This window comes from Fusobacterium sp. (assembly GCF_032477075.1).
Taxonomy (GTDB): domain Bacteria; phylum Fusobacteriota; class Fusobacteriia; order Fusobacteriales; family Fusobacteriaceae; genus Fusobacterium_A.
Genome location: NZ_JAWDXO010000033.1, coordinates 1 through 50,043 on the forward strand (window position 1 = coordinate 1; position 50,043 = coordinate 50,043).

The 50,043-nt window shown below is 29.1% G+C and carries 51 protein-coding genes, 3 tRNA genes and 1 riboswitch; of the genes, 29 read left to right on the forward strand and 25 right to left on the reverse strand.

Annotated elements, in window-relative coordinates; all coding sequences use genetic code 11:
- The 13 genes from E6771_RS12325 to E6771_RS12385 form a co-directional block, all read right to left on the reverse strand.
- On the reverse strand, positions 1-5,317 hold a 5,317-nt coding region (locus E6771_RS12325), incomplete at its 3' end, for an autotransporter-associated N-terminal domain-containing protein (RefSeq protein WP_316091630.1).
- A gap of 14 nt (positions 5,318-5,331) precedes the next feature.
- Positions 5,332-5,892, reverse strand: a complete 561-nt coding sequence (locus E6771_RS12330) for a hypothetical protein (protein WP_316091631.1) — start codon at positions 5,890-5,892, stop codon at positions 5,332-5,334.
- Positions 5,893-5,960: 68 nt separating this feature from the next.
- Positions 5,961-6,347 (reverse strand): adhesion protein FadA, encoded by a 387-nt coding sequence (locus E6771_RS12335; RefSeq protein WP_316091632.1) that lies wholly within the window; start codon positions 6,345-6,347, stop codon positions 5,961-5,963.
- A gap of 29 nt (positions 6,348-6,376) precedes the next feature.
- Entirely contained in the window at positions 6,377-6,769 is a 393-nt protein-coding gene (locus E6771_RS12340) for an adhesion protein FadA (RefSeq protein WP_316091633.1), read from the reverse strand.
- 15 nt (positions 6,770-6,784) lie between these two features.
- Positions 6,785-7,315, reverse strand: coding sequence for a hypothetical protein (locus E6771_RS12345; RefSeq protein WP_316091634.1), 531 nt, complete (start codon positions 7,313-7,315; stop codon positions 6,785-6,787).
- Positions 7,316-7,337: 22 nt separating this feature from the next.
- Complete coding sequence (locus E6771_RS12350) at positions 7,338-7,859, reverse strand: hypothetical protein (RefSeq protein WP_316091635.1); 522 nt, start codon at positions 7,857-7,859, stop codon at positions 7,338-7,340.
- A gap of 32 nt (positions 7,860-7,891) precedes the next feature.
- Positions 7,892-8,104, reverse strand: coding sequence for a hypothetical protein (locus E6771_RS12355; RefSeq protein ID WP_316091636.1), 213 nt, complete (start codon positions 8,102-8,104; stop codon positions 7,892-7,894).
- 23 nt (positions 8,105-8,127) lie between these two features.
- On the reverse strand, positions 8,128-8,427 hold the full coding sequence (locus E6771_RS12360) for an HU family DNA-binding protein (RefSeq protein ID WP_316091637.1): 300 nt from the start codon (positions 8,425-8,427) through the stop codon (positions 8,128-8,130).
- Positions 8,420-8,728 (reverse strand): HU family DNA-binding protein, encoded by a 309-nt coding sequence (locus E6771_RS12365; protein WP_316091638.1) that lies wholly within the window; start codon positions 8,726-8,728, stop codon positions 8,420-8,422. Before E6771_RS12365 ends, E6771_RS12360 begins: the two co-directional genes overlap by 8 nt.
- A gap of 500 nt (positions 8,729-9,228) precedes the next feature.
- Positions 9,229-9,546, reverse strand: coding sequence for a hypothetical protein (locus E6771_RS12370; RefSeq protein ID WP_316091640.1), 318 nt, complete (start codon positions 9,544-9,546; stop codon positions 9,229-9,231).
- A gap of 108 nt (positions 9,547-9,654) precedes the next feature.
- Complete coding sequence (locus tag E6771_RS12375) at positions 9,655-9,894, reverse strand: helix-turn-helix domain-containing protein (RefSeq protein ID WP_316091641.1); 240 nt, start codon at positions 9,892-9,894, stop codon at positions 9,655-9,657.
- Positions 9,895-9,984: 90 nt separating this feature from the next.
- Positions 9,985-10,248 (reverse strand): hypothetical protein, encoded by a 264-nt coding sequence (locus tag E6771_RS12380; RefSeq protein WP_316091642.1) that lies wholly within the window; start codon positions 10,246-10,248, stop codon positions 9,985-9,987.
- Positions 10,205-10,369, reverse strand: a complete 165-nt coding sequence (locus E6771_RS12385; RefSeq protein WP_316091643.1) for a hypothetical protein — start codon at positions 10,367-10,369, stop codon at positions 10,205-10,207. Before E6771_RS12385 ends, E6771_RS12380 begins: the two co-directional genes overlap by 44 nt.
- Before the next feature lie 450 nt (positions 10,370-10,819).
- Here E6771_RS12385 and E6771_RS12390 point away from each other — a divergent pair, with 450 nt between their 5' ends.
- The 3 genes from E6771_RS12390 (at position 10,820) to E6771_RS12400 (ending at position 12,270) form a co-directional block, all read left to right on the forward strand.
- Positions 10,820-11,035 (forward strand): hypothetical protein, encoded by a 216-nt coding sequence (locus tag E6771_RS12390; protein ID WP_316091645.1) that lies wholly within the window; start codon positions 10,820-10,822, stop codon positions 11,033-11,035.
- Between the two features lie 73 nt (positions 11,036-11,108).
- On the forward strand, positions 11,109-11,657 hold the full coding sequence (locus E6771_RS12395; RefSeq protein WP_316091646.1) for a hypothetical protein: 549 nt from the start codon (positions 11,109-11,111) through the stop codon (positions 11,655-11,657).
- A gap of 175 nt (positions 11,658-11,832) precedes the next feature.
- Positions 11,833-12,270 (forward strand): hypothetical protein, encoded by a 438-nt coding sequence (locus tag E6771_RS12400; RefSeq protein WP_316091647.1) that lies wholly within the window; start codon positions 11,833-11,835, stop codon positions 12,268-12,270.
- A gap of 302 nt (positions 12,271-12,572) precedes the next feature.
- On the opposite strand, the gene E6771_RS12405 is transcribed toward E6771_RS12400, so the two are convergent.
- Entirely contained in the window at positions 12,573-12,776 is a 204-nt protein-coding gene (locus E6771_RS12405; protein ID WP_316091648.1) for a hypothetical protein, read from the reverse strand.
- Between the two features lie 91 nt (positions 12,777-12,867).
- Positions 12,868-13,248 carry a hypothetical protein gene (locus E6771_RS12410; RefSeq protein ID WP_316091649.1) on the reverse strand — a complete coding sequence of 127 codons (381 nt, stop codon included), beginning with the start codon at positions 13,246-13,248 and terminating at the stop codon, positions 12,868-12,870.
- Between the two features lie 454 nt (positions 13,249-13,702).
- On the opposite strand from E6771_RS12410, the gene E6771_RS12415 reads away from it, so the two are divergent.
- The 3 genes from E6771_RS12415 (at position 13,703) to E6771_RS12425 (ending at position 16,233) form a co-directional block, all read left to right on the forward strand.
- Positions 13,703-14,386, forward strand: a complete 684-nt coding sequence (locus E6771_RS12415; protein ID WP_316091650.1) for a response regulator transcription factor — start codon at positions 13,703-13,705, stop codon at positions 14,384-14,386.
- On the forward strand, positions 14,383-15,726 hold the full coding sequence (locus E6771_RS12420) for a HAMP domain-containing sensor histidine kinase (protein WP_316091652.1): 1,344 nt from the start codon (positions 14,383-14,385) through the stop codon (positions 15,724-15,726). The genes E6771_RS12415 and E6771_RS12420 overlap by 4 nt, the downstream gene beginning before the upstream one ends.
- An 81-nt stretch (positions 15,727-15,807) precedes the next feature.
- Positions 15,808-16,233 carry a PepSY domain-containing protein gene (locus E6771_RS12425; protein ID WP_316091653.1) on the forward strand — a complete coding sequence of 142 codons (426 nt, stop codon included), beginning with the start codon at positions 15,808-15,810 and terminating at the stop codon, positions 16,231-16,233.
- A 292-nt stretch (positions 16,234-16,525) separates the two neighbouring features.
- On the opposite strand, the gene E6771_RS12430 is transcribed toward E6771_RS12425, so the two are convergent.
- Together E6771_RS12430 and E6771_RS12435 are read right to left on the reverse strand one after the other, a co-directional pair.
- Positions 16,526-17,113, reverse strand: a complete 588-nt coding sequence (locus tag E6771_RS12430) for a DUF2284 domain-containing protein (protein ID WP_316091654.1) — start codon at positions 17,111-17,113, stop codon at positions 16,526-16,528.
- A gap of 13 nt (positions 17,114-17,126) precedes the next feature.
- Positions 17,127-17,630: a hypothetical protein gene (locus E6771_RS12435; RefSeq protein ID WP_316091655.1), complete on the reverse strand. Its 504-nt coding sequence runs from the start codon at positions 17,628-17,630 to the stop codon at positions 17,127-17,129.
- Positions 17,631-17,757: 127 nt separating this feature from the next.
- Positions 17,758-17,858, forward strand: a riboswitch (TPP riboswitch).
- Positions 17,859-17,914: 56 nt separating this feature from the next.
- On the opposite strand from E6771_RS12435, the gene E6771_RS12440 reads away from it, so the two are divergent.
- The 11 genes from E6771_RS12440 to E6771_RS12490 all read left to right on the forward strand — a co-directional run bounded on the left by E6771_RS12440 (position 17,915) and on the right by E6771_RS12490 (position 31,048).
- Positions 17,915-18,889 (forward strand): thiamine ABC transporter substrate-binding protein, encoded by a 975-nt coding sequence (locus E6771_RS12440; protein WP_316091656.1) that lies wholly within the window; start codon positions 17,915-17,917, stop codon positions 18,887-18,889.
- A gap of 255 nt (positions 18,890-19,144) precedes the next feature.
- On the forward strand, positions 19,145-20,209 hold the full coding sequence (gene pyrB, locus E6771_RS12445; protein WP_316091657.1) for an aspartate carbamoyltransferase: 1,065 nt from the start codon (positions 19,145-19,147) through the stop codon (positions 20,207-20,209).
- Between the two features lie 29 nt (positions 20,210-20,238).
- Entirely contained in the window at positions 20,239-21,042 is an 804-nt protein-coding gene (locus E6771_RS12450) for a dihydroorotate dehydrogenase electron transfer subunit (RefSeq protein WP_316091658.1), read from the forward strand.
- Between the two features lie 20 nt (positions 21,043-21,062).
- Positions 21,063-21,980 (forward strand): dihydroorotate dehydrogenase, encoded by a 918-nt coding sequence (locus E6771_RS12455; RefSeq protein WP_316091659.1) that lies wholly within the window; start codon positions 21,063-21,065, stop codon positions 21,978-21,980.
- Positions 21,981-22,004: 24 nt separating this feature from the next.
- Positions 22,005-22,730 carry an orotidine-5'-phosphate decarboxylase gene (gene pyrF, locus E6771_RS12460; RefSeq protein WP_316091661.1) on the forward strand — a complete coding sequence of 242 codons (726 nt, stop codon included), beginning with the start codon at positions 22,005-22,007 and terminating at the stop codon, positions 22,728-22,730.
- Positions 22,724-23,941: a dihydroorotase family protein gene (locus E6771_RS12465; RefSeq protein WP_316091662.1), complete on the forward strand. Its 1,218-nt coding sequence runs from the start codon at positions 22,724-22,726 to the stop codon at positions 23,939-23,941. Before pyrF ends, E6771_RS12465 begins: the two co-directional genes overlap by 7 nt.
- Complete coding sequence (gene pyrE, locus E6771_RS12470) at positions 23,934-24,557, forward strand: orotate phosphoribosyltransferase (RefSeq protein ID WP_316091663.1); 624 nt, start codon at positions 23,934-23,936, stop codon at positions 24,555-24,557. The genes E6771_RS12465 and pyrE overlap by 8 nt, the downstream gene beginning before the upstream one ends.
- Before the next feature lie 267 nt (positions 24,558-24,824).
- A complete protein-coding gene (locus tag E6771_RS12475) occupies positions 24,825-27,419 on the forward strand; it encodes a cation-translocating P-type ATPase (RefSeq protein WP_316091664.1) in 2,595 nt (864 codons plus the stop codon).
- A 303-nt stretch (positions 27,420-27,722) separates the two neighbouring features.
- On the forward strand, positions 27,723-28,895 hold the full coding sequence (locus E6771_RS12480; protein ID WP_316091665.1) for a dicarboxylate/amino acid:cation symporter: 1,173 nt from the start codon (positions 27,723-27,725) through the stop codon (positions 28,893-28,895).
- Between the two features lie 185 nt (positions 28,896-29,080).
- Positions 29,081-30,274, forward strand: a complete 1,194-nt coding sequence (locus E6771_RS12485) for a pyridoxal phosphate-dependent aminotransferase (RefSeq protein ID WP_316091666.1) — start codon at positions 29,081-29,083, stop codon at positions 30,272-30,274.
- Positions 30,275-30,520: 246 nt separating this feature from the next.
- Complete coding sequence (locus tag E6771_RS12490; RefSeq protein ID WP_316091667.1) at positions 30,521-31,048, forward strand: hypothetical protein; 528 nt, start codon at positions 30,521-30,523, stop codon at positions 31,046-31,048.
- Between the two features lie 491 nt (positions 31,049-31,539).
- On the opposite strand, the gene msrAB is transcribed toward E6771_RS12490, so the two are convergent.
- The 5 genes from msrAB to E6771_RS12515 all read right to left on the reverse strand — a co-directional run bounded on the left by msrAB (position 31,540) and on the right by E6771_RS12515 (position 36,941).
- On the reverse strand, positions 31,540-32,949 hold the full coding sequence (msrAB, locus tag E6771_RS12495) for a bifunctional peptide-methionine (S)-S-oxide reductase MsrA/peptide-methionine (R)-S-oxide reductase MsrB (protein WP_316091669.1): 1,410 nt from the start codon (positions 32,947-32,949) through the stop codon (positions 31,540-31,542).
- A 338-nt stretch (positions 32,950-33,287) separates the two neighbouring features.
- A complete protein-coding gene (locus tag E6771_RS12500; protein ID WP_316091670.1) occupies positions 33,288-34,106 on the reverse strand; it encodes a peptidylprolyl isomerase in 819 nt (272 codons plus the stop codon).
- Between the two features lie 88 nt (positions 34,107-34,194).
- Entirely contained in the window at positions 34,195-34,968 is a 774-nt protein-coding gene (locus E6771_RS12505) for an ABC transporter permease (RefSeq protein ID WP_316091671.1), read from the reverse strand.
- On the reverse strand, positions 34,961-35,824 hold the full coding sequence (locus E6771_RS12510) for an ABC transporter permease (protein WP_316091687.1): 864 nt from the start codon (positions 35,822-35,824) through the stop codon (positions 34,961-34,963). The genes E6771_RS12505 and E6771_RS12510 overlap by 8 nt, the downstream gene beginning before the upstream one ends.
- Entirely contained in the window at positions 35,808-36,941 is a 1,134-nt protein-coding gene (locus E6771_RS12515) for an ABC transporter ATP-binding protein (RefSeq protein WP_316091672.1), read from the reverse strand. The genes E6771_RS12510 and E6771_RS12515 overlap by 17 nt, the downstream gene beginning before the upstream one ends.
- 311 nt (positions 36,942-37,252) lie before the next feature.
- On the opposite strand from E6771_RS12515, the gene E6771_RS12520 reads away from it, so the two are divergent.
- Together E6771_RS12520 and E6771_RS12525 are read left to right on the forward strand one after the other, a co-directional pair.
- Positions 37,253-38,884, forward strand: a complete 1,632-nt coding sequence (locus E6771_RS12520; protein ID WP_316091673.1) for a Na/Pi cotransporter family protein — start codon at positions 37,253-37,255, stop codon at positions 38,882-38,884.
- A 143-nt stretch (positions 38,885-39,027) separates the two neighbouring features.
- Positions 39,028-39,657 carry a tetratricopeptide repeat protein gene (locus E6771_RS12525; RefSeq protein WP_316091675.1) on the forward strand — a complete coding sequence of 210 codons (630 nt, stop codon included), beginning with the start codon at positions 39,028-39,030 and terminating at the stop codon, positions 39,655-39,657.
- Positions 39,658-39,911: 254 nt separating this feature from the next.
- On the opposite strand, the gene E6771_RS12530 is transcribed toward E6771_RS12525, so the two are convergent.
- Positions 39,912-41,255: a CoA-disulfide reductase gene (locus E6771_RS12530; RefSeq protein WP_316091676.1), complete on the reverse strand. Its 1,344-nt coding sequence runs from the start codon at positions 41,253-41,255 to the stop codon at positions 39,912-39,914.
- A gap of 128 nt (positions 41,256-41,383) precedes the next feature.
- Between E6771_RS12530 and E6771_RS12535 the strand changes: the two genes are divergently transcribed.
- From E6771_RS12535 to E6771_RS12570, 8 genes are all read left to right on the forward strand, one after another.
- Positions 41,384-42,556, forward strand: a complete 1,173-nt coding sequence (locus tag E6771_RS12535) for an aminotransferase class V-fold PLP-dependent enzyme (protein ID WP_316091677.1) — start codon at positions 41,384-41,386, stop codon at positions 42,554-42,556.
- Positions 42,557-42,698: 142 nt separating this feature from the next.
- Positions 42,699-42,774: transfer RNA gene (locus tag E6771_RS12540), tRNA-Ala, on the forward strand.
- Positions 42,775-42,916: 142 nt separating this feature from the next.
- Positions 42,917-42,992 (forward strand) — tRNA-Gly (locus tag E6771_RS12545).
- 7 nt (positions 42,993-42,999) lie between these two features.
- A tRNA-Ala gene (locus E6771_RS12550) sits at positions 43,000-43,075 on the forward strand.
- A gap of 274 nt (positions 43,076-43,349) precedes the next feature.
- Positions 43,350-43,613: a CD3324 family protein gene (locus E6771_RS12555; RefSeq protein WP_316091678.1), complete on the forward strand. Its 264-nt coding sequence runs from the start codon at positions 43,350-43,352 to the stop codon at positions 43,611-43,613.
- Between the two features lie 46 nt (positions 43,614-43,659).
- Positions 43,660-44,010, forward strand: coding sequence for an inorganic pyrophosphatase (locus E6771_RS12560; RefSeq protein ID WP_316091679.1), 351 nt, complete (start codon positions 43,660-43,662; stop codon positions 44,008-44,010).
- Between the two features lie 107 nt (positions 44,011-44,117).
- Positions 44,118-45,428, forward strand: coding sequence for an alkaline ceramidase (locus tag E6771_RS12565; RefSeq protein ID WP_316091680.1), 1,311 nt, complete (start codon positions 44,118-44,120; stop codon positions 45,426-45,428).
- A 57-nt stretch (positions 45,429-45,485) separates the two neighbouring features.
- The gene (locus E6771_RS12570; RefSeq protein WP_316091681.1) at positions 45,486-46,037 is read left to right on the forward strand and encodes a GNAT family acetyltransferase; all 552 of its coding nucleotides are present in this window, start codon (positions 45,486-45,488) and stop codon (positions 46,035-46,037) included.
- A gap of 88 nt (positions 46,038-46,125) precedes the next feature.
- Here the strand turns inward: E6771_RS12570 and ptsP are convergent, their stop codons facing one another.
- The gene (gene ptsP / locus E6771_RS12575; RefSeq protein ID WP_316091682.1) at positions 46,126-47,853 is read right to left on the reverse strand and encodes a phosphoenolpyruvate--protein phosphotransferase; all 1,728 of its coding nucleotides are present in this window, start codon (positions 47,851-47,853) and stop codon (positions 46,126-46,128) included.
- An 85-nt stretch (positions 47,854-47,938) separates the two neighbouring features.
- On the reverse strand, positions 47,939-48,202 hold the full coding sequence (locus tag E6771_RS12580; protein ID WP_005947934.1) for an HPr family phosphocarrier protein: 264 nt from the start codon (positions 48,200-48,202) through the stop codon (positions 47,939-47,941).
- Between the two features lie 209 nt (positions 48,203-48,411).
- Between E6771_RS12580 and E6771_RS12585 the strand changes: the two genes are divergently transcribed.
- Positions 48,412-49,428, forward strand: coding sequence for an alpha-hydroxy-acid oxidizing protein (locus E6771_RS12585; RefSeq protein ID WP_316091684.1), 1,017 nt, complete (start codon positions 48,412-48,414; stop codon positions 49,426-49,428).
- Between the two features lie 23 nt (positions 49,429-49,451).
- Complete coding sequence (locus tag E6771_RS12590) at positions 49,452-49,907, forward strand: GNAT family N-acetyltransferase (RefSeq protein WP_316091685.1); 456 nt, start codon at positions 49,452-49,454, stop codon at positions 49,905-49,907.
- Positions 49,908-50,043 lie beyond the last annotated feature (136 nt).

Here is a 50,043-nt window from a genome sequence, read left to right on the forward strand (position 1 = left end):
CTCCTGTTCCAGTAGCAGCAGTTATTGTTCCTGCATTTATACCTGAACTTGCTCCAAGTCCTCCTATATACATTCCAAGATTAGCTCCTGCTGTTATTACTCCTCCTGATGCATTTTCTGCAACAGCAGTTTTTCCTGCCTGAGCTTCAGCAACCATACCTACCATTGAGCCTGCTGTTCCATTTAATCTGATAGTTCCAGAGTTAATACCTTTTCCTTCCTCTGTATATATTCCTATTCCACCTGCTGCATCATTCATTGTAATAGTTCCTGTTGAAGTCAGTTGAGAACCTCCTCCTACATATGAACCAATATTTTCAGATTTTCCTGCTGTTGATGTAATATTAGAATTATTTACTAAAGTTATTCCATCTGCTGCATATATTCCTATACTTTTAGTTCCTGCAAGCTCAATTTCTGCTCCATTTGTTACTGTTCCTTGAGCTGCTCCTTTGCTGTAATATACTCCTATATTATTAGTTGTTGAGGAATTATTTACAGTTATTTTTCCTCCAGTTGCATAAGCTCCATCTGTAAGATACATTCCTGTTCCTTTATTAGCTGTACCAGCAGCAGTACCTATATTTAAAGTAAGTCCTGTATCTATACTTACAGCTCCTCCACTTCCATATACTCCTATTGCTCCTGCTGTAGCTGCCACAGTTCCTTTTATTCTTGATTCTCCATCAATAAATATTCCTGTTGTTTTATCTCCTTCTGTTGTTACATTTACATCTAAATAATTATTTCCTTTAGAGTAAATTCCTACTGCTCCATTTTTAACAGTAAGATTTCCTTTTCCACTAAATGTACTTCCTGTACCTGCATTTTCAAGATAAATTCCTACTATTTTATTTCCTTCTGTTCCTGCTGCTGTTGGAATAGTTCCACCATCTACACTTATAGTTTTACCTGTATCTATTTCTACAGTACTATCTTTGCCATATACATAGATATTTTTATTTTCATTATTATTTGTAAAAGTTAAATTATCTTTAAAAGCTACTGTTGCTCCTTCTGCAAAAACTCCTACACTTGATTTTCCACCAAATACTATACTATTTCCAGTACCAGCTAATTCAGCAACTGCCTTATCTTTTACATAAATTCCAGTAGAACTATCTACTTTTAAATTAATTTTCCCTTTATTTATTGCCTTACTATTCATTCCTTCTGCATACATTCCTATCTGTGAAGCATCATTTATATTAATTATTCCTGTAGAAATATCATTAACTATATTAGAAGTTTTGGTATACATACCTACTGCACCTGTTTTTCCAGATGCAAGATCAATAGTTCCTTTATTTGTTCCAGTATTAGCTCCAGTATTAGCTCCAGTTTCTTTTACAAATATTCCCACCCCAGAAATTCCAATACTTAATGCTCCTGATGATTCAACATTCATATCTTCTACATATACAGCAGTTCCTTTGTCTAAAGCTGAAGCATTTACAGCTACATTAATATTTTTAGTTTCTGTACCAGTTCCTCTATAGAAAATACCTGTTTTTCCTTTAACATCTGGTGTTCCTGTTCCATTGAGGGTTAGTGTTGTGGCAGTAACTTCAGATTTTCCATTTAACATGACTCCTACTCCATCTGAACCAAGAGTTAAAGTTCCTAGAGATGTTATGTTGCTTCCTTCTGTTGCATAGATAGCCACTCCACTAGTTCCTGTTGTAATATTCCCTGTATTTGAAATTGTAGCTTTTTTTCCATATATACCTACAGCGGCATTTGAATTATTTGAATCTCCTATTATTATATTTCCAGCATTGCTTACTGTTGTATCAGTTACTGCTCCAGAACTGTTATTATTATCAGCATAAATACCTATAGTTCCAACTCCATCAAGAGTTATATTTCCAGTATTTATTATATTTACTTTTCCTTGATCTACTGCCGATGAACCAAATTCATTAACTATTGGTATACTATTAGAATCTTCTCTATATGCCATTCCCAAAATACCTATAGATTGATTTCCACCTACTTCTATATTTCCAGCATTAGAAACATCACTTCCATTTACTGCATAAATACCTACTGCCTGTGCATTTGCAGCATTGCTTTCTTTTTCAACCTTTATTGAACTTGTTCCATCTATTGTTACAACTCCATAGTTTATAAAGGCACCAATAGCACCTGTTCCAGCACCATCTCTATCTGCAATAATAGTTGAATTAACTAGATTTATTCCTGTTTCAGTATTAGAAACAGCTAGCTTACTTGAGTTCATTTCTAATCCAACTACTTGATTATTAAATTTTGAAGCTTGTGTATTATTAAGAACTGCTGAAATAGTACTTCCTGTTGCAGTTCCCGCAAGTCTTTGACCTAAAAATCTATTATAGTAGAAGTTTCCATCTTTCTGAGCCTGAGTATCACTTCCTGCACCTGTTCCTGTTTTATCCAAATCTCCAATAACTATTTCTCCTCCATCAACTGCTGCAGTTTTATAGTTAGTAGCTGTACTGTCTTCTAGAAGTTTGTCAAGGTCTATTTCTCCCCCTATAGCTGTTCCTAATGCACTTGTTATAGTACCTTCTAAATTATTTGTACTTAGTCCTGTTACATTTTGTAAATTAAATACAACAACTTCATCAGAAACTACATTTATTTTTGAATTTGAATCTAATTTTATTGGAGAAGTTACTCCTAGATCAAGATCAAATGCTGTAGATTTTCCACCAAGTATTATTGTAGAACCACTTAAATCTATTTTTCCTGTTCCATCTGAATAAACAGCATATCCTGAACCATCAAATTCTACTGTTCCTCCTGATAAATCTATATTAGAGTTAGTTCCTATAGATGCTGCTGCTGTTGATGTTGCTCTGTTAATTGTAATAACAGTATTAGCTCCTGAAGCAAAAGCAGCTCCTGTATCTTTTTTGTCTCCAGAAGCAGGATTTCCATCTATTCTTGAAGTTACATTTAATTCACTTGCTGTAATTTTTGCTCCACTTTCTCCATACACAACGATTGAGTCTTCTGTATTTGTAGCTATTATTTTATTTGCAGTTATTGTATTAGATTTATTTGCATAGACTGCCATATTTTTTTTACCACTAAGTTGTATTTCTCCATTTATAGTAGTAAAAGCAGTTGTGTTTCCATAAACCCCTATATTATCTGTTCCTCCTAATATTATGTTTCCGCTATGAGTAACTATTCCTGTTGATTGGTTTGTTATTCCAATATTATTACTTCCACCTGTTATATTAATTGTTCCTATAGAAGATAAGCTTCCTATCCTGTTTATAAGACCAAAATTTTTCTGTCCACCTGATATATTTAAAGTTAATCCTTTTAAAGTAAGATTATTATTACTAATTACTCCAATATTATTATTTCCACTTGTTATATTATATAAATTCGTATTTATTGTTTGTGAAGAATAATCTCCAATATACCCTACATTTTTACTTCCATTTGATATATCAACTTTAATTACTGAATTTTCATTCAATTTATTGTTGCTTCCATTAGCCTGGTAAACTCCTATATTTTCTTCTCCATTAGATGATATTGTTATAGGTCTTTGCAAATCTAGATAACCATTGTTCATTCCTTGTTTTCCAAAAAAACCTATATTTTTATCTCCAGATTTTATTTCAATGGTTCCACTGTTCTCAAAATTATGTACATGGTTGGAAGAATTTTTTTCAGCCAGCATTACAAAGTTATTATTCCCATTTATCTCTATTCTTCCACTTCCATAATTTGTAGTAATATACAACCTATTTGCAGAATCCCCAGCATTTGGATAAGCAAATACAGCATTTTTGTTTCCAGTTATAACAGTTGTTCCTGCATGCAAAATCATTGGATTTCTTCCATTATTTGAGTGACCTTGTAGTCCTACTCCAACCATTGTATTTCCATTTATAGTCAATTTCCCATTTAAAGTTAACATTTGATATCCTGTATTTTCAAAATTTGAATGCGCTCCCTTATATTTGTCCACTAAACTTGTGGCCTTGCTTTTCTCTGCAGCTGAAGCTTCTGTTATTCCATTAATAAGAGCACTTGCTTTATCTCCATGAGGGTCAAAATGAATAAACTGTCTTAAGGCATTTCCACTTTCTGGCCGATTTCCTGCATTAATTGTTATTGTAGTATTACTTCCAAAGCTTGAATATCTGCTTCCTACAATTCTATACATTCCTGCTTTTCCGCTCCCAATATTTGTAGTTTCATATGTTGCATTATTTATGCTTACATTATAACCTGCACTGCTTGCTGTATATCCAGTTACTGATGCTGTAAAAGCTTCTGTTGATCCTGAACCTCCTGTTGTAAATATAAAATTTCCACTTGTAGTTATCATTTGAGATATAAGTCCATTATCACCACCAGTATTCCAAGCCCATGAACCATCACTATTTGCACTAGATGGAGAACTTAAATTTGGAATACTTATACTTGGCACAATAACATTTGCTACCTCTGGTGCTTCTGGTGTTGTTGGTGCTGTCACTCCTGTTGGAACAAATCCAGTTGGTGTTGCTGGAGCATTTACATTTATAGTTTTATCATCTGGTGTTACTGGTGCTGTCAGTGTTGGCTCTGTTACTGTTATTTTATCTACTGCTGATGGTGTTGTTACTGATACTGCTACCCCTGATGGTGTTCCTAGAGGATTCACTACTGGTGCTGTTATTCCACTTATTCCATTTACTGTTAGGGTAATTGTTCCTGGTAATGTACCTAGATTTACCTCTGGAGCTGATACATTTACTGATACATTTGGATTTATTTCTGGCAGCTCTGGCTCTACTGGCTTTATATTTGCTCCTACTTCTATTGTTTCTCTAAATACTTCTGTATCTACAGCTACTCCATTTCCGGCCATTATTTTGTCTTTTCCAATGTTTCCTGTAGCTCTAAGAAGGCTTCTTCCGCTCTTTGTTCCATAATGCTTATTGATTGCATCTATTGTTTCTGAAAATTCTTTTTCTGTTACATCTTTCATTTTTCCACCATCTAAATATTGATAGCTGAAAAAAACTTGTGTACTTGGTATTAAAGGTTTAGAATAAAAATCTGCCTTTCTTACAAGTTCCACAAAATCTGAGTTGTATTCTTTCATTAATCTTTCATTTTCTGCTATTTTTCTTTTTATTTCTTCGCGCTCTGTCTGTATTCTTGTTAAAAGGTCTCCCTTAGTTTCCTCTATCTCTTCTGCTGTTATTCCTGCACCTAAAGATATTCCTCCTGTTATCATGAAGATTACCAGCAGCGCTAAAGAGTAGCTTACTTTTCTCTTTAAAAATCTCTTCAGAGATTTTTCTATATCGCTCTTTCCCATATAGCTCCCCCTATTTAATTTCCTGTTCTTAATTTTTGTTCTATCTTATCTAATCTGCTCAAGTATTCATTAAGTTTCTCATTTTCAAGTAATAAAAGTTCCTTCTCACTATTATTAGTTTTAAATTCATCATATACCTCATCATATTTCTGGCTTAAAAATACTCTGTTTTCATCTGCTTCTATTCCCAGAACTTCTTCCAGCTTTACGATTTCTTCTTCCTCTTCCCTTAAAAATACCATCCTGTCTCTTCCTATTTTAAAAGCTTCTTTTGCTGCTGTTCTTCTACCTTCAGCAGTATTTTCACTTTTGAATACTTTTTCCTCAAGAGATTCATTCATATTTCTTCTTATATCTTCAATTATTTTCTTTCCCTTTTTTTCTTCAGCTTTTTGAACAGCTATTCTGGCTTTCTCTGCATCTTCTATAGCCTTCTGCTTAACTTTTTCTTCAGCCTGTATCTCTCTTCTTATCTCTTCAAGAACTTTTCTTCCCTCTTTTTCACTTATTTCCTGAGCATAAAGAGTTGTTCCCAATATAGTCAAAAGAAAAATACCTGCAATTATTTTTTTCATAAATCCTCCCTCTGTTTTTTATAAAAACAAGGTATTGTGAAATAAAACCACAATACCTTTTTATCACTTTATCTTAAACTCTTTAATTGATTAAATTCAAAAACTTTTCTCTCTTCTATTTTTACCTGTTTATCTATATCGCTTACAAATACTTGGTATTGTTTTAATATTTTTTTTACTTCCTCATTGTATATACTTTTTCCTTCCATATTCATAAGCATTTGAGTTCTTTCATTGCTCTTTCCTTTCAATGTTGTTAATAAATTTAAATTATTCTGAGCTGTGTTTGCTATCATTTCTTCCTGTTTAAATCTTTCATTTTCTTTTTGCTCCAACATCTTTAATTCTGCTTCAAGCTGTGAAAATTTTGTATCTAATGTCATATCTGCTGCTGCTAAGTTTGCTGATATTAATATTGCTCCTATTCCCAATAACATACTTTTTTTAATCTGCATAATTCTTTCTCCTTTGATTTAAGATATTTTTATTTACTTTTATTTGTTTTTAATGCTTCTAATTGTCTAAATCTATTAATTATATTTTCCTGTTCTTTCATTTGTCCTTCTAAATCTTTTAAAGCTGCTTGATATTTTGATGCCAGTTCTCCATATTGTTCTTTATAGAACTTTACATTTTTTATTTGATTTAATTTTGCTACCTTCTCTGATAATTGGTTATATAATTCTCTTTGTTTACCTAAAGTTGTTTGGGCTGTTTCTGCTATCTTTTTTTCTGTATCAAATTTTTCCTGCTCTTTTTGTATTAACAGATTATATTCCTGTTCCAATCCTTTAAAACGTGCTTCCAGATTGTCTATCTCTGCTCCCATCATAGATGCTGATAATACAATTGTTCCTAATACTAATAGTTTTTTCATAATTTCCTCCAAAGTTTATTTTTTATTAAGTTCTTCTAGTAAATTTAATTTTTCTATTATTTCTTTTTTTCTCTTTTCCCCTATAGTCTTATTTTCAAGTTCTTTATTTATTTTATTTAATTCTTCATATAGTTCCTGTTTTGACATTTTTTTAAGTCTTGCTTCCTCTTTCAATTTTGTTTCTTCTCTTAACCTTTGTTGTTCTTTTATTTTTTCCTGTTCTTTTAACTTCTCTTGTTTTATTATCTTTTCTTGCTCTTTTAGTTTCTCTTGTTCCCTTGCTTTCTCCTGTGCCTTTAATCTTTCCTGCTCTTTTAGTTTCTCTTGTTCCTTTGCTTTCTCTTGTGCCTTTAATCTTTCCTGCTCTTTTAGCTTCTCTTGTTCTCTTAACTTTTCCTGTTCTTTCAATTTATTTTTTTCTATTGCCAGATTTAATAATCTCTCTCTATTCTGATCTATATTATTTGCGCCTATTCTATTGTTTTGATTTGAACAACCATTTAATATTAAAGAAAGTAATAAAGAAGCTAATACTGCTTTTTTCATAAACTTTTCCTCCATTTGTTAATTACTTGTTGTCTTCTTTTACTTTTTCATCCTTTATGATTCCCTCTGCCTTTAAAATATCATTCAGTTTATATTTTTCAATTATAGTGTTATAGTAATCTATTTGAGCTTTTGTAAATTTTTCATTTGTTAAATTTTGATACAAAAGCGGAAGTGTCTCCTCTAAAGTTTTGTCATCATATTTTGCTTTATGTTTTTCATAATAATCTTGTATTTCTTTATCTGTTACTACAGTTTTAGCTTTCAGTTTTCTCTCTACAAAATAATTAACTTTTACAGATTCCTGAGCTTTTTTTATATTTTCTATCTCTTCTGGTGTATACTCTCCATTCTCAGCTTCTATTGCCAATGCCTTATACACTAAGATTTTCGCTATTTCATCTTTATTCTGCTGTTTTTCTTCAGCTGTTAAAATAACTTTTTCCTCTTTTTTTACTGAATCATTCTTAACAGAATCACACCCTATCATTACTGCTCCAAGTACAAAAATCCAAATTATTCCCTTAAATATTTTTACTGACATTTTCTATATTTTCTCCTTTTTATGATAAATTTTTAATTTATCTTGTCCCTTATTTCATTCATTAGCTGTTCATTTTTCTCTTGATAGGTCATAGGTTTTACTTCTTTTTCTTTAACTGCCTCTGTATATGCTTTTCTTCTTTGCTCTAGTATATACTTAGGATCATCTTTGTTAATATTTTGATTATTTGAACAACTTACAAAAAAAATACAGCATGGTATAATTGATAAAACTAATTTCTTCATATTCTCTCTCCTTTAACTTAAGATTATTTAGATATTTCATTTATTCTTTTTAATATTTTTCCAGATACAGTAAATTTTATTGTTTTAGGTGGAATTATTGTCATTCTCTCTTTGGTTGCTGGATTGCTTATGACTCTTTCTTTCTTTTGCAGTACTGTGAATTTACCTTTATTTTGTAGTTTTATTTCTCCCTCTCTTACTAAACCAACTTTTAAAGCTTCTAAAAAAATTTCTATATCTTTTTCTGCTTCTATAAAAGTTTTCAGCCCTCCTTTAGATAGGAGGCTTTTCCTATATTCTTTAACAAAACTTTTTTTATTCATTGTTTTCACATTCCTCTTTATTAAGTAATTTTTTAAAATTCTCTCCAGGAATAAATTTTATTTTCTTTTTTGAAGGAATTATTTTCTTTTCAAATATATAATTATCTTCTCCTTCTTTCTTAAGTGGAAGTACAACCTTTCTTGGATTAGCTTCTCTTAATTCAAATTTTCCAGTTCCTTTAAAAATTATTTTTTTCTCTTTTAAAAGAGTTTCTATAAGGGCTTCCCATATAGAATCTACTTTGTGTCTTGCTATTCTTTCTGATGCTATTTTTCCTCCCTTCCCTTTATACAATTCCATATAGAGTTTTAAAAAATCTTTCTCCCTCATCTTTCACCTCTGTTATCTATATATTCCTCAAATACGTATTTTTTCAACTGTTCTCTTTTATGTATAAAGGCGAACACATACGAAAATGCTCTTGTAATTTTACATAAAATAAGTTATTAATTTTTAAGATTTTTTTTAAAAATATCTGTTTTTTAAAAAAACTTTCTTGACATAAATGCTCGAAGGAGTATATACTATATTTACTAAAAATATATCAAAAATATTTAGGTATTAAGGTTATTATCGTCGATATTATAAGACGGATTTTTTTCTTATAAGTGTTCGCCTTTATACATAAAAGGGAACACTTTTAACCTAGTAAAAAAATTTATTTTTTAACTTTAAAAAATATAGTTTTATTATTTAATTTCTTTATCTTTTTACCAAAGCATTCTAATAATTTTATTATTACCATTTTTTATTTCTGGATAAAAAAAAGACTGCAGCTTCTGCCACAGCCCTTTCCCTGATTAAACTTCTGGTGTATTATTTTTTACATAAAATTGATATGCTGTAAGCAAACTTCTGTACTTGTCTATTGTTTCCAATGAAGTATTGTAAGATTTGACTTCCTTTTCAGCACTTGTCTCCCAGTCTTTATATGATTCATATGCTGAATTTTCTGGAAATTCTGTTCCTGCCTCTACCTGTTCTGCTATGTGCTCAAGAGTTGCTGTTATATCATCTATATTTTTTAATATAGCCTTTTCTCTCTTGATAGCATTTTCCACTTTCTCCATCTCCTTCTTAACTACTGCCAGTATTACCTGATTTTCTCTTCCTTCCATTTTGTTACCTCCTGTTTTATTTTTGTTATACATATATGATACTATTTCTAATCAGGATTAAACAGTGATTCAATGTTATACTTTGTGATGAATTGTTAAAGCTTGAAATTATTCCAGAAAAAAAATTAAACTTCTTGTGTAAATTAAAATACTTGGTCCTATTCTCCTGTAGAGAACATCTCCTCCATCTACTTTGTCATAGATGGTATTCTTATGTCTTTTCAAATATTTTGCCACTTCCTCTATTGTTGCCCATTCTCCAAGAGATGCTGCCATTTCCTGTGAAAGTGCTTTATTTAGTGGTGAAAGACTCTCTAGTTTCCTGTAAATATATTCTTCCCTATCCATGAACATTTCCTTCAGTGTATATTCTCTGTGCTTTTCCTATTCCTAACATATTTCTCAAATCTCTCTTTCTCACTTTTCCTCCCAGATTTTCTATGCTATAAATTCCCTGAATCTTTCCTGTGTCATTCCCCTTCTGCTTTTTCCTGCTGCTTTTACAGGAAAGCACATATCCATTATTCTATCTCTAATTCTATTGTGCCCTTGTGTTGAAAACTTTTCAGTTATCTCACATTTATTTTCATTTTCACTGAAATTCAGATTTGTTGATATTATCAATGGCTTTTCACTTCGATATCTCCCATCTATGAGATTATATATTTTTTCTGCCCTCCAGCCACTCTGATTCCTGTCCACATGCACTTACAAAAGTCTTTCCAATTCCAACTCCCCCATAGAAAAGTATTCCCTCTTTTTTATCTTTTTTCATAAAACTTTCTGCATATTTCTTCACCAGCTGCATATAATCACTTTTCATATCTGCTGTTCAGAAATTTTTTATCCATTACAGAAATATCCCTGCATTTCTTCTGCTATTCTTTATTAATTTGCTTATTTTTTATTCTAATTTTAATCGCATACAATATATAACTTTTTTATTTTTATAAAAATATCTATTAAAAATTTCTTTTGAAAAATATTTTATATTTTATTTTAATTTTCTCCTTTATATTCTTTGTAAAAAATTTAATATCTATTTTTATTTATTTGTAAATACAAATATGTTATAATTCAAGTATATAAACTTATGCCAACTAATTAAATTTACTTTTTTATAACTTTTAATATTTCAAAACCATAATTTTAAAATAATTGTTTGTCATTCTACTTTCTAAATAAAATATAAAAAGTTCTTAATTTTAATATGAAAAAATAAGTTTACTAATATTTTTCACAGCAAATTATACTAAGTTGGAGGGATTGATTAATGGCTACTTATAAAGAGATACAGCAATATGTTAAAAGTAAATATGGGTGTTGTATAAAAACCTGTTGGATTGCTCACATGAAAGAATTGTCAGGAATAAAAGTAAAAATTTCACATAGAAGATATGATAAAAATGTAAGAACCAACCCTTGTCCTGAAAATAAAAAGGAGTATATAAAAGAGGCCTTCATTCATTTTGAAATGGTTGAAAATTAATTATAACAACTATTGTTTTTTTATGTATAAAAATATTATATTTTAAAAATTTAATTAAAGAAGGGGAAAGTAAATGGATAAAATAGATTTTCAGTATTGTAATAGATTTACATTACATACTATCTGGTATAGTCTTGTTCTTTTATTTTTTATTATATTTATATTTCTTTACAAAGTTATTTTATTTTTTGTTGGAATAAGTGAAAATGGGATTTCTGATTTTTGGTTTAAATATGAAGCTTTATTTTGGATAACAGTAGCAATAATTCCCTGTATTGCTTTGATATTAATATTTATATTTTCTATGCTTCTAGCTATAAAAATTCAAAACAAAACAGGAACAGTAATTTTTTATAACAATTATTGTATCTTTCATTTAAAAGATGAGGTTAAAATTTTTTATAGAGATATGAAAAGTATTACTTTTACGAGACTGCCTCAAGGAAGGGCTTCATTTAATTTATATAAAATTCCTTTTAGATTAACTATAATTTATAACAATAAAGAATATAAAATAGATACATCTTTAAAAGAATCATGGTTTAACAAGGATAAAGATTTTTCTTTACAAAAAGTTTATGAGAAAATTATCAGTGAAAAATCTCCTAAAAATTTTATCTGATAAAAGTTTAAGAAGATAAAAAAGTTTTGAAGTATAAAATAAATATATTATAGTGAAATTTATAAACTTGAATATAGATACAGCTCTAAAATTTTCAGATTCACAAAAATTAAAATTTAAAAATATCATTAAAGATAAAAAAGTTATTCTTAAATTAATTGATGAGGTGTTTATAATGAATTATATTTTTAAAAATCAATTAAACAATCATGAAATTAAAGAAGGTTTAGTGACCTATCTTAATAAGCTTCTTCCTCCTTTTATACTAATAGGAGCAATTATTGTATTTATATTTATCTATATTCATAATAATAGCATTGTATATGCTGCAGTTACATCTATCATAATGGCTGTTTCAGCAATAGCATTTATTTTTTTTGCTTTAAAACAACAATTTTCTCCTGATAAAGTTGCAACTTATAAACTATATGAAAGTGAATTGGAAATTGTTAACAGTAATGGAAGTATTCATAATTATAAATATAATAAAACTAAAAGTATTGCAGCAAAAAATGTTATTGTTCTATGTTTTTCAAAAGGCAGCTTTGCAATAATTGCAAAGCAAAATATTACAAAAGACCAGATAGCCTTCCTCAGTAGGCTACCTATCTAATATTACATCAGAGAGTTAATTTGTAACTTTATATAATAATATCTGATATCAGAAGAGAATTTTTTCATTAAGTTGGTATGAGATTAATATTTCAAGAAAAAATAATAATAAAAATAACTAAAAAAGGTGTAAATAATTAAATATTTACACCTTTTTACTAAACATATAATATTATTCTAAATAAATAATAAATATTTATATATGAATTTTTCTGATATTCACTAAATCTATCAAATAATTTAATTATCTTTATTTAATACAGATATCCTCATATTATATTACATGAAATATAACAAATAATTTTAATATTTTTTTGCTCTTGATAAGAAATAAAAAAATATCCAAAGACCTAAACCTAATATTAGTAAAAATAAATTTAAATTTATTAACATTATTGTTCTCACATTTTTATCTTTAGTTTTTATTCCAAAAATAAAAGATAAAATTAAACCTATTAATGCTGTTGATAAAATTAGAATATAAATTATTAGTATTGCTTTGAACATTTTTCCGTTCCTCCTTCTCTTTTTATAAAGGGCTTTTCTTTTATCTTTCTTTTGTTACAATATCTTTATAAGTCATAAGATCATAATATAGTTAATGATTAACTGTAATCTCATATTTTTCTAAAATTTCAATAAATTTTTCCCTGTTTTCCCCAAGTGAAAAATATTTTTTTGACTTTTTATCTTTAAGGAAATCACAACCATCAAATGCGGGCAGTATCCTTTCTCCTTGAGAAAAAATCAATTCAAAATCCTCATAAAATCCACAGCTAGGACTGTCAAAATACAATGTTTTATTATTCAAAAGTTTTAACAATTCTTTAGAATCATTTTCTGATATTAGAATAATTTTATCATCATATTTTACTCTTATCTGATTTTTTATTTTTAAATTTGTTTTATCTCTATATATTGGAAACTGGTATAATAAAATTCCTAAACTTACTATTAAAACATATAATATTTTTTTCAAAAAAAACCTCCCCCTAAATTTTTTAATTAATCTTTCTCTAAAAATTCAATCAAAATAATATTATAAAATTCTAAATTTAAAAGAACTATATATTTTATTTATAAATAAGAACCTTATTTTATTATTTTTTCTTTTATTGAAGTATATTGTTAATAATACTTCTATAAAACCAATTATTATTTCAATTATGATATTTTTTTTACTTACATTTACTATGTATCTTTCTTCTAAAAAATTATAACAAATTTTCTTTAATTTTTAACTGAATTAATTTGATTATACCATTTTATAAAATTATTTTTAATATTTCTAAATTATTTATCAAAAAAATTTTTTTTATCCATAATTATTTCAGCTATATTTTTTATTTATAATAAAGTATATTTTAATGTATTTTTCATTTTTTTACTGTATACTATTAAAAAACTGTATTGATACTGGAAAGGAGAAAATTATGAGAGTATTAGTTGTTGAAGATGAAAAATACATGAATCGTATTATCAGTAAAAAACTCAAAGTTGAAGGTTATAGTGTAGATTCATGTCATGATGGAGAAGAAGCAATAAATTACATAAAATCAGCTTCATATGATATTATTATTATGGATATAATGATGCCTCAAAAAGATGGATATGAAGTTCTTAAAGAAATTCGTTATGAAGGAAATCCTGTACCTGTTCTATTTCTTACTGCTAAAGATGCTTTAGAAGACAGAGTAAAAGGATTAGATCTTGGTGCTGATGATTATCTTGTAAAACCTTTTCATTTTGAAGAACTTATGGCAAGAATTAGAGTAATGATTCGAAGAAGTCATGGCAAAGCCAGCAACCAACTCCAAATTGCTGATTTAATTCTTGATATTAATGCACATACAGTTAAACGAAACAATAATTTTATTGAATTATCAGCAAAAGAATTTGCTATTTTAGAATACATGATGCAAAATGCTGGAATTGTTCTATCTCGAGAAAAACTAGAAACTCATATATGGAACTACGACTATCAAGGAGCTTCTAATATGATTGATGTTTATATTCGTTATCTCAGAATTAAAATTGATAAAGATTATGAACACAAATTAATTCATACAGTAAGAGGAGTAGGATATATGATTAAAGACAAGGAGAAAAATTTATGAAACTTCTGACTATTCGTACCAGAATTACATTATGGTACACTTTATTTATGATAGGACTTGTAACAGCTATACTTGGAATAATAGTTGAATTTACTGATATGTCTATTCTTAATAATCAAAAACATGAACTCATAAAAGTAGTTGAAGATGCTGCTGAAGATATTGAGGATGGTGATGATTTTGATTTTTATGATGATGGAGTTTATCTTTTAAAATATAATATTCAATTAGAATATATTGAAGGAAGTATCCCAGATAAATTTCCTATTTCTTTTCCATTGGAATTAGGACGTGTTCAATCAATGAAAAAAGATGGGGAAATATTTTATATATATGATAAGAAAATTAAAGATAAATATGATAATATTTTCTGGATAAGAGGAGTTATTCCTAATATTCAAATGATGCAGCTTAGTAAAATCATTATTGGAGCAGCTTTTGTTTTGCTTCCTGTATTAGTAATTCTATCAAGTCTTATAGGATATTTTATTACTAAAAAAGCCTTTCTTCCAGTAAAAAAAATTCAAGAGACTGCTCAAAAAATAAGTGAAGGGAATAACCTTTATATGAGAATAGGTCTATCTGATGGAAAAGATGAAATATCAATGCTGGGAAAAACTGTAGACAATATGCTTGAAAAATTAGAACAAAGTTTTGAAAAAGAAAAACAGTTTACATCAGATGTTTCTCATGAACTGAGAACTCCTATTGCTGTTATTATGGCTGAAAGTGAATATGTCCTTCAACATGGAACTTCATTTGAAGAAGCAATAGAATCTATGGAAAGTATAAATTATCAAGTGAATAAGATGTCTGTTCTTATTAATCAGCTTCTATTTTTCTCAAGAGCAGAGCAAGGAAAAATTCAATTAAATTATGAAAAAACAGATATTCTGCAATTAATGGAAGAAATTATAAAGGATATTAAATTTACAGCTGAATCAAAAAAAATTGCTGTAAATATGATAAGTAAACTAACTGTACATGAATATTATGTAGATAAAATGCTTTTCAGCCGTGCTGTTCAAAATGTCTTACAAAATGCCATTATACATGGAAAAGAAAATGGTTGTGTTACTATAGAAATTTATGAAAAAAACAGTTATATTGCCATAAAAATAAAAGATAATGGAATTGGAATAAGTAAAGAAAACTTAAATAAAATATGGGACAGATTCTATCAAGTAGACCAATCAAGAACAAGCCAAGAAAATGGAAGTATGGGATTGGGATTATCAATGGTTAAGTGGATTATCGAAAAACATAAAGGTTATACAGAAGTTGAAAGCACTCTTGGTGCTGGAAGTACATTCACTTTATTTTTTCCAATAAAAATATAAAAAAAATTTTAATTTTAATGTTCCTTTCATAATTGAACTATATAATCAAAATATAAATCAAATAGGTGAAAGGAGAAAAATATGAAAAAACTAAATGTGAATATTTTAAAGAAAAATTTAAAACAAGGAAAAAGAGGTATTAAAACTCTAATATTATCTACAGCTGTACTTATGCTGTTGGTTGGAACAGGAGCTTTTGCAGGAGATTCATTACACAAGAAAAGAGCCAGAGAGGCTGAAATAAATCTTATTCAGAAACAGGCTATCAGTAATGGAGTAAAATTAATAAGTCCAGAAGAAGCAAAACAAGTAGCACTTTCAGCAGTTGGAATCAAAGAAAGTGATGTAAAATACTTTAAAATTAAACTGGATCAAGAAGATGACTGCAGACCTGCTTTATATGTTTATGAAGTAGAATTTGTACATGATGGACTGGAATATGAACTTGATATTGATGCAGCAAATAAAAGAATTCTTAAATCTGATGTAGATTCATGGTTTGATTAAAATCAACCTAAAGTTATAAAATTAATCTAAAATTTAATAAAAAAGCTGTCTATCTCTAGTGAACTTATGTTTTCTGCAGTTGATGGCTTTTTTCTTTAACTTCTTCTTCTTTAAATACAAATCAATATATTAATTATGATTATTAAATAATTTTGAAACTTCTTAGTTATCTTAATTTTTCTGATATTTATTTCATATTTATAAATCAATATTTTCTCAATAAAAAAGTTCATGAATTTAGAATCTTTTTTCTAGATATTTCATGAACTTAAAATCTTTTAACATTTTGTAATTATATATTAAATTCTTTTTCAAATCCTTCTATTTCTTCTTTAGTCATAAGCCCTGTAACTAAAGAAAAATATTCAGGAAGAGAAGTTTCTGTTGCCCATTTTAATTCATAATTCAATAATTTACTTGATATACCTCCTATATCAAATCCCATTGATTCCAGAGAATATCTCATCATATCTGGGTGCTGACACTGAATATTATTTTTTCTGGAACAATCATCACATATTTTGCATCCTCCAGCAGAAAGACTCTTGCTTCCTTCATATCTTTTCTCCACTCTTAAAAGCTCCATCATTATCTTATCTTTCATATATTTAAGAGTTTCTGTAGTATAATCATTTATTTTTTCTTTTGTATTTACCTTTTTCAAAGTTTCCTCATCAAAAATAATTTTGACTCCTACAAGATATATATACTTATAATCTTTCAGATAATCTTCCACAACAAAACTATAAGGTGGACATGACCAAGTATTTCCATAATTTCTGCACTCTTTACAAAATTTTTCAAATTTCTCTCTGTCGCAATAATCTTTTTTTAATTCATCCATAGGCATCTTTTTCAGTTTTACCTCTGTTCTATACATTATTTCCTCCAGATTAGAATATTCTATATCCAAAAACTAAAGATAACTGTTTTAATCTATCTGATCCTCTTCTATCTCCATCTATTTTTGTCTCTGAATAAAGCAGCTCTGCTTGGAATGGCATAAAATCTACTCCAAATCCTCCAGCTATATAACCTTTTCCATCAGGACTTGAATTTCTTACACTTTCATTTGTCATAATAACTCTACCTGCTTTTAAAACAATATATGGTTCGAAAAATACTGGAAGAAGATTCCATCTTGCCACAAGATATACTGGAACTGTTCCTATATCAGTTCCCCCTGTTTTTCCATTATATGCTATTCCTGCTCCTAAATCTGCAAGAAGAAAATCCTGAGTTGCTTCAAAGCTAAAAGTTGGTGCATAATTTTCAAAAGATCCACTTTCATGATTATAAGAATTAGTTTCAGTTATTGCTCCTACTCTTAAATATCCATCTACAGCAAAAGCTGACATTGACACAGCAAAAAATATCATCAATAGTATTTTTTTCATAAAATCCTCCTTAAATTCTTTTACTTTTTATTTTTTATATGATATATTAAATTATACATCAAAGGTAAAAAAATATAAAGTAGTTATTTGGCAAACTTTATATTCAAATGTATCTTTACATAATAAAATATTATCATACGGGAGCTGAAAAAGCTGAGAGGAAATTTTATTTCGACCGTTAAACCTGATTTGGATAATGCCAGTGTAGGAAATGTTTTTAAGTTGTCTTATTATCCTTTTCAGACAGCTTTTTTTATTGCTCTCAAAATTTTTAGGAGGATATTATGAAAAAATTTATTTTATCTTTATTTTTATTGTTATCTGTTTCTTCATTTTCAGAAGAAATAGTCATTTATGGACCTAGCTCTGCAAAATGGATAGGAAAAACTTTTGCTCCAATATTTAAAGAAAAAACTGGAGTGGATATTAAGTTTATATCTATTGATGGTCTTGTATCAAGACTGAAACTTGAAGAAAAAAATCCTAAAGCAGATATTGTTATTGGACTGACTTCTTTAAGCACTGAAATAGCCAAAAAGGAAAACCTTATTATTCCTTATATTCCTAAAAATATTTCCAATATAAAGAACAGTAATTTTATAATGGATAAAGAAGGATATACAACTCCTTTTGATTATGGACTTCTTGCTGTCAATTATGATACAAAAAAAATCCCTGTTCCTCCAAAAAATCTGTCAGAACTTGGTAAATTAGAGAAACAGCTTTTAGTTGAAAATCCAGCTACCTCTTCTACTGGTGAAGAAGCTCTTTTATGGAGCATAGCCTTATATGGAGAAAACTGGAAAGATTTCTGGAATGTTTTAAAACCTGCTGTATATACTGCTGAACCTGGTTGGAGCGAAGCATTTGCTAAATTTACTGCTGGAGAAGCTCCTATGATGATTGGATATGCTACAAGCAATCTTTTCTTTTCACAAGATGAAGAACAAAGCAGATTCAGTAGTTTCCTTTTAGATGATGGAACTTTTATGTATTTAGAAGGTGCATCTTTAGTAAAGAAAAAAGAAACAAAAGAAGGGGCTAAAAAATTCATGGAATATATCCTCAGTGAAGATTTTCAAAATCTGGTTCCTAAAAAAAATTATATGTTTCCAATTATTGACATTTCCCTTACTGAAGAATTCAAATTTGTTCCTGTTGCTGAAAAAACTGTAAAACTCAGTGATGAACAGGTAAAAGACCTCGTTAATAACCTTGATAAATATAAATCAGAGTTAATAGAAATTTTAAAAAAATAATCTGAATTCCCTCTTGAATTTTTCTAAAAAGTGTGATATTATAATCAAGATATAGAAAAATATAAGGAGGACATAGATACATGAAGATATTTAATGATAAATTGAATATACCAATTTCTATCTTAGGAATCATTTATTTTATTTTTCTATTTTTAAATATTTTAAAAAACATTTTTATTATAGGGAATGGAAGCCACATCATTTTGTGATTTTCATTCCTTTTTTTATATTATTGATATTTCATGGGAGGGTAATATGAAAGATTTTATATCAATAAAAGATTTGACAAAAGAAGAAGTTTTAGAAGTTTTAAATTTAGCTCTTGAGTTATCTGAAAATCCAGAACCTGAGCTGATATCTGGAAAAATAGTAGGAAGCCTTTTCTTTGAACCATCTACTAGAACAAGATTATCTTTCACTTCTGCTGCATACAGAATTGGTGGAAAAGTTCTAGGTTTTGACTCTCCAGATGCTACTTCAGTTAAAAAAGGAGAATCTTTAAGAGATACAGTAAAAATAGTAGAAGCCTATTCTGATATCATTGTTATGAGACACAATATAGAAGGAGGTCCTAAATTTGCTGCTGAAGTTTCTAAAAATCCTGTAATTAATGGGGGAGATGGTTCTAATGAACATCCAAGTCAGACACTCTTAGACCTTTTCACAATAAAAAAAGAACTAGGTAAGATAGAAGGTGTAAAAATAGCTTTTGTTGGAGACCTAAAATATGGCAGAACTGTTCATTCTCTTACTAAAGCCCTTGAAATGTTTGATGCAGAATTTTATTTTGTAGCACCAGCTTCTATCCAGATACCTGAATATATCACAAAGGAACTTGATGAGAAAGGAATGAAATATCATATCTGCTCTGAATATGAACCTATTCTTTCTGAAATAGATGTTTTGTATATGACAAGAATTCAGAAAGAAAGATTTGAAGATATTGAGGAATTTAATAAAGTCAGTGGAGTATACAAAATATCAAAAGAAACAATAGTTGGAAAATGTCAGAATCATATGATAGTTATGCATCCTCTCCCTAGAGTTGATGAAATAAATGTGGATTTAGATGATACAAAACATGCTCTGTATTTTAAACAAGCTGCAAATGGAGTACCAGTAAGAGAAGCTATGTATGCTCTTGCACTAGGAATAAAAAAATCCTCTGCTCCTGTTAAAGAAAATAAAAATGTAGAAGAAAATGATAAAGTTGTATGTTCTAACCATAAATGTGTAACTCATTTTGAAGAGACACCAAATAAGGTAGTAGTAAAGGATTATGGGAAATTCTGCTACTATTGTGGTAAGGAAATAAAATAATTTAATACATATAGTTTGTAGGAGGAGAAATGTTTTTAGAAGATTGTCTAATTTTAGAAAATAAAAATATTGCAGGACAAAATTATCTTATGAGATTAAAAGCTGAAAAAAGCATACCAGTATCAAAAGCTGGACAGTTTTTTATGATTCAATGTAAAAATAAGCTTCACATATTGAGAAGACCAATAAGTCTGCACTATGTAGATAAAAATAAAATGGAACTTGAGTTTTACTATGAAACAAAAGGTGGAGGAACAAAAGAGTTCTCTGAAATGAAAGCTGGAGAAACTATAAATATTCAAGGTCCACTTGGACATGGATTTTCCACTGATATGACAGGTAAAAAACTTTTAGTAGTTGGTGGTGGAATGGGAATGGCTCCTATGAAACTTCTGGTAGAAATATTAAAGAAAAACAATGAAGTTACTTTTATAGCTGGAGGTAGAAACGCTCAAGCTGTTGAAATTCTTTCTAATTTCAACTTTGATAATGCAGACCTTCATGTAACTACTGATGATGGTTCAGCTGGTACTGAGGGAACTGTTATAGTTAAAATGGAAGAACTAATGAACAGCAAGAAATTCGATATGGTTTTCACTTGCGGTCCTCATAAAATGATGGAGGCAGTAGCAAAAACTTCATCAAAATATAATACAGAATGTGAAATATCTTTAGAAGAAAGAATGGCTTGTGGAGTAAAAGCTTGTGTAGGATGTTCTATCAAAACTAAAGAAGGAATGAAAAAAGTATGTTATGATGGTCCTGTTTTCAAATCTGAAACTATTGTAGAACTTGAACCTATTGAAAGAACAGAAACTTGTTGTGGTAATTAATATTTGACTTGGAGGAAAAAATGAATAGACTGCAGACTAAATTTTTAGGTGTGGATTTTAAGAATCCTATTGTTACATCATCTGGATGCTTTGGATTCGGACTTGAATATAGAGATTATTTTGATCCAAATGTACTTGGAGGAATAGTTGTAAAAGGGCTTACTATGGAACCTAGAGATGGTAATTATGGAATAAGAATAGCAGAAACTCCTGGTGGAATGCTTAACTGCGTTGGACTTGAAAATCCCGGAATTGATTATTTTGAGACTCATATCTTAAAAGATGTGAAAGAAGCTGGTATCACTACTAATATAATAGCAAATATCAATGGAAAAACTGTTGAAGAATATATAGAAATAGCTAAAAGAGTAGAAAAAATAAAAGAAGTGGATATAATAGAACTAAATATATCTTGTCCAAATGTAAAAGATGGAGGAATGGCTTTTGGAGCTAATCCAGAAGTTGCTGGAAGAGTTACAAGAGAAGTCAGAAAAGTAACTACAAAGCCTTTAATAGTAAAATTATCTCCAAATGTTACTGATATTGCTTATATAGCTAAAATAGTAGAAGAAAATGGAGCAGATGCAGTATCTCTTATCAATACTCTATTGGGTATGGCTATTGATTTGAAAACTAAAAAACCTTTGTTGGGAAATACATTTGGAGGGCTTTCAGGACCTGCTGTAAAACCAGTAGCTTTAAGAATGGTATATCAAGTATATCAAGCTGTAAATATTCCAATAGTAGGTATGGGAGGAATTTCAAATACAGAGGATGCTCTTGAATTTATAATGGCTGGAGCTTCTATGGTATCACTTGGAACAGGTATTTTCTTCAATCCTGCCCTTCCTGTAGAAGTAGCTGAAGGATTACAAAAATATTGTGAAGAAAATAATATTAAAAATATAAATGAATTAGTTGGTATAGCTCACAGATAACTAAAATAAATTTTGGAGGAAAATATGAACGCAAAAGATAGAATGATAATAGCACTTGACTTTCCTACTATGGAAGCTGCTAAAAATTTAGTTGAAAAAATCGGTGATGGAGCTACTTTCTATAAAGTAGGTCTTGAACTTTTCTTAAACTCAAAAGGTGAAATGATAGATTACCTTGCTTCTAAAGGGAAAAAAATATTCCTTGATCTTAAATTTCATGATATTCCAAATACAACAGCAATGGCTTCAGTTTTTGCTGCTAAACAAAATGTATTTATGTTCAATGTACATGCAAGCGGTGGAAAAAAGATGATGTCAAAAGTAGTTGAAGAGGTAAAATCTGTAAATCCTGATAATATAGTTATTGGAGTTACTGTTCTTACAAGTCTTTCTCCTGAAGATGTAGAAGAAACTTTCCAATCTAAATTATCTCTGGCAGAATTAGCATTAAACTGGGCTAAATTAGGTAAAGCTGCTGGACTTGATGGAGTGGTATGCTCTCCTTGGGAAGCTAAACTTATAAAAGAAGCTTGTGGAAATGATTTTAAAACTGTATGTCCAGGTGTAAGACCTAGATGGTCAGCAACAAATGATCAGGAAAGGATAATGACTCCAAAAGATGCAATAATAAATGGTTGTGACTTTTTAGTTATTGGAAGACCTATAACTAAAAATGAAGATCCTGCAAATGCTGCTAAATTAGTTGCTGCTGAAATTGAAGAAGGAATGAAAGAGGCTGGATTATGCTAGTCAAAAACTGTAAAATCATTGATAAAGATGGAAAAGATATCATCACTGATATATTAATTCAAAATGGAACAATTACTAAAATAGAAAAAAATATTTTGGCTGATGCTGAAGAAACAATAGATGCTGGAGAAAAATACGTTCTTCCAGGTATAGTAGATGTTCATACTCATATGAGAGATCCTGGTCTTACTCAAAAAGAGGATTTTACTACTGGAAGTATGGCTTGTGCCAGAGGTGGTGTCACTACATTTATAGATATGCCTAATACTATCCCAGTAACTGTTACAAAAGAGGTTCTCGCTGATAAAAAAGCTCTTATGAAAGGAAGAGCATATGTTGATTATGGATTTCATTTTGGAGGAAGTAAAAAAGACAACAGCAGTGAAATTAAGGATATATTAAATGAAACTGCATCTACTAAAATATTTCTTAATATGTCTACTGGGGATATGCTTATAGATGATAAGAAAATTATAGAAAATATATTTAGAGAATCAAAAATAATATCTGTACATGCAGAAGAAGAAATGGTAGCAAAAGCTATTGAATTTTGTGAAAAATACAACAAAGAACTTTATCTTTGCCATTTATCTAAAGCTAGTGAAATAGAGCTTTTAAAAGCTGCAAAAGCAAGAGGAGCAAAAGTATTTGGTGAAGTTACTCCCCATCATCTTTTCTTAAATGTAGATGATGTAAATAAAACAGAAAGAAGTCAGCTTTTACTTAGAATGAAGCCTGAATTAAAAGAAAAACATGATAATGATGTTCTATGGATGGCTTTAGCTGATGGTACCCTTGATACTGTTGGTACAGATCATGCTCCACATCTTATTGAAGAAAAGCTTGCAAAACTCACTTTTGGAGTTCCAAGTGTAGAAAATTCTCTTGAAATGATGCTCAATGGAGTAAAAAATGGAAAAATAACTTTGAATAGACTTATAGAAGTAATGTGCAATAAGCCAGCTGATATCTTTAAAATAAAAAATAAAGGTAAAATAGCTGTTGATTATGATGGAGATCTTGTAATTATAGATATAAATAATAATTCTCCTGTGAAGGATGATAAAGTAATAACAAAAGCTGGATGGACTCCATATGAAAATTGTAATAAAGGCGGAAAAGTTTTAACAACTATATTAAGAGGTCAAATAGTTTATTCAAATGGTAAATTTAATGGATTACATGGGAGGGAAGTAAAATATTATGAGTAGAGCAAAAGAAGTAGCTAAATCATTATTAAAAACAGGAGCAGTAAAACTAAATGTAAAAGAACCATTTACATTTGTATCTGGTATCAAAAGCCCTATATACTGTGACAATAGAAAAATGATAGGATATCCTGCTGAAAGAAAAGTAGTAGTTGATGAATTTATAAAAAAATTATCTGAGAAAAATTTCGATGTAGTAGCTGGTACTGCTACTGCTGGTATTCCTTGGGCTGCATTTATAGCTTGGGAAATGAATAAACCTATGAGTTATATCAGAGGAGAAAAGAAAGCACATGGTGCTGGAAGACAAATTGAAGGTGCTGACTTCACTGGTAAAAAAGTAATAGTTATTGAAGACCTTATTTCTACAGGAGGAAGTTCTATTAAAGCTGTAGAAGCTGCAAGAAGTGAAGGAGCTGCTTCTGTTGAAGTTGTTTCTATATTCTCTTATGAATTTGACAAAGCTTTTAAAAATTTTGCTGATAATAATATCCCTTGGGAATCATTGTCAAACTTCTCTGCTCTTCTTGAATTAGCTATAGAAGAAAAATATCTTACTGAAGAAGAAGCAGAAATAGCTTCATCATGGAATAAAAATACTGATACTTGGGGAAGATAATTATTATTTCTTTCTCTATTGACAAAAGTATTTTTTTAGTATATGATCTGTATATAAGTATTAAAAGGGAGTAGTTGAAAATTATAGTATCAACATCACGAAGCCTATAAGGTTATCTGGTACTATATACCTATTTTGAAGGTAACAAGACTTTTAATACAGAGATTATTGATTATCAATTCTCTGTATTGGAAGTCTTTTTTTTATGAAAAAACAGGAATTGACAATAATTTAAGGAATATTATTATATAGTCTTATGGAGGTATCATGAAAAATTATTTTTCTAAGTCAAAAGATGAAATTTTAAAAGAGTTCAATTCAAGTGAAAAAGGACTCACAACTGATCAGGTAGAAACTTCTAGCGAAAAATATGGATATAATCAGCTTAATGAAGAAAAGAAACTGAGTACTTTTACTGTATTTATTTCTCAATTCAAGGATTTTTTAGTTATCATTCTTATTATAGCTTCTATTATTTCTCTTATTTCAGGTAATGAAGAAAGTACTATTGTTATTTTAGTTGTTATCATTATCAATGCTATACTTGGAACAGTACAGCATTTAAAAGCTGAAGAATCTATAAGCAGTTTGAAAAGTTTGTCAGCTCCAAAGTCAAAAGTTTTGAGAGATGGAGAAAAGGTAGAGATATTATCTAAATATCTTGTACCTGGAGATATTGTCTTTATTGAAGCAGGGGATTTAATTCCAGCAGATGGAAGAATTATTGAAAGTTTCTCTCTTCTTGTAAATGAAAGTTCTCTTACTGGAGAATCAGAAAGTGTAGAAAAAATCAGTGATATAATGGCTGATGGAGAACTTGCTCTTGGAGATCAAAAAAATATGGTCTTTTCTGGAAGTCTGGTAAGTTATGGAAGAGGTATTATTATAATTACTTCTACAGGAATGAATAGTGAGCTTGGAAAAATAGCTTCTCTTTTAGAAGCTACAAAAGAAAAGTCAACTCCTCTTCAGGTATCCCTTGATAACTTTGGTAAAAAGCTTTCAATTGGAATAATCATTCTTTGCATAATTGTATTTGCAATAAATGTATTTCATGGTGTAAAAATGCTTGATTCACTTATGTTTGCTGTTGCTTTGGCAGTTGCTGCTATACCAGAGGCTTTGAGTTCTATTGTTACAATAGTTCTTGCTCTTGGTACTCAAAAACTATCAAAAGAAAATGCTATCATAAAAAATCTTAAATCAGTTGAATCTCTTGGCTGTGTTTCTGTAATATGTTCTGATAAGACAGGAACTCTTACACAAAACAAAATGACAGTAAAACAAGTTTATATAAACAACAAAGTATACAATGAAAAAGGATTAGATATAAAAGATACTGGTGAATCTCTTATTTTAAAAGAAAGCATCCTTTGCAATGATGCTACAAGTGAAATAGGAGATCCTACAGAAATTGCTTTAATAAATCTTTCCGAAATAAATTATAAAATGGACAGCAAGGAATTAAAAGAAAAATATCCTCGTATTTCTGAAATTCCATTTGATTCAGACAGAAAGCTTATGAGTACAGTTCACGAAATAGATAACGAAATATTAATGCTTACTAAAGGAGCTTTAGATTCAATTCTTCCAAAAACTACTCATATTCTTGTACATAATGAAGTAAGAAAAATTACTAAAGCTGATATTGAAAATATTGAAGATATCAATACTATGTTCGCTGAAACTGGTCTAAGAGTACTTACTTTTGCTTATAAAGTATTAGATGAAAAAAGAGAAATAACTAGAGAAGATGAAGATAAATTCATATTCATTGGTCTTGTTGGTATGATTGATCCCCCTAGAGAGGAATCTAAAACAGCTGTTGAAAAATGTATTACAGCTGGAATAAAACCTGTAATGATAACAGGAGATCATAAAATTACTGCTACAACTATTGCTAAAGAAATTGGAATCTATCAAGATGGAGATAATGTGCTTGAAGGTATTGAAGTTGAAAAAATGAGTGATGAAGAACTTATTGATAAAGTTACTTCTACTTCTGTTTATGCAAGAGTTTCTCCTGAGCATAAAATAAGAATAGTCACTGCATGGCAGACATTAGGTAAAATATGTGCTATGACTGGAGACGGAGTTAATGATGCTCCTGCATTAAAAAGGGCTGATATAGGTATTGCCATGGGTATTACAGGAACTGAAGTTTCAAAAGATGCAGCTTCTATGATACTTGCTGATGATAATTTCTCTACAATAGTAAAAGCTGTAACTACTGGTAGAAATATTTATTCTAATATTAAAAATTCTATAAGATTTTTACTTTCAGGTAATACTGCTGGTATTCTTGCTGTACTTTATTCATCTCTTGCAGGTCTTCCAGTAATTTTTGCTCCAGTACATCTGCTGTTTATTAATCTGCTGACTGACAGTTTACCAGCTATTGCTATTGGAATGGAACCTTCACATGGAGATGTACTTACTGAAAAACCCCGTGATCCAAAAGAACCTATTCTTACAAAAGATCTTGCTGGAAAGATTCTTATTGAAGGATTATTAATTGCTGTATTCGTAATGCTTGCTTTCTATATTGGATATCAAGATGGAAATACTTCAAAGGGAAGCACAATGGCTTTCAGTGTTCTGTGTTTAGCTAGACTATTCCATGGATTTAATTGTAGAGGTGCAAGTTCTATAATAGGATTAGGACTATTTTCCAATATGTTTTCTATTGCAGCTTTTGTTATAGGATTTATATTATTAAATGGAATTCTTATTTTCCCTGTTTTCCACTCAATATTCCAGGTAGCACCTTTAGATATTAATGACTTATTATACATATATGGATTAGCTTTTGTTCCAACTTTAATTATTCAAATATCTAAATTTATTAAATATAAAAAATAATCTTAATTGTAACTTTTTTTAATAAGAGAGATCTGAAAATTTTCAGTCTCTCTTTTTTAGTTTTAAGATATATATTAAATATATTATAATTTGAGTTATATTAATTAAAAATACAATTTAATAATAAATTTTATAAATATAATATACATTTATTATGAATAGTTAAAATTAAAGTTTATTTTCATCAAAATATATTTGATTTTTAATATAAAATATGATATCTTAGTTATGACGAACAAAAACAATACAATATATTCTTTTTATTGATGTTTTTGTAATAAAATTATATAAAAGGAGAATATCATGGGAAAAATCAAAGATAGTCTAATTTTAAAATTAATCCTTGGAGTAGGTATTGGATTAATAGTTGGATTATACTGTAATGAAACTGCCATTGGTGTAATTCAATCTATTAAATTCATACTTGGACAGTTAATATCTTTCACTGTTCCATTAATTATTTTAGGATTTATAGCTCCAGCTATAACTAAAATGAAATCTAATGCAAGTAAAATGCTTGGCCTTATGCTTATGCTTGCATATTTCTCATCTGTAGGAGCTGCATTATTTTCAATGGTGGCAGGATTTATTTTAATACCTAAAATGCATATAGTTCCTAATGTAGAAGGACTTAAACATCTACCTAAACTTATTTTTAAAGTAGAAATTCCACCTCCATTTACAGTTATGACAGCTTTAGTTCTTGCTCTTTTCTTAGGTCTTGCTGTTGTTTGGACTCAATCTAAAAATTTTGAAAAACTTCTAGATGAATTTAATAATATTATGCTTAAAATAGTTTATAAGATTATTATACCTATACTTCCATTTTTTATTGCTTCTACATTTGCAACACTTGCATATGAAGGTGGAATTACTAAACAATTACCTGTTTTCTTAAAAGTTGTTGTAATAGTTCTTATTGGACATTTTATCTGGCTTACAGTTCTTTACTCTATTGGAGGAGCTGTCTCTGGAAAAAATCCACTTAACCTTTTAAAATTCTATGGACCAGCGTATTTAACAGCAGTAGGAACTATGTCTTCTGCTGCTACTCTTCCAGTGGCATTGAGCTGTGCTAAAAAATCTGGGGCTTTAGATGAAGATATAGCTGATTTTGCTATTCCATTAGGTGCTACTGTACATTTATGTGGTTCAGTTCTTACAGAAGTTTTCTTTGTAATGACTGTCTCTCAGGTATTATATGGACATCTTCCAGCATTTGGAACTATGGTTCTGTTTATAATTCTTTTAGGAATCTTTGCTGTAGGTGCACCTGGAGTTCCTGGAGGAACTGTCATGGCTTCTCTTGGTATCATTATTTCTGTATTAGGCTTTGATGAAAATGGTGTTGCTTTAATGCTTACTATATTTGCTCTTCAAGATAGTTTTGGTACCGCCTGCAATGTTGTAGGTGATGGAGCCCTTGCTTTAATTTTAAATGGTGTATTTAAAAAAGAGCAGCAAAAAGCTAAATAAAATATATTTGATATATACCTAATGACCAGAAAGTTTTCTGGTCATTTTTTTATTTATAAAGGTTTATTTCTAGACTTTTGAAAAAAATTTCTTCTATTCAGTAATTTTAATAGTATTTTTTTCATAAATATGATAAAATAAAAAAGTTAACTAAAATAAAAAATATATATGATGGAGGGGATAATATGAATATATCAACAAGAGCTTTAGAAATGAATTTTTCACCAATAAGAAAGTTGATTCCCCTTGCGGATGAAGCGTCTAAAAAAGGAATTAAAGTATATAAGCTCAACATTGGTCAGCCTAATATAGTTACTCCTGATTCTTTCTTTGAAGGGCTTCATAGCTACAAGGAAAAAATCGTAACTTATTCTGATTCAAGGGGAATTCCCCAACTTATTGACAGTTTTGTAAAAAGTTATAAGGCTAGTGGTATAGAACTTGAAAAAGAAGATATTCTTATCACACAAGGAGGAAGTGAAGCAATTCTTTTTATACTTATGTCAATTTGTAATGAAGGAGATGAAGTTTTAGTTCCAGAACCTTTTTATTCAAATTACTCAAGTTTCTCCACTTTTTCAGGAGCAAAGGTAAAACCTATACCTACTACAATAGAAAATAATTTTCATTTGCCTTCTAGAGAAGAAATTGAAGCTTTAATTACTCCAACTACTAGGGCTATAATGTTTTCTAACCCTGTAAATCCTACTGGAACTATATATACAGAAGAAGAAATAAAAATGATTGGGGAAATAGCTAAAAAATATGATTTATATATCATAGCTGATGAAGTTTACAGACAATTTGTATATGATGATACTCCATATACATCTGTTATGCAGTTAGATGATCTTAAAGACAGAGTAGTGCTGGTAGACAGTATCTCAAAGCATTACAGTGCTTGTGGAGCTAGAATAGGACTTATTGCAAGTAAAAATCATACTCTTATGAATTATATTTTAAAGTTCTGTCAGGCAAGGCTTTGTGTATCTACAATAGAACAACATGCAGCTGCTAACCTAATAAATACTATGGATAATTATTTAGAAGATGTAAAGTTAAAATACAAGAGCAGAAGAGACCTTATTTATGGATATCTTACTAGAATACCTGGTGTTGTTTGTTCTAAACCAGAAGGAGCTTTTTATATTTTTGCTAAACTTCCAGTGGATAACGCTGAAAAGTTTGCTAAATGGCTTCTTACTGATTATTCTTATGAAAATAAAACTCTTCTTATTGCTCCTGGACCTGGATTCTATCAGACAGAAGGTAAAGGAGAACAAGAAGTTAGACTATCTTTTTGTACTAATGTAGATGATATTGAAAATGCTATGATAGTTTTAAAAAGAGCTCTTGAAGAATATAATAAAGATAAATAATATATTGAAGGTGACAAAAAGTAAAAATTATATTTTGCTTGATAGTTGCCTTTTTTTATTTTTTGATTATTTAGTATTTTTCTTCTGAGTCTGTATTCTTTTAATATTATATACAGCTATTTTTTTCACTGGCCACATGATATAATATTTTAAATGAGAACTTTCACAAATGCCATTTATAATAATTATTGAGAAAAATATGAAAAATAATATCTTTTTATTAAAAATATCTAGGGGAGGATAACTTTGAAAAAATTTATTTTTATAATTGTATTGGTTTTAGGTGGATTTTTTCTTTTTACTTATAAAAATGCTCCAAAAAATATTTCATTATCATCAGAAGAGTTTAGAATAGCTGCTGAAAAATTTGACTATACTGTAAGTGATTACAAAAATATAGTTTCAGGAAAAGAACAATTATTTTCTGGAGAAAAATGTTCTTTAGTTGCTGAAAAGTCTAGTAAAACCTATACTGGAGATAAAGTTAAAACTCATATATGGTATTACTTATTTGAAACTGATGAACAAGCATATAATTTTTTCTTTTTTATAAAAGAAATTTACTCTTCAAAAAAAGTTATGCCACCAGGAACTTATGAATTTAAATGGGATAATAAAAGCAGAATATTTGGGAATACACAATATTATAATCAAATAGGAAATACTGGTGTATTAGGAAGTATTTGGAGAGTAGATAATACTGTAATCTTTGCTGAATATTTTTGGAGTGAAAGACCTTCAGAATTTTTTAATCATGTGGGATATAAATATTGATTTTCTAATTTATTTATTTTCATTACTTTTGTGATTCAAATAGATATAAAAAAATAATTCTGTTTCTTTAGAAAGTGCTGTTTTTCTTAATTATCATAAATATTCTAATATTTTTTATGTTAATAGCATCACTTATTACTGAATACAGAATTATTTTTTAATTCTTTTTAATTAAATTTGGATTTAAAAATTTTCTTATTCTTAATATTTCTATCTTATATTTCTTATCTAAACTTTAAAATGGTTGGAAGATTTACTATTTGAAAAAATGACAAACAATCTATTTTGATTTTCTATTAAAATATTAAAATAAATAAAAGAAAAAAACCTATGAAAAAGAACTAAATATTTATCTTCATTTAAATAAAATTATCTTAAAATTTTGTTTAGCAACTATATCTAAGAACTATTTTTCTTTCTCAATTTCTAAAATTTTATCTATTTCTAAAAAATTTAAAGTCAATCAGATATTTTACTTTGTTTATTTTTATTTACTTTACTAAGGGAATTAAGTATCCATATCCTGCATTTTCCATATCTGATAGAGGTATAAAGTTTATAGATGCACTATTTATGCAAAATCTTAATCCTCCTTTATCTTTAGGTCCATCTTCAAAAACATGCCCTAGATGAGCTTCTCCTGATCTGCTTTTTACTTCTGTTCTAACCATATTGAAACTTTTATCTTCATTATATGTTACAACATCTGGTGTTATTGGTTTAGTAAAACTTGGCCAACCACACATTGAATTATATTTATCTTTTGAAGAAAATAAAGGTTCCCCTGTTGTAACATCAACATATATTCCATCTTTAAAAAAATTCCAATATTCATTTGAAAATGACATTTCTGTATTAGCATTTTGGGTAATATTATATTGCTCTGTTGTCAATTTTTTTCTTAATTCCTCTTCAGTTAATTTAGGATATCTGTTTTTATCAATTATGATTTCATTGGCTTTTGAAAGATCAATATGGCAATAACCATTTGGATTTTTCTTTAAATAATCTTGGTGATAGTCTTCTGCTGCAAAAAAGTTTTTTAACTTTTCACATTCCACTACAATTTTTTGTGTATATATTTTTTGCAGCTCTTTAAGTTCTTCCTCTATTATTTTTTTATCCTCTTCATTTGAAAAATATATTCCTGTTCTATATTGACTTCCTCTGTCATTTCCTTGTTGATTTAAAGTAGTTGGGTCAATAATCTTAAAATAATATTTTAATAAAGTTGAAAGATTTATCTTATTTGCATCATAAGTTACTTGAACTGTTTCTGCATGTCCTGTATTTCTGTACACTACATCTTCATATTTTGGATTTTCAGTATTTCCATTAGCATAACCAGATACAGCATTTATTACACCATATATTTTTTTCATATAGGCTTCTACACCCCAAAAACATCCTCCTGCTAAATATATTTCTTTAATGTTTTGTGAATTTCTCATTATTTTCTCATTTGTTTCCATTGTATTTTTCATAGTTATTTCATTTTTAATATTTAACTCTTTTTCTATGTCTTCTTTTGAAGGTTGTCCAGGATAATACTTCTCTATTTCTCCTTTTTCATTTATAAATATTGATGTAGGATAAGCTTCTATATCTATTATTTCTAATAACTGACCTTCTTCATCAATAAGTACTTTAATATTTTTGTATTCTAAAGAATTAAACCATTCTTTAAATTCTTTTATCTCCTTTTCTCCATATCTCCCTGGAAAAACTATAGACATTACTTCAAATTCTGTTGTATTTTTACTCATTTCATTTAATTTTTCTAAACCTGCTAAACAAATAGGACACCAAGAAGCCCATGCTTTTAAATAAGTTTTTTTCCCACTCTGATCAAATGAATATTCTTCACCATTTATATCTTTAATGCTTACTAATTTTTTCATATTCTCCTCCTTTATTAAGTTTATAAAATATTATTTCTTTGTAATAACCAACCTTTCTAATAAGGATATTTTTAATAATTCCATATATAATTGAGTATATAATTTTATTTTTAGAAATATAAAAATAGCCCATTTTTAACTAGCTGCTTCATAATAAGTTTTAGATTATTTTTAATTCTAATATTATTCTATTACTGTTAGCATCTTCTAATTCCTTTAATCATTATATTGAATTTTTATATTTTTATCTTTAAAAATAAAAATGACTGATAAACAAATAAGCTTATCAGTCATTGATTTACACTCTGAGATAATTCTTAAAAAAATCATCTCTTTATTTATAATTCTGATGGTTCTTCATCAGAAGAAACTATTCCTTTTATTTTTCTTTCAGTAGCTCTTATCATTCTTGGAATAAAATACTCTTTTTCATTTTCTTCTTCTTTAGTCTTTCTAGCATATATATTTTGTAATTCTTCTTTATATTCAGCAACCTGTCCACCATAAGCTGATATATCTTTTACAGGATATTCTTTTAAGTTTGGATATTCTTTATTTAATATTGCATTCCATTCTTCAACTTGATCTTTATGTAGCGAAAGAATAAGATCAACATCTCCAGTAAATTTTATCTCTTTGATAACATCTCCAACTTCAAGTTTTCTTATCTTTTCAAAATCAGAATCACTTATATATTCACCAAATATAGTGTGTTTTCCATTTAACCATTCAGCAGGATATAAAGTCATAAAATATTGTGACCCTCCTGTATTAGGTCCAGCGTTAGCCATAGCTAACATACCTTGTTGAAAAAAATCAAGCCAATTAACTATTTCATCAGGGATGAAATATCCTGGTCCACCAGTTCCAGTTTCAGTAGGATCTCCTCCTTGAACAACAAAGTTTTCTACAGCACGATGTATCTTAGTATTATCATAATATCCTCTTTTAGCTAGATTAACAAAGTTAGCAACCGTAACTGGAGCTGCTTCTGGATAAAGATAAAAACTTATTTCCCCTTGTGTTGTTACAAATGTAGCTCTTACATCATTATATCTTGCAACCTCTTGACTATTAAGCATTTTTTTCAGACTTGAACAAGAAACTGCACTCACAAAAACTAGTACCATTAATAAAAACTTAAATATATTTTTCATATTAATCTATAATCCTCCTGTAATTTGAATGTAATTACTATTCTATGATATAATTATACTATACTTTCATATACTATTACAAGTCTAATTATTTAACAAAATATTTTTGTAGACTTTTTGTAGATAAAGTTAATATTATTGATATTCCTATCAGCAGTACAGAAAGTGCGTTTATAACTGGTGAAACTCCCAATCTGATCATAGAATAAATACGCAGTGGAAGGGTAGAAGACCCTGGTCCTGCTACAAAAAAAGTAGTTACAAAATCATCAAAAGACAGTGTAACAGATATTAAAAATCCTGATACTATTCCTGGAAGAATAGCTGGTATTATTACTTTTATTAAAGTTTGAAGCTCTGTTGCTCCAAGATCGTAAGCTGCTTCAACTATTGCATAATCAAATTCTTCTAATCTTGATAAAATAATAAAAAGCACAAAAGGTATATTAAAAGTAGTATGTGCTATAAATATAGTTGTCAAACCAAGTTCAAATTTTATTGTAGCAAATAAAATTAAAAGAGATACTCCAAGTATTATTTCTGGTATTACCAATGGAATATAAGTTAAAAGCTGCAATGCTTTTTTTCCTTTAAAGTCATACCATTGAAGCCCAATAGCTCCTAATGTTCCTATTACTGTGGAAATTATCCCTGACAACACAGCTATAAATACACTATATCTAAATGCTTTCCAAATATTATCTGAATACATGAAAAGTTCTTCATACCATTTTAAAGAAAATCCTTTCCAAACCATAGATTTTCCTTCATTGAAAGAATAGATAATCAATATGAGCAAAGGAATATAGAAAAACAGCATTGAAAGTAAAAAGAAAAATAGTGAAGTTTTTCTCTTATTCATTTTCATCAACTCCTTCATCAAGTTTCATCTTTCTATTACTTAATTTCATGAAAATAAATATTGCAATAGATGTTACCAGTATTAATGCCCCTGATATAGTAGATGCTAAAGGCCAATTTCTAGTAACAGTCAAATGCTGAGCTATTATATTCCCAAGCATAGTGGCTTGTGTTCCTCCAACTAATTTAGGAACAGCATAAGAACCCAATGTAGGAATAAATGTAAATAGAACAGCTGTTATTATTCCAGGTTTTATGTTAGGAATAAATATTTTAAAAAATGCCTGTCCATTTGTTGCTCCTAAATCTCTTGCTGCTTCCATTAGAGAAAAATCAAACTTTTCTATTACTGCATAAAGAGGAAGTATAGCAAAAGGCAGACTTGTATATACTGATATTACTATAACAGCACCTGTATTATAAAGAAACTGCAGTGGTTCATTTATTATTCCTATTTTCATAAGAATAGAATTAATAAATCCATTATTACCAAGAAGTGCTATCCATGCATATATCCTTATTAGAAAATTTGTCCAAAATGGTACAATTACTAAAAACAGCAGCTCTTTTTTATATTTAGATCTAGCTATATAATAAGATGTAGGTATGGATAAGAGAACTGTGAAAACAGTTACCAATACAGATATATATGTTGTTTTAAAAAGTATAGTCAGAAAAACTTTATCTGTAAATATATAAAAACTTGCAGTAGACAATTCTAATTCTACTCCACCATAAGTTCCTTTCTTTAAAAAAGCATATGCTAATACTATAACCATTGGAATCATAAAAAAGATTATCAGCCATAAAGTTATTGGCAGAGTGTATAAAGTTCCTAGTTTATTTTTCTTCACCAGTTCTCACCTCTACTAAAAATCCATCATCTGCATCCCAAGATATATAAGCATCTTCATCCCACCAGATAGCTCCTTCATCATTATCATCAAAATAAACAGCATGCTGCTTGAATACTTTAAATGGATTTTTTTTATCATTATTAAGCCAAACAAAGTATTTACTTTGAAATCCAGAATAAATAACTTCATCTACATATACTTTCAATATGTTATGATTTTCATTTAATTTTTTAGGCATAGTCTTTGATAATTTTATTTTTTCAGGTCTTATTGAAACTTGAACATAATCTCCTACTTTTGCTGGTTTATCCATTTCAAAAATAAGTTCTCCTAAATCATCATTTATAAGAGTTGCATATATTTCATTCTGTATTGATATTATTCTTCCATCAAAAAAATTATTCTCTCCTATAAAATCAGCTACAAAAGAATCTGCAGGAGCCTCATACACCTCTGCTGGAGTTCCTACTTGCAGTACCTTTCCTTCATTCATTACAGCTATTCTGTCAGAAATAGAGAGCGCTTCCTGCTGATCATGTGTTATAAAAATAAATGTTATTCCTACTTCATCATGGATAGTGTCCAATTCTATTAAAAGATTTTGCCTCAATTTAGCATCAAGAGCTGACAAAGGCTCATCTAAAAGAAGTACCCCTGGTTTATTTATCAAGGCTCTGGCTATAGAAACCCTCTGTTGCTGCCCTCCAGATAATTGATTTGGTTTTTTATATATATGTTCATTAAGTCCTACCATTTTAATAAATTTCTTTACTTCTTCATCAATGGTTGCCTCATCTACTTTTTTTATTCTCAATGGAAATGCTACATTTTCATATACACTCAAGTGCGGGAATAAAGCATATTTTTGAAAAATAGTATTTACATTTCTTTTATTAGGAGGAAGTGATATTATATTTTCATCTCCTAAATAAATTGCTCCACTATCAGGTTCTATAAATCCAGCTATCATTCTCAAAAGTGTAGTCTTTCCACATCCTGAAGGTCCTAAAATAGAAAAAAATTCTCCATCTTCTATATTTAAATTGATGTTCTTTAATACTTGAACTCCATCATAACTTTTATTGATATTTTCAATTTTAATATCTTTTTTTCTCAATCTTTTTTTACCTCCAATTTTAATCTATTTTTACTTTTATTAATATTTCTTATAATATTTTTATAAACTTTTCTTAAATATCATCCTAAAGAAAAATTACATCTTTAATTATATCATAATTGAGAATATTTTAAAATAAATTATCCAGAATTCTCTAACTTTTTCCAAAAATTACCAAAATAAAAAATAAAATAAGAGTATAATTGAAGAATTTTAGAAAATATGTTATGATATCTTTGAAATTTTTTTTACATAATTTTTACATTGGATTTATGTCAAATAAAAAATTTATATAATTTGGGAGGAAATTAATGTATTTAGACGTCTTTTTTAAGGTGGTAGGAGGACTGGGACTTTTCCTTTATGGTATGGAAAATATGTCTTCTGGAATGCAGAAAATAGCTGGAGAAAAATTGAAAAAAACTTTAGCTGCTCTTACTACTAATAGGATAATGGCTATTCTTATGGGGATATTTGTAACAGGAATGGCACAATCTTCATCTGTAAGCACTGTTATGACAATAGGTTTTATCAATGCTTCTCTTCTCACTCTTCAGCAAGGTCTTGGTGTTATTCTTGGAGCTAATATTGGTACTACTATTACTGGATGGCTTTTAGCTCTTAACATTGGTAAATATGGACTCCCAATAGTTGGATTTGCAGCTATTACATTCATGTTTTTAAAAGGGGAAAAAAGCAGAACTAGAGCTCTTACAATAATGGGGTTTGGATTTATTTTTTTAGGACTTGAATTAATGAGTACAGGATTAAGTCCATTAAGAACACTTCCTAAATTTATAGAATTATTTCATTCTTTTAAAGCAAATACATTTTTAGGAGTTATAAAAGTTGCGCTTGTTGGTGCTCTCCTTACTGCTGTTGTCCAATCTTCAGCTGCTACTTTGGGAATCACTATTACATTAGCTGTACAGGGACTTATAGATTATCCTACAGCAGTTGCTCTTGTTCTTGGAGAAAACGTTGGTACTACAGTTACTGCATTATTTGCTTCTATTGGTGCCAATTCAAATGCTAAAAGAGCTGCTTATGCTCATACTCTCATCAATATAGTTGGAGTTATATGGGCAACTGTATTATTTAAACCATACTTAAAATTATTAGAAAATTTTTCAGATCCAGCTGTAAATATCTCTACATCAATAGCTACTGCACATACTATTTTTAATATAGTAAATGTTATTTTATTCATTCCATTTGTTGGCTATCTAGCTAAGTTCTTATGTAAAATTGTTAAAGATGATGATAATGGTGTTGTAAAAGTAACTCGTTTAAGCTCTCTGATGGTGACCCTTCCCAATGTTATTATCAGCCAGACTAAAACAGAAATATTAGCAATGGCTTCTAATATCAAAGAGGTATTCTTTAAACTGGAAGAACTTTATTATGATGATTCCAAATTAGAAGTCTATTGTGAAGAAATAAATGGAATTGAATATAAACTTGATCTTTATGAAAAAGAAGTATCTGATGCAAATTTCTCCATACTTAATAAAGGACTGCAAGCATCTTATGTAGAACAAACAAGAGGAAATCTTATTACATGTGATGAATATGAAACTATCAGTGATTACCTTGCAAGAGTATCCAATGGACTTAGAAGGCTGAAATCTGATGATATTCTCCTTACTGATGTAAAAAAAGAAACTCTTCAAAAACTTAATAGTATGGTTTTTGATTTTTTCGATGACATAAATAAAGCCTATGATACAAATAATAAAGAACTCTTCATTGTTTCTATTAAGAAATACACAGCTATAAAGAATCTCTATAAAGAAGCAAGAAATGAACATTTTGCCAATGAAGCTACTAATAATGATATAATGCCTTCTAAGTTAAGTACTGGGTATATGGATATTCTAAACTATTATAGAAGAGCTACTGACCATATTTATAATATAATTGAACACTATGCAAAAATTTGATTTAAATACTAACAGCTGTCCTGTGGCAGCTGTTTTTTTATCTGCAACTTTAATTTGACAAATTATAAAGCAAAATTGATTGAGTGCAACTATTAAATATAGTAAAATATAATTATTATAAAACATATTTAAGGGGGTATTTTATGAAAAGCATATTATCACAGGAAACAATAAGTAATTTAGAACAAATGGATTATCTTGAAGATATTTTAAAAACTGTATATTCTGGAATAGATAAAGGACTTTATACAGAAGAGGAAATGGAAAATGATCTTGAAGCAGTTTTGTGGCTTGCTTATGCTTATATTAATTATGATACTTACTCTGCATATCTGAAAGCTGAAAGATTATTAAAAAAAGTTGAAAAACAAGGTGGAAAAAATGGAGTTTGGTGCTATCGTTATGCTTCATCTCTTTTATTCTTAAAAAAATATGAATTAGCCCTGAGGTATTGTGAACAAGCAACTGAAAATGACCCTGAGTATCCTTGGGGATGGCTGCTTCTAGCAAAAATGTATTATAAGTTTAATGAAAAAGAAAAAGCTTTTAAAGCTATAGAAAATGGATTGAAACTTGTTCCTAATGATTATGAATTTACCACTTTGAAAAAAGAAATAGAAGATGGAGAAAGTTTTTCAAAAATAATAAATCATTATATTGATGAAGAATATGATAAATCTCGTACAGATGAAGAAGACAGATTAGAAAGATTAGAGAAAGAAATTTCTGAGTACAGAAAAAGATATGAAGGCCGAGCAAAACAAAAATGTTAAGCTTTAAAAAGGAACACCACAAGTTTCAATGTCTCAACTACTAAAAAATCTTTTTAATTTTTTAATATAATATCCTTGTATTATAAGACAGTTAAAATAATCAAGAATAAAGTATTTTTCAATACTTAAAATAAATATCAGAATAAAAATTAGTAACAATCTATAAAATGATTCCTACTTTTTATAAAAAAAGAGGTTGTAGAAATCAGTAAAATAAATTAACGATTTCCAACAACCTCATCTTTTATTTATAGTTATTTAGCCAAATTCCCTGCAACATTTAAAAGATCCCAAGGTCGTGAAAACGGTGGAGCATAACATAAATCCAAATATGCAAGTTCATCTGTTGTCATTCCTTTATCAATACCTGCCGCTAACACATCTACTCTTAATACAGCTCCTTTTTTTCCGATAAGCTGCCCTCCTAAAATTTTCTTAGTATCTGCCTCATAAATAATTTTTACATAAAGATCCTCTTGTCCTGGATAATAAGAAGTTTGATTTTTATCATGTATAAATACAGACTTGTAATTTATTCCCATTTTTTCTGCTTCATCTGATGATAAACCAGTTCTTCCTGCTTCCAAATCTAAAACTTTTATTGCTGCTGAACCTAATGTTCCTTTAAATTCTTTATCTTTTCCAGCAAGATTTTCTCCAACTACTCTTCCTATTTTATTTGATGTAGTAGCCAATGGAATGTACACATTTTCTTTTTTTAATTTATGATAAACAGTTGCACAATCTCCAGCTGCATAAATATCTTTTATACTGCTTCTTCCTCTTTCATCTATAACTATTGCACCATTTTTTAAAGTCTCAATTCCAGTACCATCTAAAAATTTTGTATTAGGTCTCACTCCTGTTGCTAAAACAACTATATCTGCAGGATAAACTCCTTTATTAGTCCTTACTTCAGAAACTTTACCACTTTTTCCTTCAAATTCAGAAACAGATTCACCTAAATTCAGAAATACATCTTTATGCCCTCTTATTTCTTTCTCCATTATATCTGTCATCTCTTTATCAAAGCTTCCTGGAATAACCCTATCATCCAATTGAATTATTCTTACCTCTTTATTCAAATTAACAGCTGCTTCTGCTACTTCCAATCCTATATATCCTGCTCCTATTATTACTACTCTTTTATTTTCTGATTCCATCATAGCTTTTTTTAAAACAATCCCGTCAGAGAATTCTTTCAAAGTAAACACATTTTCTAAATCTATATTTTTAATTGGAGGTTTTACAGCAGAGGCTCCAGTTGTAATTATTAATTCATCATATTTATCTTTAAATATTTCTTCTGTGGTTAAATTTTTTACTGAAATTTCTTTTTTTTCAATATCCACTCCAATAACTTCATGTTTCATTTTTATAGTTATTCCTTCTTTTTGAAATTCTTCTAAAGATTTTGCTATCATTCTTTTTGGATCATCATAAAAATTTCCTACATAATATGGAAGTCCGCAACTCCCCCATGAAATTATATCAGTCATTTCATATACAGTTATCTCAAGGTCTTTTTTCTCTCTTTTAGCTTTTGAAGCAGCACTCATTCCTGCTGCTACTCCTCCTACTATTATTATTTTTTTCATAATACATCCCCTCTCTTAATGCATATATTTCTTTTATTATTCAATTTAAAACAGCTTTTTCCTTTTCTTGATTATAATTTCCATTTTCTTTTTTATAATGATATAATATTAAAATAATACAATTACCCATGGAGATGATTATCATAGACAAAAAAATTTATTATTTTGATAATTCTGCAACTTCTTTTCCAAAACCTGAATCTGTTTATAAAAGTGTTGAACAAGCTATCAGATTTTATGGTGCTAATCCTGGGAGAGGAGGCCATAGAATGACTGTGGAGGCTTCTAAAGCTATTTATGAAACAAGAGAAAAAATTGCTGCTCTTTTCAATATTAAAAATCCTCTTCAAATAGCTTTTACTTATAATTCCACATATGCTTTAAATTTCGCTGTAAAAGGTATTATTCCAAAAAATTCTCATATAATTACTACTTCTCTTGAACATAATTCTGTTTTAAGACCAATTTTTTATGAAAAAGATGAAAACAATGCTCACATATCTATTATATCCCCTTCTGAAGATGGAAATATCCATTCTGAAAATATTATAAATGCTATGACTTCTGAAACAAAAGCTGTTATTCTTACACATATGTCAAATGTCACTGGTGCTATAATTGATTTACTTCCAGTTACCACAGAAGCAAGAAAAAGAAATATTCTAACAATAGTAGATGCTTCACAAAGTGCTGGTTTTTTAGACATAGATGTAGAAAAGTTAAAAATAGATGTACTCTGTTTTACTGGTCATAAATCTTTATTTGGATTACAGGGAACAGGAGGAATATATATCAGAGATGGAATTAAAATTTCTCCTGTAATTGAAGGTGGTACTGGCAGTTTCTCAAAAATGAAAAGACAGCCTCTTTCAATGCCAGAAGCTCTTGAAGCAGGAACTCTTAACACTCCCAGTATAATAAGCCTTGGAGCTGGAATAGATTTTCTGAATTCTGTTGGTTTGGAAAATATAAGAAAACATGAAAATAATCTTACAAAAAAATTTATAGAGGGATTAAAAAATATAAAAGAAATAATAATTTATGGTCCAGAAAAAAGAGGACCAGTTGTTACTCTAAATATTACAGGAATTGATTCTGGAGATCTTGCTGCTTATCTTGATGAAGAATATGGTATTCTTACAAGAGCAGGTATTCATTGTGCTCCCTTAGCCCATGAAACTATGAAATCAGGTGAAAATGGAGGAGTTAGATTTTCTTTTGGATACTTTAATACAGAAGAAGATATCAATTATGCTGTTAATATTCTTAAAAATATAGTTTATGATCTTGAAAGTATTTAATTTTTTAAAAAAAGTATTGCATAAAAAGAAAATATATGGTATTATAATTCTTGTGTCAAACAAGAATATTTTAGATAGAAATTGTTATTTTTTTAATCTAAATATAGTAAGTTGGATCTTTCTTTACAATTTTTGAACATTTGGGGATATAGCTCAGCTGGGAGAGCGACGCACTTGCACTGCGTAGGTCAGCGGTTCGATCCCGCTTATCTCCACCATGCCTAGATAGCTCAGTTGGCTCAACACTTCTTACTTTAAGAAGTGTTTTTTTTTATTTCCTATCCATAAATTTGAATCAAAAAATATCAAAAAAATCATTGACAGAAAATATCTTTTATGATATCATAGTTCTTGTGTCAAGCGGGATTAGCTCAGTTGGTAGAGCGTCAGCCTTCCAAGCTGAATGTCGCGAGTTCGAACCTCGTTTCCCGCTCCAAAACACTGGGGATATAGCTCAGCTGGGAGAGCGACGCACTTGCACTGCGTAGGTCAGCGGTTCGATCCCGCTTATCTCCACCATGCCTAGATAGCTCAGTTGGCTATTTGTATTTAACGCTTCTTAAAATTAAGAAGCGTTTTTTTTATTTTACTTGCTTGACTTACAATTTTAAAATATAATAGAAAATAAGAATAAATAATAATAACAGGTGGTGAAATTAATGAAATCAGAAAGAAGAAATATTGCTTTACTCTATGCAGAGTCAGTGCTTCCAGTGGTATTTGCATAGAGTAAAGTTTACTGGATAATTGGTTCTGCAACTTAGAAATAAAAAAACTAAGGAGTGAAACCGGAATGAAATATATAAATGCAGATATAATATTGCCAGAATATTTAATACAAAAACTTCAAGAGTATGCTCAAGGAAAATACATATATATTCCTATAAAAAAAGGAAAATATAAAAAATGGGGTGAAGTATCTGGTTATAAAAAAGAAATAGAAGAAAGAAATAAAAAGATAAATAAAGAATATCGCAATGGTATATCTGTTTCAGATCTTTCTAAAAAATACTATCTTTCTGTTTCTGGCATTAGAAAAATACTTTATAAAAAATAAATATACAATAAAATATTTATAATAATTTAATTACAAAGGATTAAAAATGAGATATGACAAAGATTTTTGGAATGCACTTGATTATTTAGTTTCTAATTCTACAATAATAATTGACAGACCTAAAGGCAGCACTCATCCAAAATATACAAACTTTATTTATGTGGTAGATTATGGCTATTTATCTGATACCTCTTCTTCAGATAGTGAAGGTATTGATATATGGAAGGGAAGTAGCCCAACTCAAAAAGTAAATGCTGTAATATGCACAGTTGACTTAAAGAAAAAAGATTCTGAGATTAAAATTCTGATTGGATGTACAAATCCAGAGATTGAAATTATTTATAATGCTCACAACAGCAGTGAATTTATGAAAGGAATTCTAATAATCAGAGAATAATTTTTTAATTTAATATTTCTTTATACTTTATAATACAGAATCATTTATGACATTGCCTTTTCCTTTTTTATTTGATATCCTTTAATAAAAAACAGAGGGGATTTATTATGAAAATGGGATATGGAGAAAGAGATATAACTCCTGATTATTCAATAGAAATGGTAGGTTTTTACAGGGCAGATAATTTATCCAAAGGAATCTTGGATAAACTTTATGTTCAATGTGCATTATTTGATTTTAACAATGAATATTCATGTATCATTGCTATAGACAGCATTGGATTTACTACAGAGGATTCTGATTATCTTAGAAATATTATAGGAAAAAATTTAAAGATTAATAAGGACAGAGTGATGTTATGCTTTTCTCATACACACTCTGCTCCAAATAATGGAATAGAACGCTCTTATTTTGATTTTATCTGCCTGAAAACTCTCCAGGCTGTAAATGAAGCACTTAATAATATGATTCCTGTAAAAGCATCTTGGGGAAATTTTGAAGGAAATATTGGAGAGAATAGAAGAAATAATTCAGCATTAGATAAAAGAATAGGAATATTAAAAATAAGTACCTTTGATAGTGATAATATTAAGCTTATTCTTTTAAGAGTTACAGCTCATGCAAATATTTTAAACAGTGATAACTATTTTATTTCTTCAGACTATTTTGGAAGTGTAAGAAAATTTTTAAAAGAAAAATATGATTGTGATGTTATATTAACTCAGGGGGCTTCTGGAAATATCAGACCTCTATATAGGCAAAAAAATACTGATTTTCTTGAGACCCATTCTTATGAATATTCTTTAACACAAGCCAATAAAAATATTCCTTCTTTAGAAGCAAAAGAATTAATAAATAAAACTGTTCAGGAAATATATACAGGCATTGATAAAATTATATATTCCCTTATTCCTCAAAAAATAAATAGATTGAGTATGTTTTCTGAAATAAAAAGATTTTATTCAGATGTTCCTTCTATTGAAAGAGCTGAGGAAATACTCATAGAAGCTAAGGAAAAAGCTGGGATAGATGGCTCTGCTTGGTTAAAAGAAATTAAAAAATTAAATAATGAAAAAATCAATAAACAGTACACAGATATTGAAATACAGTACTTTATTTTAAATAATGGCTGTATATGTGGTGTTCCTGAAGAAATAATGTGTGAAATGGCTTTAGGAGTTGTAGAAAAAACTAATAATAATCAAATATATCTAGGTGGATACACTAATGGCTGTAGTGGTTATTTTCCTACTTGTGAAGAATTTCTTAAAGGAGGATATGAAGTAGTATGGTCATATCTTATCTATTATATCTATCATGGAAGAGTTTCTTCATTGACTAAAGAAAGTGGAAGTATCTTAGTTAATACAATTGTTTCTCAGTTAAAAAATTTACATATAAAGAAATCTTTAAATTAAATATTTTTCTTATAGATTCTATATTATTAAATTTTTATAAGATGGAGGTAATTTCAAATGGAAATTCGTTATGCAGTACCTAGTGACTTAAATGGACTGTTAAATTTACTGAAAGATAACCATATCAATTCAATTCCAGAAGAAGAAAAGAAAAATGGATTTATAACTACTAATATTACCAAAGAACAACTGTACAGTTTAATGGAAAATGAAAAAGGTATTACAGTAGCAGTAAATGACAGTAATCATGTTATAGGATTTGCTCTTGCAGGAAGTTGGAATTTCTGGCAGTCTTGGCCGTTATTTACATATATGATTGAGCATCTTGAATCATTTAAACTTAATGATCAGATACTGACAGTTGAAAATTCATATCAATATGGACCTGTATGTATAGATAAGCAATATCGTAATACAGGTATATTTGAAAAGCTCTTTAGTTTTTCTCTCAAAAGTATGGCTGACCACTATCCATATATGATTACATTTATCAATCAAGTCAACCCTCGTTCTTATGCTGCTCATACAAAGAAAGCTAAGATGACAGAGTCTGGTACTTTTGATTGGAACAATAACCATTACTGGCTCATGGCTATTCAGACAAAATAATTTTATTTTATTCAAAATTTATATTTCTTTAATAAAAGACAGCTGATGTAAGTAATTATTCTACATCAACTGCCTTATTTTTAATTAATTATTTTAAATTTTCTTTATTAAATTTTTTAATAACTTTTAATATTTCTTCAGATGTATTTAATGCCATAACCTCTTCTACAAGAGCTTCACATTTTTTCTTATCTAAAGCCATTATATTTTTCTTAATTCTTGGTACAGATATTGCTGACATTGAAAATGAATCCAGTCCCATTCCAAATAATAATGCTGTTGCTTTTTCATCTCCAGCAAATTCTCCACACATGGAAATAGATATTCCTGCTTCATGAGCACCATTTATTGAAAGTCTTATAGCTTCTAGTACTGTTGGATTATATGTATCATATAAATGAGAAATATTTTCATTTCCTCTATCTACTGCTAATGTATATTGTGTTAAGTCATTAGTCCCTATTGAAAAGAAATCTACTTCTTCAGCAAAATTTCTAGCTCTAAATGCAACAGCAGGAGTTTCCACCATTATTCCTAAAGCTATATTTTCGTCAAATTTAGCTCCTTCAGCTATTAATTCAGCCTTACATTCTTCAAGTATAACCCTTGATCTTCTTATTTCTGTTATATCCATTATCATAGGAAGCATGATTTTAATATTTCCAAAAGCTGAAGCCCTTAATAAAGCTCTAAATTGAGTTTTAAGAATTTCAGGTCTATCTAAACATACTCTTATAGCTCTCCATCCTAAAAATGGATTTTCTTCTTTTGGAAGCTGCATATATGGAAGAGATTTATCTCCACCTATATCCATAGTTCTTATAGTAACTGGTTTTCCTTCCATTTTTTCTGCAACAGTTTTATATGCTTCAAATTGCTCTTCTTCTGTTGGAAATCTGTCATTATCCATAAATAAAAATTCTGTTCTATACAAACCTATTCCTGTAGCTCCATTTCTAAGTACACCATCTACATCTTTAGGTGATCCTATGTTGGCCCAAGCTCCTACTTTTATTCCATCTTTTGATACAGCTTCTTTATCTTTTAATTGTTTTAAAAGTTCCTTTTCTTCAGAATATTCCACTTTTTTAGCTTCATATTTTGCAATTTCTTCTGCTGAAGGATCAATAATAATATTTCCTTTTAAAGCATCAACTATTACAGTTTCTCCATTTTTTACAACAGAACATATATTTCCTGTTCCTACAACTGCAGGGAGTTCCAATGATCTAGCCATAATAGATGAATGAGCAGTTTTTCCACCAATCTCAGTTATAAAAGCTACTACATTATTTAAATCAATTTGAGCAGTATCAGATGGAGTAAGATCTTTAGCTGCTACAACTGTATCAGGTGGAAGTGAACTTAAATCTAAAATTTCCATTCCTACTGTATTATAAAGCCATCTTTTTCCAATATCTCTAAGGTCAGCTGCTCTTTCTCTTAAATATTCATCCTCTAAATTAGAAAGCATTTCACAATAATCATCTATTCCTCTTTGAAGTGCTGCTTCTGCACTTATTCCTTCATCTTCTATTATTTCTATCACTTCATCAAAAAGATCTTCATCTTCTAAAAGTGTGATATGTCCATCAAATATTGCTGCTTTATCCTCTCCTAATTTTTTAGCAGTTTTATCTCTTATTACTAATAATTGTTCTTTTGACTTTTCTCTTCCAGCTAACAGTTTTTCTTTTTCTTTTTCTGGATTACGATTTTTTCCTTCTTCAATAACAAGTTCTTTTTCCTGGTATAGAAATATTTTTCCTATTGCAATACCTGGTGATGCATCAATACCCTTCATTTGTCTACTCATATTTTTCCCTTTCTTTATTCATTTTATCAATAATTATAATTAGTCAAAAAAATAGAAGGCACTTAAACAGTACCTTCCATTAGCCTTAGTCTTTTAAATTTTCAAGAAGGTGAGCTAATTGTTCTACAGCTGTATCAGCGTCATCTCCTTCAGCATGTACAGTTATTTTAGTACCTTTTTTAACTCCTAATGAAAGCAATTTTAGTAATGAAGTTCCCTTAACTCTTTTTCCAGCTTCATTTTCTACTTCAATTTGAGAAGAAAATGTTTTAGCCAAACTTACAAATTCATTTCCTGGTCTAGTATGCAGCCCAGTCTCATTTTTGATTTCAACAGTTTTACTTGCCATGTTTCTTTCCACCCTCTTATCTAAAATTAATTGTATAAAAATTTTATTCTTATTATCAATAGACTACTTTATTTTACACTTTTTGTCAATATCTTTTTATTTCCATGTATTTTAAAAAAATGAAAATTTGTATATATAATTGACAAGAAAGCTAAGATAGTATAAGATAGGAGAGTAGTGGAAATTTAGAATTATAAGGGGGTTTTAGTATGGATATTAAAACTGTTAAGGACAATGCAAGGGAAAAAATGAAAGGTTTCTGTAATTTATGCAAAATTTGTGATGGTGTTTGGTGTTCCGGAAAAGTGCCCGGAATGGGCGGAACTGGTACAGGTGAATCTTTTAAAAATTCATATTTAAAATTGAAAAATATAAAAGTCGTAATGAGAACAATTCATGAGGCTACTGAACCAACTTTAACTACTAATATCTGGGGAAAAGAACTTTCATTTCCATGTTTAGGAGCTCCTATAACTGGAACTAAATTTAATATGGGTGGAGGAGTTACTGAAGAGGAATACTGTCTTGATGTAATAGGTGGAGCTATTGATGCTGGAACTATTGGAATGATAGGAGATACAGGGGATGCAAGCTGTTACACTGCTGGGCTGGAAGCTATAAAAGCAAATGGCGGAATGGGTGTTGCTGTTATAAAACCTAGAAGCAACGAAGAGATAATAAAAAGAATCAGACTGGCTGAAGAAGCTGGAGCTATTGCAGTAGGTGTAGATGTGGATGGTGCTGGTCTTATCACTATGAAACTATTTGGACAGCCTGTTGGTCCTAAATCTCTTACTGAATTGAAAGAACTTACTGCCTCTACTAAACTTCCATTTATGATAAAAGGAATTCTCAGTGTAGATGAAGCTGAACTTTGTGTTGAAGCTGGTGTAGATACTATAGTTGTTTCTAATCATGGAGGAAGAGTACTCAATGAAACATTTGCTCCTTGTGATGTAATAGAAGATATAGTAAAAGCTGTAGGAAGTAAAATTAATGTTCTTGTTGATGGATCTGTCAGAGAAGGAGTTGATATTCTTAAATATATGGCTCTTGGTGCTAAAGGTGTCCTTGTAGGAAGACCTCTTATTTGGGGTTCTATTGGTGGAAGACAAGAAGGAGTTAAAACTATATTTGAAACTCTTAAAGGTCAGCTTACACAGGCTATGATTCTTACTGGTGTAAAAGATATAAACAAAATAGATAAAAAAATTATCAGCAAATAATTTCTGCTTCATAAGGAGAGCTTATGGATATATACAAAAGTACTATAGATGATAAAGAAAATTTTATTAAACTGAGAGTTTCTTTATTTAAAGAACTTAAAGAAATAGATGAAAGTACAGAAATAGAAGAATTAATAAAAGAAACTGGAAACTATTATACAACTCATATAGATAAAGATTTATTCTGCTGGTTTGCTAAAATAGATGATAATATAGCAGCTGTTGCTTCTATGTGTATATTTTGCAGAATACCTTATTTTCAAAATCCTGTTGGACTGGAAGGTTATATATTAAATGTATACACTCTTCCTGAGTATAGAAAAAAAGGAGCTGCCTCAAAACTTATAAATGAAATTATTACTTTTTCAAAAAACTCATCTTTAAAAAAACTATGGCTTAACTCCAGTGAAGCTGGAAAAGATATATATAAATCTTTAGGATTCACAGAAAATGATAATGAGATGGAATTATTTCTTTAAAAATGTAAGGGACTGTTCAAAATTTAAAATAGATCAATTATAAAAAAAGCTGAGTAACATTTAAAAAAAATGTTTCACTCAGCTCTCTTTTTTGTATAATATAGTTACCACCCTAATTATACAAAGGAGACATACA

Coding starts and splice junctions, on each gene's coding strand:
- E6771_RS12390 (WP_316091645.1), top strand. CDS start 10,820: ATGGCTACTTATAAAGAGATACAGCAATATGTTAAAAGTAAATATGGG.
- pyrE (WP_316091663.1), top strand. CDS start 23,934: ATGAGTAGAGCAAAAGAAGTAGCTAAATCATTATTAAAAACAGGAGCA.
- E6771_RS12400 (WP_316091647.1), top strand. CDS start 11,833: ATGAATTATATTTTTAAAAATCAATTAAACAATCATGAAATTAAAGAA.
- E6771_RS12360 (WP_316091637.1), bottom strand. CDS start 8,427: ATGAATAAAAAAAGTTTTGTTAAAGAATATAGGAAAAGCCTCCTATCT.
- E6771_RS12570 (WP_316091681.1), top strand. CDS start 45,486: ATGGAAATTCGTTATGCAGTACCTAGTGACTTAAATGGACTGTTAAAT.
- E6771_RS12590 (WP_316091685.1), top strand. CDS start 49,452: ATGGATATATACAAAAGTACTATAGATGATAAAGAAAATTTTATTAAA.
- E6771_RS12500 (WP_316091670.1), bottom strand. CDS start 34,106: ATGAAAAATATATTTAAGTTTTTATTAATGGTACTAGTTTTTGTGAGT.
- E6771_RS12555 (WP_316091678.1), top strand. CDS start 43,350: ATGAAATATATAAATGCAGATATAATATTGCCAGAATATTTAATACAA.
- E6771_RS12330 (WP_316091631.1), bottom strand. CDS start 5,892: ATGAAAAAAATAATTGCAGGTATTTTTCTTTTGACTATATTGGGAACA.
- E6771_RS12375 (WP_316091641.1), bottom strand. CDS start 9,894: ATGGATAGGGAAGAATATATTTACAGGAAACTAGAGAGTCTTTCACCA.
- E6771_RS12335 (WP_316091632.1), bottom strand. CDS start 6,347: ATGCAGATTAAAAAAAGTATGTTATTGGGAATAGGAGCAATATTAATA.
- E6771_RS12345 (WP_316091634.1), bottom strand. CDS start 7,315: ATGAAAAAAGCAGTATTAGCTTCTTTATTACTTTCTTTAATATTAAAT.
- E6771_RS12530 (WP_316091676.1), bottom strand. CDS start 41,255: ATGAAAAAAATAATAATAGTAGGAGGAGTAGCAGCAGGAATGAGTGCT.
- E6771_RS12395 (WP_316091646.1), top strand. CDS start 11,109: ATGGATAAAATAGATTTTCAGTATTGTAATAGATTTACATTACATACT.
- E6771_RS12355 (WP_316091636.1), bottom strand. CDS start 8,104: ATGAAGAAATTAGTTTTATCAATTATACCATGCTGTATTTTTTTTGTA.
- E6771_RS12435 (WP_316091655.1), bottom strand. CDS start 17,630: ATGAAAAAAATACTATTGATGATATTTTTTGCTGTGTCAATGTCAGCT.
- E6771_RS12585 (WP_316091684.1), top strand. CDS start 48,412: ATGGATATTAAAACTGTTAAGGACAATGCAAGGGAAAAAATGAAAGGT.
- E6771_RS12440 (WP_316091656.1), top strand. CDS start 17,915: ATGAAAAAATTTATTTTATCTTTATTTTTATTGTTATCTGTTTCTTCA.
- ptsP (WP_316091682.1), bottom strand. CDS start 47,853: ATGAGTAGACAAATGAAGGGTATTGATGCATCACCAGGTATTGCAATA.
- E6771_RS12450 (WP_316091658.1), top strand. CDS start 20,239: ATGTTTTTAGAAGATTGTCTAATTTTAGAAAATAAAAATATTGCAGGA.
- msrAB (WP_316091669.1), bottom strand. CDS start 32,949: ATGAAAAAATTAGTAAGCATTAAAGATATAAATGGTGAAGAATATTCA.
- E6771_RS12505 (WP_316091671.1), bottom strand. CDS start 34,968: ATGAATAAGAGAAAAACTTCACTATTTTTCTTTTTACTTTCAATGCTG.
- E6771_RS12415 (WP_316091650.1), top strand. CDS start 13,703: ATGAGAGTATTAGTTGTTGAAGATGAAAAATACATGAATCGTATTATC.
- E6771_RS12455 (WP_316091659.1), top strand. CDS start 21,063: ATGAATAGACTGCAGACTAAATTTTTAGGTGTGGATTTTAAGAATCCT.
- E6771_RS12560 (WP_316091679.1), top strand. CDS start 43,660: ATGAGATATGACAAAGATTTTTGGAATGCACTTGATTATTTAGTTTCT.
- E6771_RS12425 (WP_316091653.1), top strand. CDS start 15,808: ATGAAAAAACTAAATGTGAATATTTTAAAGAAAAATTTAAAACAAGGA.
- E6771_RS12430 (WP_316091654.1), bottom strand. CDS start 17,113: ATGTATAGAACAGAGGTAAAACTGAAAAAGATGCCTATGGATGAATTA.
- pyrB (WP_316091657.1), top strand. CDS start 19,145: ATGAAAGATTTTATATCAATAAAAGATTTGACAAAAGAAGAAGTTTTA.
- E6771_RS12565 (WP_316091680.1), top strand. CDS start 44,118: ATGAAAATGGGATATGGAGAAAGAGATATAACTCCTGATTATTCAATA.
- E6771_RS12465 (WP_316091662.1), top strand. CDS start 22,724: ATGCTAGTCAAAAACTGTAAAATCATTGATAAAGATGGAAAAGATATC.
- E6771_RS12485 (WP_316091666.1), top strand. CDS start 29,081: ATGAATATATCAACAAGAGCTTTAGAAATGAATTTTTCACCAATAAGA.
- E6771_RS12420 (WP_316091652.1), top strand. CDS start 14,383: ATGAAACTTCTGACTATTCGTACCAGAATTACATTATGGTACACTTTA.
- E6771_RS12475 (WP_316091664.1), top strand. CDS start 24,825: ATGAAAAATTATTTTTCTAAGTCAAAAGATGAAATTTTAAAAGAGTTC.
- E6771_RS12350 (WP_316091635.1), bottom strand. CDS start 7,859: ATGTCAGTAAAAATATTTAAGGGAATAATTTGGATTTTTGTACTTGGA.
- E6771_RS12370 (WP_316091640.1), bottom strand. CDS start 9,546: ATGGAAGGAAGAGAAAATCAGGTAATACTGGCAGTAGTTAAGAAGGAG.
- E6771_RS12580 (WP_005947934.1), bottom strand. CDS start 48,202: ATGGCAAGTAAAACTGTTGAAATCAAAAATGAGACTGGGCTGCATACT.
- E6771_RS12535 (WP_316091677.1), top strand. CDS start 41,384: ATGGAGATGATTATCATAGACAAAAAAATTTATTATTTTGATAATTCT.
- E6771_RS12385 (WP_316091643.1), bottom strand. CDS start 10,369: ATGAAAAGTGATTATATGCAGCTGGTGAAGAAATATGCAGAAAGTTTT.
- pyrF (WP_316091661.1), top strand. CDS start 22,005: ATGAACGCAAAAGATAGAATGATAATAGCACTTGACTTTCCTACTATG.
- E6771_RS12480 (WP_316091665.1), top strand. CDS start 27,723: ATGGGAAAAATCAAAGATAGTCTAATTTTAAAATTAATCCTTGGAGTA.
- E6771_RS12520 (WP_316091673.1), top strand. CDS start 37,253: ATGTATTTAGACGTCTTTTTTAAGGTGGTAGGAGGACTGGGACTTTTC.
- E6771_RS12525 (WP_316091675.1), top strand. CDS start 39,028: ATGAAAAGCATATTATCACAGGAAACAATAAGTAATTTAGAACAAATG.
- E6771_RS12405 (WP_316091648.1), bottom strand. CDS start 12,776: ATGTTCAAAGCAATACTAATAATTTATATTCTAATTTTATCAACAGCA.
- E6771_RS12340 (WP_316091633.1), bottom strand. CDS start 6,769: ATGAAAAAACTATTAGTATTAGGAACAATTGTATTATCAGCATCTATG.
- E6771_RS12365 (WP_316091638.1), bottom strand. CDS start 8,728: ATGGAATTGTATAAAGGGAAGGGAGGAAAAATAGCATCAGAAAGAATA.